This window comes from Mycolicibacterium septicum DSM 44393, assembly GCF_000455325.1.
In the GTDB taxonomy this organism is placed as follows: Bacteria; Actinomycetota; Actinomycetes; order Mycobacteriales; family Mycobacteriaceae; genus Mycobacterium; species Mycobacterium septicum.
In genome coordinates, this window is sequence record NZ_HG322953.1 from 896,521 (window position 1) to 954,191 (window position 57,671).

A 57,671-nucleotide genomic window follows, 5' to 3' on the forward strand; every position below is an offset into this window, starting at 1 on the left:
CATTGCGCGGGGTCACCTCCGACACCGCGCTCGCCGCCTACCTGGTGCGGCCGGGGCAGCGCAGCTTCGCCCTCGACGATCTGGCGGTGCGGTACCTGCGTCGCGAGCTGCGCGCCGAAACGCCTGAGCAGCAACAGCTTTCACTGCTGGACGACTCTGAGGGAGTCGACGAGCAGGCGGTGCAGACGCTGATCCTGCGGGCCTGCGCAGTCCTCGACCTCGCCGATGCGCTGGACGAGGAACTGGCCCGGATCGACTCGTCGTCCCTGCTGGGCCGGATGGAGCTGCCGGTGCAGCGGGCGCTGGCCGAGATGGAGTCGATCGGCATCGCCGTCGACCTGGACAAACTGCAGGAGCTGCAGAGCGAGTTCGCCGACCAGATCCGTGACGCCGCCGAGGCCGCGTACGCGGTGATCGGCAAGCAGATCAACCTCGGGTCGCCCAAGCAGCTGCAAGCGGTGCTGTTCGACGAGCTCGAGATGCCCAAGACCAAGCGCACCAAGACCGGCTACACCACCGATGCCGATGCGCTGCAGTCACTGTTCGACAAGACCGGTCATCCGTTCCTGCAGCATCTGCTGGCACACCGGGACGCGACCCGGCTCAAGGTCACCGTCGACGGCTTGCTCAACGCGGTGGCCTCCGACGGGCGGATTCACACCACGTTCAACCAGACCATCGCGGCGACCGGCCGGCTTTCGTCGACCGAGCCGAACCTGCAGAACATTCCGATCCGCACCGAGGCGGGCCGGCGCATCCGCGACGCGTTCGTGGTCGGTGGGGGCTCGGACGGGCCGTACGCCGAGCTGATGACCGCCGACTACAGCCAGATCGAGATGCGGATCATGGCGCACCTGTCGCGAGACGAGGGCCTGATCGAGGCTTTTAATACCGGTGAGGACCTGCACTCGTTCGTGGCGTCGCGGGCGTTCTCGGTGCCGATCGACGAGGTGACCCCGGAGCTGCGCCGACGGGTCAAGGCGATGTCGTACGGCCTGGCCTACGGGCTGAGCGCCTATGGGTTGGCCAGCCAGCTCAAGATCTCCACCGAAGAGGCCAAGGTGCAGATGGAGCAGTACTTCGACCGGTTCGGCGGGGTGCGTGACTATCTGCGTGACGTGGTCGACCAGGCCCGCAAGGACGGGTTCACCTCAACGGTCCTGGGCCGTCGTCGCTACCTGCCGGAACTCGACAGCAGCAACCGCAATGTGCGCGAGGCGGCCGAGCGGGCCGCTCTCAACGCGCCGATCCAGGGCAGTGCCGCCGACATCATCAAGGTGGCGATGATCAACGTCGACGAGGCGATCAAGGCAGCCGGGCTGAAGTCACGGATGATCTTGCAGGTGCACGACGAGCTGTTGTTCGAGGTGGCCGACGGCGAGCGCGAGGCCTTGGAGGCTCTGGTGCGCGAGCACATGGGCAACGCCTACCCGTTGGATGTGCCGTTGGAGGTGTCGGTCGGGTACGGCCGCAGCTGGGACGCCGCGGCGCACTAGCGGACGGGCGCCTGGTAGTGCGCCATCCAGTGCAGGATCGGTGCGGCTGACCGCGCGGCGGTCACCGCATACACCTCTTCCTGCTGCAACGCGTACACCTGCGCGTTGCCGAAGCCACGGTCGATGCGGTCCCGGACGAAGGCCAGTTCGACGACGGCGGCGGCAAACGCCGCGACGGCCTTGCCCGCGGGGCGCCCGCCGGCCAGTGTGGCCTGCTTGATCGCGCCGTGGCGGGCCTTCAACGACCCGAGCCAGGTGGCCTCATTGGGGGTGATCAGCCCGGCGGCGACCATGCCCGGCAGTTTGGCGGCCACCACCCGCTGCTCGCGGCGACGGCTGATGACCGCCACCACGATCATCGTGACGAAGATCGGCACCATCCAGACCGCGTACACGATGAAGTAGGTTCCGGCGCCCACCAGCGACGAACCGTTCCACAGTCCGTGCATGAACACCGCGCCCAGGTAGCCGGCCAGGACACAGAGCACTTTGGCGCCGGTGCTGCGCCGTTGCAGCGCGAAGTAGACCCCGATCGCGGTCATCGTGGTGAACAGCGAGTGGGCGAACGGCGCCATGATCAGGCGCATCGCCGCCGTCAGCAGCGATCCGGCCAGCGAATCGGCGCTGGAGATGTACATGATGTCTTCGAGCCAGGCGAAACCGAGACCGACCAGGCCGGCGTACACCAGGCAGTCGGTCAGGGAGTTGAGCTCGTTGCGGCGCCGCCCGGTCATCATGATCAGCAGGAACAGGCCCTTGGCGGCCTCTTCGATGAACGGCGCCCGGATCGCCACCGAGGCGAAACTGTGCGCCGACTCGGCCGAGTCGACGCCGGGTGCCAGCAGCGCGTCGGTGAACAGGCTCAGCACCAGGGACAACACGATGGCGACCGCGGCGCCCCAGCCGAAGGCCAGCAGCAGCAGCCTGGGCGGTTCCGGTTCCCACCGGTCCAGCCACAGGTAGGCGAACACCGCCCCGGTCATCACGATGCTGGACAGCGTGAACCCGATGATGGCGCCGACCGGGTTGAGCGCGGTGAACAGCAGTACCAGTGCCCCGATGACGACGCCGCAGGCGATGATCGCGGCCAGCGGGGCGCCGACCTTGCGGACGGGTCGGGGCATCGGCGGGGTGATCGGAAACCACGGCCGATGGACCGGACCGGGGGTCGGGGAGTACGCCACCTGCAGAAGCGTAGCCGTGGGTAGGCTGCGTGCCCGGCACAAATTCGGACGACGGTCCGGCGCGCCTCTGGCACCCCGTCGCGGGGGCGGTTTGTCCTGCGTGTGCCTGGTCGAGTACCCTCGTTACGTATCTGTGTGCACAGCTTGACACCGTCGGGTCACTGCCACGGATCAGTACCAACGCATTACAGCAATACCACTGTCCCTACTAGTAAACCTGTCCGGAGCAACCCACCACATGCCCTCTCCCTCCGTCACCTCGCCGCAAGTAGCCGTCAACGACATCGGCTCGGCTGAGGATTTTCTCGCCGCCATCGACAAAACCATCAAATACTTCAACGATGGCGACATCGTCGAGGGAACCATCGTCAAGGTTGACCGTGACGAGGTCCTGCTCGACATCGGTTACAAGACCGAAGGTGTCATTCCTTCCCGCGAACTCTCGATCAAGCACGATGTCGACCCCAACGAGGTCGTTTCCGTGGGCGATGAGGTCGAGGCCCTCGTTCTCACCAAGGAGGACAAGGAAGGCCGCCTGATCCTGTCCAAGAAGCGCGCTCAGTACGAGCGTGCTTGGGGCACCATCGAGGAGCTCAAGGAGAAGGACGAGGCCGTCAAGGGCACCGTCATCGAGGTCGTCAAGGGCGGCCTGATCCTCGACATCGGTCTGCGCGGCTTCCTGCCCGCATCGCTGGTCGAGATGCGTCGTGTCCGCGATCTGCAGCCGTACATCGGCAAGGAGATCGAGGCCAAGATCATCGAGCTGGACAAGAACCGCAACAACGTGGTGCTGAGCCGCCGCGCCTGGCTGGAGCAGACCCAGTCCGAGGTGCGCAGCGAGTTCCTCAACCAGCTGCAGAAGGGTGCCATCCGCAAGGGTGTCGTCTCGTCGATCGTCAACTTCGGCGCCTTCGTCGATCTCGGCGGCGTCGACGGCCTGGTGCACGTCTCCGAGCTGTCCTGGAAGCACATCGATCACCCGTCCGAGGTGGTTCAGGTGGGCGACGAGGTCACCGTCGAGGTGCTCGACGTCGACATGGATCGCGAGCGGGTTTCGCTGTCGCTCAAGGCGACTCAGGAAGACCCGTGGCGTCACTTCGCCCGCACCCACGCGATCGGTCAGATCGTGCCGGGCAAGGTCACCAAGCTGGTGCCGTTCGGCGCGTTCGTCCGCGTCGAGGAGGGCATCGAGGGCCTGGTGCACATCTCGGAGCTGTCCGAGCGCCACGTCGAGGTCCCGGACCAGGTGGTCCAGGTCGGCGACGACGCGATGGTCAAGGTCATCGACATCGACCTGGAGCGTCGCCGGATCTCGCTGAGCCTCAAGCAGGCCAACGAGGACTACACCGAGGAGTTCGACCCGTCGAAGTACGGCATGGCCGACAGCTACGACGAGCAGGGCAACTACATCTTCCCCGAGGGCTTCGACGCCGAGACCAACGAATGGCTCGAAGGCTTCGACAAGCAGCGGGAGGAGTGGGAGGCTCGCTACGCCGAGGCCGAGCGCCGGCACAAGATGCACACCACCCAGATGGAGAAGTTCGCCGCGGCCGAGGCCGAGGAAGCTGCCCGTCCGGTGTCCAACGGGTCCTCGCGGTCGGAGGAGTCCACTGGTGGCACGCTGGCCAGCGACGCACAGCTGGCAGCTCTGCGTGAGAAGCTCGCAGGCAACGCCTAAGAAGTAAGACAACGAACGCCCCGGCCCATTGGGTCGGGGCGTTCGTCGTTCCGGGGGCCTGACAGACTGGTGGGCGTGCTTCGCATCGGGTTAACCGGCGGTATCGGCGCCGGGAAGTCAACAGTGTCGGCCACATTCAGCGATCTGGGCGGCATCATCGTCGACGGTGACGTCATCGCACGTGAGGTGGTCGAGCCGGGAACCGAGGGGCTGGCCAAGCTGGTCGAGGCGTTCGGCGACGGGATCCTGCTGCCCGAGGGCGCGCTGAACCGTCCAGCCTTGGCGGCGGTCGCCTTCAGCGACGACGACAAGCGCGCCACCCTGAACGGCATCGTGCATCCGCTGGTGGCGCACCGCCGATCGGAGCTCATCGCCGCGGCCCACGAAGATGCGGTGATCGTCGAGGACATCCCGCTGTTGGTGGAATCCCAGATGGCGCCGATGTTCCCGTTGGTCATCGTGGTCAACGCCGATCCGGAACTACGCGTCAAGCGGCTCATCGAATACCGCGGATTCACCGAGGAGGACGCCCGCGCCCGCATCGCGGCGCAGGCCACCGAGGAGCAGCGCCGCGCCGTCGCCGATGTGTGGCTGGACAACTCGGGCAGCCCCGGCGCCGTCGTCGAACAGGCCCGTGCCCTCTGGCACGAGCGGATCCTGCCGTTCGCGCACAACCTGAAGGTCGGGCAGCCGGCTCGTCGCGACCCCGCGGTGGTGCCCTATGACCCGAGCTGGCCCGATCAGGCCCGCCGGATCGTGGCCCGGCTCAACACCGCATGCGGACACCGCGCGGTGCGCATCGACCACATCGGCTCGACCGCCGTGCCGGGGATGGATGCCAAGGACGTCATCGACGTGCAGGTGACGGTCGAGTCCATGGCGGTCGCCGACGAACTTGCCGATTCTTTGCTGACGGCCGGCTATCCGGTGGTGGCGGGTATCACTGCGGACACCCCGCACGACGAGGATCCAGCGCTGTGGCACAAGCGTTTCCACGCGTCGGCGGACCCGGGCCGGCCGACCAACGTGCACATCCGGGTCGACGGCCGGCCCAACCAGCGGTTCGCCCTGATGTTCGTCGACTGGCTACGGGCCAACCCGAGCGCGCAAGCCGACTACCTGGCCGCCAAGCGTGCCGCACTGACCACGCCCGACTACGCCGTGGCCAAGGAGCCGTGGTTCCTGGATGCCTACCGTCGCGCGTGGAAGTGGGCCGACGCGACCGACTGGCGGCCCTAGATCCCTGGGCCGCACCAGGTTTCGCGTCATAAGGCCCAACGGTCAAGTGTTTGGACCGTACCTCCCTACCGTGCGGTAGCGTTTGGGGCGTCCGAAGGGGGGACGCATGTCAACTGCCAAGCCGGCATTGGTTCCGGTGCGACAGATCGCCGCACATGAACTGGTGGTCGACCAGATGCGGCGGGCCTTGGAACTCGGTCAGTTCCGGCCCGGTGACCGGCTGCCCACCGAACGCGAACTCTCCGACATGCTCGACGTGTCCCGCACCACCGTGCGCGCTGCCGTGGCGGTTCTGGAGCGGGAGGGGCTGATCACGGTGCGACGCGGGCGGGGCGGCGGGTTCACCGTCCAGGCGCCGCAGTACGACCCGGCCGCGATGCGCCGGGAGTTGCGCCGCAACAAGCGTGAGATCCGCGATGCCTTCGACTACCGCGTCATCGTCGAAACCGGGGCCACCCGGCTGGCGGCCGAGCGCCGCCGCACCACCGATGTGAGCGAGCTGCGCAAGCTGCTGAAAGGCATGGATTCCGCGCTGCAGACCGGGATGGACGAACCGTCGGCCCGGCACACCACGGACTTCCAGACCCTGGACTCGGCGTTTCATCTCGGCATCGCCCAGGCCTCGCAGAATGGCCGGTTGATCGAGGCGGTGGCCGATGCCCGCCGGAGGATGTGGCTACCGGTCGGTGCGATCTTCGGACGTCTGGAGCCCAACGCCAACGACTATCACGAGTCGATCCTCGCAGCGATCGAGAACCGTGATCCGGAGCTGGCCGCCGCCCTGATGGCGGCGCACATCAACGACACCCGGCACACGGTCGAGTCCTGGCTGAAGCGCTGAGGTCAGGTGGCCGGTGGTGCGGGTTCCGGGACCGCCGGGTCGGCCGCCGGCGGCATCGCGGCATCGGTTCCGCCCGGGGCGGTGTCGATGACATTGCCCGGTACCGCGTTGTTCAGCGGGGCGCCACAGGGCAGGCTGCCGTAGTTCGGATCATCCTTGGGGCGGGTCAGCCGCGGGCCGACGAAGGTGTCGGCCTGGGCGATGACCTGGTCGTCCACCAGGATCTCGCAGTGCAGGTTCGCCGAGTACGGCCAGTCGATGCGCACCGCCATGCCTGCGGTCTCGGGATTGGTCACCACGCCGGTGGCTTCGAATACCCGGCCCGGCAGCATGGACGGGTCGGCGGTGTTGATGTTGGCGTCGTCGATCTTGTAGGCGATGGTCGCGTTGCGCGACACCCCGTCGATCCTGGCGCGGTAGGTGACGTTGTGCAGCTGCTGGTCGGGCAGCGGTTCCACCTGGGGCGGCGCTTCCGGGTCGGCCTGTGCCGCAGCCGGGATCAACAGCGCGCCGGTGAGGAGTCCTGCCAGCGCGGGGAGGGCTCCCCAGGCGTACTTAGCTGAGCTCATGAATCCAGACCTTACGCTCCCCGCCACGTGAGGGCCATTCCGTTGCCGGACAGCCACCGGTCGAGCTGATAGCCGCAGCTCGCCAGGCCCTCGATGGCGGTGGCTGCGGTTTGCACCGCCTGCTCGCCTACCTCTGGGCTCAGTAGACCGTGCCGAACCGCGGTCAGCAACTCGTCGACATCGCACAGTTCGACGCCGCGCCCGGTGCGGATCACCAGATCCAGGTAATGGTCCTCGGAATGCCAGGCGGTCGGGCCGGCGGTATAGCTGCCGACATCGAGGTAGAAGTCCTGGTCCCGCTCGTGGCCGGGGCTGAAATGGAACACGCTGGCCCGCAGCCCGAGTGACGGGAGCAGCCACGATTCCAGGTAGTGGAACTGGGCCCGGCCGGGCGTCGGGCGGGCCATGTAGAGGCCCCACGGCTCGACGGTGTAGACGTCGACGGCCCGCACGATGCCCTTTGGGTCGGTGTTCGTGCGGGCCACCAGGTCGAATGTCTCGTGCTTGGGCGGATGGATGGGCCAAGCCTACGCGGGGAGCGAACGCGGGAGGAAGTTGTCGGTGCACAGTTCTACGCTGGTGAGCATGGCCTTTGCGACCGAACACCCCGTGCTCGCGCATTCGGAGTACCGGGCTGTCGATGAGATCGTCCGGACCGGTGCCCGGTTCGAGGTGGTCAGTGAGTACGACCCTGCCGGTGACCAGCCGGCCGCCATCGACGAGCTGGAGCGCCGCATCAAGGCGGGCGAGCGTGACGTCGTGCTGCTCGGTGCGACCGGTACCGGAAAGTCGGCCACCACGGCGTGGCTGATCGAGCGGCTGCAGCGGCCCACCCTGGTGATGGCGCCGAACAAGACGCTGGCGGCGCAGCTGGCCAATGAACTGCGGGAGATGTTGCCGCACAACGCTGTCGAGTACTTCGTCTCGTACTACGACTACTACCAGCCCGAGGCGTACATCGCCCAGACCGATACCTACATCGAGAAGGACAGCTCGATCAACGACGATGTCGAGCGGTTGCGGCACTCGGCGACCTCGAGCCTGCTGTCGCGGCGCGATGTGGTGGTGGTGGCCTCGGTGTCGTGCATCTACGGCCTGGGCACGCCTCAGTCCTACCTCGACCGTTCGGTGGAGTTGGAGGTCGGTCAGGAGGTGCCGCGCGACGGGCTGCTGCGGTTGTTGGTGGATGTCCAGTACAACCGCAACGACGTGGCGTTCACCCGTGGCACGTTCCGGGTGCGTGGCGACACCGTCGAGATCATCCCGTCCTACGAGGAGCTCGCCGTGCGCATCGAGTTCTTCGGCGACGAGATCGAGGCGCTGTACTACCTGCACCCGCTGACCGGCGACATCGTCCGTCAGGTCGACTCGCTGCGGATCTTCCCGGCCACCCACTACGTGGCGGGCCCAGAACGGATGGAACATGCGATCTCGACCATCGAGGCCGAGCTCGAGGCGCGGCTGGCGGAGCTGGAGGGGCAGGGCAAGCTGCTGGAGGCCCAGCGGCTGCGCATGCGCACCAACTACGACGTCGAGATGATGAAGCAGGTCGGGTTCTGCTCGGGCATCGAGAACTACTCGCGCCACATCGACGCGCGTCCGGCCGGGTCGGCCCCCGCGACGTTGATCGACTACTTCCCCGAGGACTTCCTGCTCGTCATCGACGAATCCCACGTCACGGTGCCGCAGATCGGCGGCATGTACGAGGGAGACATGTCGCGTAAGCGCAACCTGGTGGACTTCGGTTTCCGGCTGCCCTCGGCCGTCGACAACCGGCCACTGACCTGGGAGGAGTTCGCCGACCGGATCGGGCAGACGGTGTACCTGTCGGCGACGCCTGGCGCGTACGAGATCAGCCAGGCCGGCGGCGAGTTCGTCGAACAGGTGATCCGCCCGACCGGTCTGGTCGACCCCCAGGTGGTGGTGAAGCCGACGAAGGGCCAGATCGACGATCTGATCGGCGAGATCCGGGCCCGCACCGAGCGCGACGAGCGCGTACTGGTCACCACGCTCACCAAGAAGATGGCCGAGGACCTCACCGACTATCTGCTGGAGCTCGGCATCAAGGTCCGGTACCTGCACTCCGAGGTCGACACCCTGCGCCGGGTCGAGCTGCTGCGGCAGCTGCGCCTCGGCGAGTACGACGTGCTGGTCGGCATCAACCTGCTGCGTGAGGGTCTGGATCTCCCCGAGGTGTCGTTGGTGGCGATTCTCGACGCCGACAAGGAGGGCTTCCTGCGTTCCACGCGCAGCCTGATCCAGACCATCGGTCGTGCGGCGCGCAACGTGTCCGGCGAAGTGCACATGTACGCCGACAAGATCACCGACTCGATGCGGGAGGCGATCGACGAGACCGAACGCCGCCGCGCCAAACAGGTCGCCTACAACGAGGCCAACGGGATCGACCCGCAGCCGCTGCGCAAGAAGATCGCCGACATCCTCGATCAGGTGTATCGCGAGGCCGACGACACAGAGTCGGTCGAGATCGGTGGCTCGGGACGCAACGCCTCGCGGGGCCGGCGTGCTCAGGGTGAACCGGGACGGGCGGTCAGTGCCGGCATCGTGGAGGGCCGCGACACCACCAACATGCCGCGCGCCGAACTGGCCGATCTGATCAAGGATCTGACCGAGCAGATGATGACCGCCGCACGGGATCTGCAATTCGAGCTCGCGGCGCGGATCCGGGACGAGATCCAGGACCTGAAGAAGGAGTTGCGGGGGATGGACGCGGCCGGCCTGAAATAAGCCGGTGTTGACCTCAACGGCGGTTCAGCTTCTAGCGTCATCGATGTGACCGATACCGTGACGCCCGACGTTGGGACCTGGCGGCAGTTGTTGGGCGCCAGACATCTGGGCGCGTCCACCGTGTTGGCCGGCGGCGTGCTGCTGTATGCCACCAACGAGTTCCTGACCATCAGCCTGCTGCCCAGTGCGGTGGTCGACATCGGCGGGCAGCGGTTCTACGCCTGGGTGACGACGGTGTACCTGGTTGCCTCGGTCATCGCAGCCACCACGGTCCACTCGATGCTGATGCGGCTGGGCCCGCGGCAGGCATATCTGTTGGGGCTCACGGTGTTCGGTGCCGGAAGCCTGGGCTGTGCGCTGGCGCCGAGCATGGAGGTGCTGCTCGCCGGGCGTACCGTGCAGGGCTTCGCCGGCGGATTGCTTGCCGGGCTGGGGTACGCGGTGATCAACACCGCGTTGCCGAATACGTTGTGGACCAAGGCCTCTGCGCTGGTTTCGGCGATGTGGGGGGTCGGCACCGTGATCGGCCCGGCGGCGGGTGGGCTGTTCGCGCAATTCGGGCACTGGCGGTGGGCCTTCGGCGTGCTTGTTGTGTTGACGGTCGCGATGGCCGTGCTGGTGCCGGTCGCACTGCCCGGCCGCACTGGCGGTGCATCGGCTCCGGCACCCGGCATTCCGGTGCGGTCGTTGACCGTGCTGGGCGCGGCGGCCATGGCGGTGAGCGTCGCCGGTATTCCTCACGATTGGCGGGCCACCGCAGCACTGCTCGCCCTCGGGGTGGCGCTGGTGGCCGTGTTCCTGTTCGTCGACCGGCGCGCCGCCGCATCCGTCCTGCCGCCCAGCGCATTCGGTCCGGGTCCGCTCAAATGGATCTACCTGAGCCTGGGCGTGTTGATGGCCGCCACCATGGTCGACATGTACGTGCCGCTGTTCGGCCAACGGCTGGCGCATCTGACGCCGGTGATGGCCGGGTTCTTCGCTGCGGTGCTGTCGGTGGGCTGGACCGCGGGGGAGATCATCAGCGCCTCTCTGCAGAATCGGCGCGTGATCGTGCGCACGGTGGCGTTCGCCCCCGTGGTGATGGCGGTCGGCCTGGTGGCCGGGGCGGTGTTGATCCGGGACGGGATGGCGCCGTGGCTGGTGCTCATGTGGGCAGCGGCGCTCGCGGTCACCGGCGCCGGTATCGGTATCGCCTGGCCTCCACCTGTCCGCCTGGGCGATGAGCAGCGTGGACGATCCGGCTGAGGGGCCGGCCGCCGCGGCGGCCATCAATACGGTGCAGCTGATCTGCGGTGCGTTCGGAGCGGGCCTGGCCGGCGTGGTCGTCAACCTCAGCGCAACGGCGGACGCGGCCGCAGCGCGCTGGCTGTTCGCCACATTCGCGGTCCTTGCCGCGTTCGGTGCGGTCGCCTCGTTCCGGTCCGGTCGCCGGGCCTGATCGGTCCCGCCAGGCCCCACGACTTGCCCCGCGAGCGACCGTGTCTGTACCGCGACACGCCGTCAATCGGCGACCATTTGCGGTCGCTCGTGCTCGCTACCCAGCGATGAGTTTCGTCGGCGGCGCGGGTCTCACTCGTATAGGACCGATACGAGGAGTGATTTCGATGCCGCTGACGCTCAATGCCTACCCAGATGTCGCCACTCGGGACGACTGGCTCGAGGCGCGAAAGAAACTGCTGGCCGCCGAACGCGAGGTGACGCACCTGCGCGACGCGGTCAACGCCCAACGGCGCAGGCTGCCGATGGTGAAGGTGGACAAGGACTACACGTTCGAGGGGCCGAACGGCGAAGTGCGACTGGTCGATTTGTTCGAGGGTCGTAGCCAGCTCTACATCCACCACTTCATGTGGATCGACGCGATCGATCGGGGTTGCCCGAGTTGCACGGCGGCGGCCGATCTGACCTTCACCGCACAGGATCGAGACCTGTTGCACGGCAAGGATGTCACGTTCGCGTGTGTGTCCCGGGCTCCGTACGCCAGCATCGCGGCGTACCGGGACGAGCACGGTTGGACGTTCCCGTGGTACTCGTCGCGCGACGGCGACTTCACCTACGACTACCACGTGACGCTCGATCCGGCCCGTGCCCCAATCGAATACAACTACAAGTCCGCCGACGAGCTACGCGCCGACGGCTTCAGCGACGACGATCTCCGGGGCGACTGGCCGGGGGCCAGTGTCTTCCTGCGTCGCGGCGACGAGGTCTTCCACACCTACTCGACCTTCGCGCGCGGCCTCGACCACTCCGCGGTGGGGTACCCGTTCCTCGACCTCACCCCGTACGGGCGGCAGGAACCGTGGGAGGACTCGCCGCACGGGTGGCCGCAGGTCGGACCGGCGGTCGGCAGGCCGGTGGGGGACTGCGACGGTTAGTGATCATTGAGATCGAAACCATTGGCGGGCGCCGGAGTGGCTGGCAGAGTAGCCAATCGATGCGGGTGTGTCTGAGTGGCTAGGAACCGGCCTGCAAAGCCGTTTACACGGGTTCGAATCCCGTCACTCGCTCGGATGACAGCCCCCGCCCGCTAACGGGCGGGGGCTGCATCGAATAATGCTGCGGTGCCCATGCTGCCTCTTGCCGACATCCTGTCCACGCTCGACCTGGTGGAGTCGGGTGACGGCATTTTCGTCGCAGAGCAGCGGGACAACTCCAGCCATCACATCGTGGGCGGTCATATCGCGGCCCAGGCGCTGATGGCGGCCAGCCGCACCGTGCCCGGCCGATCGCCGCACAGCCTGCACGTTTACCTGCTGCGGGCCGGGGACGCCCGGTATCCGGTGCAGATGGAAGTGAACAACCTGCGCGACGGCGGATCGCTGTCCACCCGCCGGGTCATCGGCCGCCAAGGCGACGAGGTGTTGCTGGAGGCGCTCGTCTCGTTCAGCGTCGACATGGACGCCGCGGATTACCAGCAATCCCGGCCCGCGGTGCCCGATCCCGAAACCCTGCCCCCGGTCGAGGAGCAGCTGCAGGCGTTCGCCGATGAGGCCGGTGGGTTCTGGGTGCGCCCGCAGTGGATCGAGCGACGCTACATCGATGCACCACCACGGCTGGCGATCGATCTGCCGGAACCGCCGGAACGCACCCGGATGTGGTGGCGTCCTGCCGAGCCGGTCATCGACGATCCGATCGTCAACAGCTGTCTGCTGACGTACTTCTCGGGCACCGCGTTGCTGGATTCCACCCTGTCGATGCGGCGCGGAACCCACGTGACCACGTTCTCCGCCCTGATCGACCTCGCCGTCTGGTTCCACCGCCCCGCCGATCTGACCGATTGGCTGTTGTCCGACCAGGTTTCACCCAGCGGCATCAACGGGCGCGGCCTGGCCAGTGCCACCGTCTACAACCGGGCCGGCCAGCTCGTGTGCTCGTCGACCCAGGAGATGTACTTCGGCCGCCGCCGCGACTGACTCAGCGGGTGGACTTGACCACCTGGGCGAAGTTGGACTGCCAGCGTTCGACGATGTGGAAACCCATGCTCTCGGGTACCTGATACGCCGGGGCGCGGTCCAGTCGGGGTCCGGGTTGAAGCCGTTGTCCGCTCTGTCGGCTGGGCACCGACGGGTCGCGTTCGGACACGGTCCACAAGACCGTGCACCGGCGCACCTCGTCGGCGACGCCCCAGATCCCGAGGTGGGCATCCCACAACCGATTTCGTTGCCGGGCCGGTTTACCCCGACCCGGGTCGACGAGGTCGGCGTACGCAGCCGGCCGGGCGGCGGTGATCGGCCGGATGGGACCCGGCTTCCACGAGGTGGTGTTGTCGAAGATCACGCAGTCGCCGGGGGATGAGTGCGCCGCGATGACATCTGCGACCTGACTGAAATCCATGCCCTCCTTGGCGTACGGGCCGCGTTGCACGGTGATGTAGTTCGGCGTCGCGGCCAGCGCGAACACCGCAAGGGTCGCGGTGATCCATTCCCGGCTGCGGGCCACCGCCACCACACACACGGCGAGCAGCAGAGCCATCGCCGGTGTCGTGAAACTCAGATAGCGCGGGTAGTAAAGCGGTTGGGCGGCAGCCGAATACACCAGCAGCACCGCGGTCGGGGCGATCACCCACACGGCCGCGACGGCGACCAGTCGCCGGGTGTCCTCGTCGGCGGGCCGCAGCCGTGGGACCAGTAGTGGCGCGCTCAGCACGGCGGCCGCGAGCAGCGCGAAAGCCACGCTGTGGTCGAAATACTGCTCCAAGACGACTTCCGTGACCGTGTGCAAACCCGGCGGTGAGATCCAGCCGACCTGGAAGCTCTGCGAACGGCACCACACGAAGAAGGGAGCCACGACCAACACCGCCGCCGTGGTGACCGTTGCCCACCTGACTCGGGCCCGCCGGTCGCCGAACATCGTCACGGCGACGGCGTGCGGAACCACCATCAGCACCGCGAAGATGTTCAGCACCGCCGAAACCACCAGCAGCGCACCGTATGACGCCCACGGGGCAGCGCGGTCACGCCGGATGGCGGAGATGAGCAGAACCGTCAGCCAAACCGCCGCCAGCGTCGACCACGAATAGGAACGGGCCTCGATACCCGCCCAGGTGATCCTGGGCAGCATCGCGAAAAGAACTCCCGCACAGACCGATACCGTCCGATTGCCGAACTGCCTGCCGAGAACCACCACACCGGCCGCGGCGCCACCGACGGCCAGGCAGCTGGAGAACCGGGACCAGAACTCGGTTGCCGGGAAAACGGTGAACCAGCCGTGCATGCCCAGGTAATAGAGCCCGTGCACGGCATCGATGTGGCCGATCAGGTCCCACAACTGCGACACCGATCGGGTGGCCGCCGATATGGTGGCGGCCTCGTCGAACCACAGCGAGGGCCGTGCTGCCCCCGCCGCGGACAGCACGATGGCGAATGCGGCCACTGCCAGGGCGTCGAATCGGGCTTCTCGATCGACCCGCCGGTCCGCGCCATCGGCACGCTCATTCAGCGATAGATCCACGTCAGCGACCGTGTCACCCCCTCAACCGATGGCAAAGATTAACCTGAGGCACCCGACTCGCTCTCTCCGACAGTGTTATTGCCGACTGCGGCGACCCTGTCGCGGGTGGATGAGCTGGATCACTACCGCGGTGAATCGTCCTGGCGACAACCCGGATTCGAACGACGTCGACTACGTCACGGTCAGCACCGTTTTTTCGGTTCCGAGGGTTAACATCAGTGCCGATTCGCCGTTCGGGACCGAATAATGGGTCCAGTTGTCGGTTGGCCGTGTGGGTGTCGTGATTCGCACCCCTGGTCAGTGGGCAACGGGTTACTGTCTCGGGTGGCGTTGCAACTGACAGTGGGAGGGTATTGATGAGCGCGTATCGAACCGTGGTGGTCGGCACGGACGGATCTGATTCGTCGTTGCGTGCAGTCGACCGCGCCGGTCAGATTGCCGCCGGCTCGAATGCCAAGCTGATCGTGGCAACCGCGTACTTCCCGCAGAGCGAAGACCAGCGTGCCGCCGATGTGCTCAAGGACGAGGGCTACAAGATGGCCGGCAACGCGCCGATCTACGCCATCCTCCGCGAGGCGACCGACCGTGCGAAGGCCGCCGGCGCCACCGACATCGAGGAGCGGCCGGTCGTCGGCGCTCCCGTCGATGCGCTCGTCGAGCTGGCTGAGGATGTCCAGGCGGATCTGCTGGTGGTCGGCAACGTCGGCCTGAGCACGATCGCAGGCCGTCTGCTGGGCTCCGTGCCCGCGAACGTGGCACGCCGGTCCAAGACCGACGTGCTCATCGTCCACACCAGCTGAGCCCGTACGGGCTGACCGACTACCAACCGCGCTCGCGCCACTCCCCGAGATGGGGACGTTCGGCGCCGAGCGTGGTGTCGTCTCCATGGCCGGGGTACACCACGGTCCGGTCGTCGTAGACGTCGAACACCTTGGCGCTCACATCACCCAGTAGCCGCTCGAAGTCACCGGGCTGCCACGTTTTGCCGACACCGCCGGGAAACAGGCAGTCGCCAGTGAACAGGTGCGTGACGCCGTCGGGTGCCTTGAGCGCCAGCGCCACCGAACCCTCGGTGTGCCCCTGCAGGTGGATCACGTCGAACGTGAGATCGCCGATACGCAGGGTGTCCCCGTCGGCCAGGATCCGGTCCGGGGTGACCGGCAAAGGTTCGGCGTCGAGTGCATGCGCGGCCGTGGGTGCCCCGGTGACCTCTGCCACAGTCGCCAGGGCCTGCCAGTGGTCGAAGTGCTGATGGCTGGTGACGATCAGGGACAGTTTCGGCACCTGCTGCTTGATCACGTCGAGCAGCACCTCGGCGTCGTTCGCGGCGTCGATGAGCAGGGTCTCGCCCGTGGAATTGCTGGTCACCAGGTAGGCGTTGTTGTCCATGGGCCCGACCGACACCTTGATGATCGAGGCGTTGGGCAGGGTGCGCCGGGCGGCTGTTCCCGGCTCCTGGTGACCGGTGTAGGTGTCGGCAACCGCGATGTGAGGGCTGGTCATAGCGCCACCGTATCGGGCTTGTCGGTGGCCGCACATAGCATGGGCGTGAAGTCTGTCGTGGGAAAGGAAACGCGTGGCTGACCGCCTGATCGTGAAGGGTGCCCGCGAGCACAATCTGCGAGGTGTCGACCTCGATCTGCCGCGTGATGCGCTGATCGTGTTCACCGGCCTGTCCGGGTCCGGCAAATCCTCGCTGGCGTTCGACACCATCTTCGCCGAGGGCCAGCGCCGTTATGTCGAGTCGCTGTCGGCCTACGCCCGGCAGTTCCTCGGACAGATGGACAAACCCGATGTGGACTTCATCGAGGGCCTGTCGCCCGCGGTGTCGATCGATCAGAAGTCGACCAACCGCAACCCGCGCTCGACGGTGGGCACCATCACCGAGGTCTACGACTACCTGCGTCTGCTGTACGCCCGCGCGGGCACCCCGCACTGCCCGGTCTGTGGTGAGCGCATCGCCCGCCAGACCCCGCAGCAGATCGTGGACCAGGTCCTGGCCATGGACGAGGGCCTGCGCTTCCAGGTGCTGGCTCCGGTGGTCCGTACCCGCAAGGGCGAGTTCGTCGACCTGTTCGAGAAGCTCAACAGCCAGGGCTACAGCCGGGTGCGGGTGGACGGCGTGGTGCATTCGCTCACCGATCCGCCCAAGCTCAAGAAGCAGGAAAAGCACGACATCGAGGTGGTCGTCGACCGGCTGACGGTCAAGGCCAGCTCCAAGCAGCGGCTCACCGACTCGGTGGAGACCGCGCTGAACCTGGCCGACGGCATCGTGGTGCTGGAGTTCGTCGACCGCGAGGACGACCATCCGCACCGCGAGCAGCGCTTCTCCGAGAAGCTGGCCTGCCCGAACGGTCACCCGCTGGCAGTCGATGATCTTGAACCCCGGTCGTTCTCGTTCAACTCGCCCTACGGTGCCTGCCCGGAGTGCACGGGCCTGGGCATCCGCAAGGAGGTCGACCCCGAACTGGTCGTGCCCGACCCGGACCTGACCCTGGCCGGCGGCGCCATCGCGCCGTGGGCCGTCGGACAGAGCGCCGAGTACTTCACCCGGATGCTGTCCGGGCTGGGCGATCAGCTCGGGTTCGACATCGACACCCCGTGGAAGAAGCTGCCGGCCAAGGCGCGCAAGGCGATTCTGGAAGGCTCCGACCACCAGGTCCACGTCCGCTACAAGAACCGCTACGGCCGCACCCGGTCCTATTACGCCGATTTCGAGGGCGTGATGGCGTTCCTGCAGCGCCGGATGGAGCAGACCGACTCGGAGCAGATGAAGGAACGCTACGAGGGCTTCATGCGCGACATCCCGTGCCCGGAGTGCAACGGCACGCGGCTCAAGCCCGAGATCCTGGCGGTGACGATGTCCGCGGGGGACCACGGCGCGAAATCCATCGCCGAGGTGGCCGAGCTGTCGATCGCCGACTGCGCTGACTTCCTGAACGACCTCACACTCGGCCATCGCGAGCAGGCCATCGCCGGGCAGGTGCTCAAGGAGATCCAGTCGCGGCTCGGGTTCCTGCTCGACGTCGGGCTGGACTACCTGTCGCTGTCGCGGGCCGCCGCCACGCTGTCCGGTGGTGAGGCCCAGCGCATCCGGTTGGCCACCCAGATCGGCTCCGGGCTGGTCGGCGTGCTGTACGTGCTCGACGAGCCGTCCATCGGCCTGCACCAGCGGGACAACCGCAGGCTGATCGACACCCTCGTGCGGTTGCGCGACCTGGGCAACACCCTGATCGTCGTCGAACACGACCTGGACACCATCGCGCACGCCGACTGGGTCGTCGACATCGGCCCGGCGGCCGGTGAGCACGGCGGCCAGATCGTCCACAGCGGGACCTATCAGGATCTGCTGACCAATCCCGAATCCATCACCGGCGCTTATCTTTCCGGCAAGGAGAGCATCGAGGTCCCCGCCATCCGGCGGCCCACCGACAAGCGCCGTCAGGTCACCGTGGTCGGCGCGCGGGAGAACAACCTCAAGGAGATCGACGTCGCGTTCCCGCTGGGCGTGCTGACGTCGGTCACCGGGGTGTCCGGTTCGGGCAAGTCGACCCTGGTCAACGACATCCTGGCTTCGGTGATGGCCAACAAACTCAACGGTGCCCGGCAGGTGCCCGGCAGGCACACCCGGGTCAACGGGCTCGACCAGCTGGACAAGCTGGTCCGCGTCGACCAGTCGCCGATCGGCCGCACGCCGCGGTCCAACCCCGCCACCTACACCGGGGTGTTCGACAAGATCCGGTCACTGTTCGCCGCCACCACCGAGGCCAAGGTCCGCGGCTACCAGCCTGGCCGGTTCTCGTTCAACGTCAAGGGCGGCCGGTGTGAGGCCTGCTCGGGTGACGGCACCATCAAGATCGAGATGAACTTCCTGCCCGACGTCTATGTGCCGTGCGAGGTCTGCCAGGGTGCCCGGTACAACCGGGAAACCCTTGAGGTGCACTACAAGGGCAAGACCATCGCCGAGGTGCTGGACCTGTCGATCGAGGAGGCCGCCGAGTTCTTCGAGCCGATCAGCTCGATCCACCGCTACCTCAAGACCCTCGTCGACGTCGGGCTGGGGTACGTGCGGTTGGGGCAGCCGGCGCCGACGCTGTCCGGCGGCGAGGCTCAACGCGTCAAGCTGGCCGCCGAACTGCAGAAGCGCTCCACCGGGCGCACCGTCTACATCCTCGACGAGCCGACCACCGGCCTGCATTTCGAGGACATCCGCAAGCTGCTCAAGGTGATCAACGGCCTTGTCGAAAAAGGCAATACGGTGATCGTCATCGAGCACAACCTCGACGTGATCAAGACCTCGGACTGGATCGTGGACATGGGTCCGGAGGGCGGGGCCGGGGGCGGGACGGTCGTCGCGCAGGGCACGCCCGAGGATGTGGCGGCGAACCCGGACAGCTACACCGGCCAGTTCCTCGCCGAGCTGGTCGAGGTGACCGCGCCGAAGCCCAAGCGGCGCAAGGTCAGTGCCTGACGATCGCGGTCACCGCATCGTGTGGTAGCTCTGGAACGCAAACCAGTGCGGGCCAAGCCGTTTCGCCGAGGCGATGACATAGTCGCCGGACGGCCGTCGCACGGTCTGGGGTGCGCTGCCGTCGGCGCTGTAGGCGAAGCCGTCCCAGCCGTTCTCGTCGTTGCGATAGGTGAAGTCGACGAAGTTGTCCGTCCGCCGGGCGACCTGCTCGATCGGGTAGTCGGCGACGGGGTGGGGATGCGCGCCGACGCTCGCATCGTCGTTGAACTCCTGCAGGGCCCGCTCGAACGACGGCCGCACCGCCAGCCAATGCAGTTGCAGCGGAACGCTTGTGCAGATCAACACGATGCCCACGATCACCAGCACGGGACTTGCCAGCATCACCGCCCAGCCCCGGCGACCGGCCGTGCGTCGCAGCGCGACACCGGCGACACACCAGATCGCGAACAGCGGTATCAGTGCCAGCGTGGCGACATAGAAGGCGCTGGAAGGCTCACCGGGAAAGCTCGCCCCGTAGAGCTGACCGAGGACGGCGCATCCGGTCAGGACCAACAGTGCCCAGCCCGCGATGCGCATCAGCGCTTGGACAGCGGTGACGGGAATCTGGGTTTGGTGCGCACGCCGGCCAGCCATTCGGTCAGCGCATCGGCCCGCTCCTGCAACGCGCGGGTGCCGTCGCGGCCGATCTCCTCGAGCAGGTGCAACTCGATGCGACCGTCGGCGTCCTGACCCCAGCCGCCCACGATCCGGCCGTTCCACCACGCTGTGGGCCCGCCGTTGCCGTTGGTGTCGAACACGTGGGGGCGATGCTCGCCGAGATACCAGTCGCGGTCGAACCAGCCCATCGTGGTGACATCCAGACCGGGCAGCAGGGCTGCCCACGCCTCGGGCTCCGGTTCGACCTCGAGATCGTCGGGCAGGACGTACCCGGCTGCTCCGGCCAAGTCCACCTCGACGGCGCCGATATCGCGCAGCGCGTGGCGGGCCCAGGTCAGGGTGTTGCCGAACCACCACTTGATGTCGGTGACGGTGGCCGGACCAAACGTCCGCAGCCAGGTCCGCACCAGTTCGGCGCGGGCATGGTCGGGTTCGGCCGGGGGCGCCGAAGCCCCGAGCCACTCGGAGGCGACGGTCCACCGTGGCCGCGACGTGTTCCAGGCGCCGTCGTTCGGGCCGCGCACGATCTCACCGCGCACCCCGAGCACGGTCAAAACCCTTGGGGAAAGCGGAGTCTCACCGCCCCAGCGCTTTCCGGGCGCCGGGTCGAAGCTGCCGGCGAGTTCGGGCAGGGCGGTGCGCAGTTGTGCCGCGGGGGTGGGGCCGTGCTCGTGTAGATGGGCCAGCACCGCTCGACACGCGGTGTCGAGCCACCGGGCTCCGTCGGCGGCCACACCGCCCTTCTCGACATCGCCGATGAGCTTGCGCTGCTCATTGCCTGCCACCCGGTCACTGGCGCCGGCCTGGACCAGCGACAGGTCACCGGCGCGCACGACCCACAGGGTGCGGCGCATCGCGAGGTGTTTGAGCACCGTGCGCCGCTCGTACAGTTCGCGGTCCAGATCGTCGATGGTGAAGCCGGGCAGCCGCGCCCACAGGGAGAAATACGGGGTGCAGGGATCGGTCGCGTGCAGGCCGACGAAGGAGCCCGCGGTGTCGGCGACCGACGACGCCGGCCGGCTCAGGAAGTGACGCCGGGCCAGCCGAGCCCGGCGCTCGGCGAGTGTGAACGTCCGCACGGATCAGGCGTCGTCCGTCTTGTGCATGGACTCGCGGATCTGCTGCAAGCGCTCGGCCGCCGCCTGCTGGCGCTTCTCGTACTGCTCCTCGATGGAGCGGCCCTCGGGGGTCTCGGCTGCCAGCTCCGACGCCCCGATGGCGGTGCCGTAGCGGGTCTCGATCTTCTCCCGCACCGCGTCGAACGTTGGCACCCCGGCGGCGGTGTAACCGGTGTCGGCCGGCTCGGAAACAGGCCCCGGGGCAGGCCCGGGCAGCGGGCCTGCGGCCGGAGCTGCGGGAACGATCTCACCCTCCACCACAGCGGCCTCCTCGGCTGTCGCGGCGTCCTCGGGCTGGTCCGGCTGCTCTGGGTCCTTCGTCACGAAACCCACGTTACCTGCGGGAACCGACATTTCTTGGGATCGGTAGCACTTGGGCCCGCCAAGACTTCAGGACACGACGGAGCCATCGGGGCAACGCGGAACGAAGGGGAAGACGCAATGACCATGAATCGAGTTATCGCAGGCGCCATGGGACTGCTCGCGACCGGTGCGGTGCTGGTGGGCTGCTCGAACGACAAGCCGGCCGACAAGCCCGCGGACAAGCCGGCCGCGTCGGCGACCGACACCAAGGTCAGCTCCGGGAGCAACACCCAGGTCAAGGTCGACGGATCAGAACTGGCGGGCCTCGACTTGAACTCGGTCACCTGTGTCAAGCAGGGCGGCAAGATCAACGTGGCCAGCGCCGCGATCGGCGGCCAGCAGGGCCTGGGCGTGGTGATGACCGACGAGGCCACACCCAAGGTCGAGTCGCTCGGACTGGTCTACGACGGCAGCGCACTGGCCGTCAGCGAGGCCATGGGTGTCAAGGTCGGCTCGGCCGAGGTCAAGGTCGACGGGGACACCTACACCATCACCGGTGAAGCGTCGGGCGCCGACATGAAGAACCCGATGGCCGGGATGATCAACAAGCCGTTCACCATCACGGTGTCCTGCAGCTGATCTCCCGACATGGCGGGCGTGCCCGGCAGACCTTCTGCCGGGTACGCCCGCCGCTTTTATATGGTGCAGAGGTGACCATCGCCGGCGAACTCGACCGCGCCCGTCACCTGACGCTGTCTGCCGAAGAGGTCGCAGCCCGCGACCTGCTGGTGTCGCAGCTGCCCCTGATCGAGCAGGCCGACCGCGACGACCACGCGCTCGAGGTGTTCGCCCAACTCGGTGAGATCTACCTGGTGCGCACCGCGTATGAGGGTGTGGTGGAAAGTATTTCCCGCATCCGCGATTGTCTGGCGATCTACGTTGCCATCCGTTCGGGGGAGCGCCCCGACCTCGCCGCCGAGGTCACCATGTCCGACCAGGCGATCGATCACATGCTCTGCCGCTATACCCGGCGGGTCGAGTTTCTGGACGCCGGACTCGCCGCGGCTCGCGGTGATCACGACAGTGCCGCAGCACATCTGGAGGCGCTGATCGAAGCCCCGGGAAATTACCCGGATTTGGCGCCCGAGCACCGTAACCTGATCTGCCACACCAGGATTCTGATCGCGAGCAGTTTGTGCGACGACGATCTGTACGCCGCGTCGGTGCCGGTGTGGGCCGAGGTGCTCGACACCTTGCAGAATGCGGGGCCGGGCGCCGACGACGCCGAGATCGATCATCTTTTCGTCACGGGCGCCCTGGGCTACGGCCGGTTCTGCATCGAGTCCGGTCGCCTCGACGAGGCCGAACCGTGGTTGCGCCGGGCCGGCGCCCGCGCCGAGGCCCGCGGCTGGAAGCTCGCGACCGCCCGCGCTCAGCTCGAGCGAGGGGCCTCGGCCTGGTCGGCCGGTCGTTACGCGGAGACCCAGGACCTGGTCACCGCCGCCTACCCGGTGATCGCCGACCATGCCCGCGCCCACGACGTCTCCCGGAGCTGGCTGTATTTCGGGCTGATCCGGGTGGGGCTCGGTCGCTTGAAGGAAGCCGATGAATGCTGGGAACACGCCGAGCGGCACTGGCGGGAGCTGGGCAAGCCGATCCACATTCATCGGATCCTCTTGCAGCGCAGCTGGATCGCCATCTTCCGTGGCGCGTTCGAAGAGGCGATGCAACTGGTGGAGCAGGCCCGCCATTTCCTGGACGCCTCGCCGCGACACAGCTGGCTGCAGTACGCCCGGCTCGATGCGCACCTCGGCAACATCTGGCGGGCCGATGCGCTCGTCGAGATGGGTTTCGACGGCGTCGGCGAGCCCGGCCAGGACTGGAACCAGGTCGAGGCCCGGCACGCGGCGGGGCTCGGCGTGGTCGACTGCGCCCCGGGCACGCCGGAGTACCGCCGTGCGATGGTCAAGCTCGACCGGGCCGCCGATCTGAAGGTTCCCGCCGCGCTGGCAGTCGACTCGGTGCGCTACACGATCACCGACGCCGGGGCCAGGGCCCGGTGGGCCAGCGGCGTCTCGGCTCCCTTGCTGGCGGGGGCGTTCGCGGTCGCGTGGGAATCGGACAATACCGAGCTGACCTGTGAACTCGTCGAATACCACAGCGCGCGAGGAACTTTCAGTGCGGAACCGGCAGCCGAGCCGGGTCCGGCCGCGGACTGGACCGGAACCGCCACGGCGGTGACCCCGGTCGAAGCCGAGCTCGCGCCCCAGCTCGCGGTTGCGGCCGCTGCAGAACCGGTCGGCGGCGAAGGCACACTGAGGCGGCTCGGACCGTTGCCACCCTTGCGGATGGACCCGAGTTCGGGCCCGATAATGAGCCACTACCGGGAGCTGGCGCTGCAGCGGTACGGCCAGGATGTCACCGCGCCCGGCGGGGAATGGACGACGTGGCCATGACCGACACGCTGGTATTGCGGTTCGCCGATGTCGGCATCGCGACCTATGTGAGCCTGCGCGTGGTGGGGGAGCCGCAACGTTCGGTCACCTGGGTGATCGAGGAACCGCACATGCAGGCGGTGGAGGCCGCTCTCAACCCTGCGCTGCCCGATCCGATCGGTGCCGAAACCCACGGCGACGCGATCGAACGGGCCGTGACCACAGGCGCTTTCGCCACCGCCGAGGCGGAGTTCGACCTGGCCCGGTTGCTGGGCTCGCACCTGATCGGGATCGAAGGCTGGCAGCTGCTGGCCGACTGCGTCGCCGACGTGCGGCCCGTGCTGTTCGTGACGCCGAGCCCGCGGTTGGGCCGGGTGCCCTGGGGGCAGTTGGCGATGCCAGGTCCCGACGGTTTCCGGTTGATGGAGATGGTGGACGTGCTGATGGCGGTGCCGCCCAACATCGTTCACGCACCACGCACCCCGGCCCGCTGGCAGGACCGCCTCGGACGCCCGCCGGTGCTGGTGCTGGATCCGCGCATTCCAGGACAGCGGCCGGATTCGGCCCTGGGCTCGGTGCTGGGTCGCCCGTCGCCCCAGACCCCGCTGTCGGAACATTTCGGCGACCTGGTGGCCGGCCACGCCGTCCTGCCGAAGGTCGCCGAGACCGTCGAGTTGTTCCGTCGCACCGATATCGACCGGAGCTGGTTGGCCGACGCGTGCGCCCAGGACCCGAGCCGGCTGCTCTACGTCGGGCACGCCAGTGCCGCTGACGGCGCCACCGGGCATGCCGACCGTGCGGCGCTGCATCTGGCCGAAGGCCGGCCGCTGACAGCGGGGGAGATGATCGCCGCGCGGCTGCGCATGCCGCCCCGGGTGGCGTTGCTGGCGTGCGCATCCGGCGGCGACTACCGGTTCGACGAGGCGGCCGGACTGGTCGCCGCCATGATCCTGGGCGGCGCGCAGTTGGTCACCGCGACGCTGTGGTCGCTGCCGACCACCGCCGGCTTCCGGCAGTTCGGCAATGCGCCCGAGGCCGATCCGATGGCGGACACCATCGTCGGGGTGGATCTGGCACATCGCGACGACGACGCCGGCCTGGCGGTCAACCGCTGGCAGCGCGCCACGATGCGCCGCTGGCGCGACGGTGACACCACGGCCACTCCGCTGCACTGGGCCGCAATGGCCACGTTCGCCGTCGACGGCGCCCGCTGAATCAAGCCGGGGTTACGCAGACCGCGACGGTGCTCTCGTCGCCGGGTAGGTAATAGGTGTCGATCACGTTGCCGGGTGACACCTTCGCCAGGGCTGTCGCCGGGACCATCGTCCGCTCACGAACCGGGAACTGACCGCCGCCGCGGCGGCTGACGATCAGGTCGAGTACGACCTCGCGGTAGTCCTCCCGGATCGCGCCGGTGGCGCGCATCCCGGTGATGACGCCGCGCGACCGGGTTCCGGTACGGATCAGCGCAAGTTGTGTTCCGGTCAGCAATCCCTTGCTGACCAGCATGTGGTCGAACTCTGCCACCAGCTCGCCGAGGGTGACCAGCCGCTCGTCGGCCTCGTCGTTCGGGTGGCCACATCGTGCCCGGCGGGCGGCGGTCAACACGGCGCCGGTGCACAACAGGCACAGGACGGTGATCAGCACGGCGTCGGTCATGACCACAAGGGTCCGGCCCGGCCACGGCTACCGAACCCAACTTCGGCTCTATCCTGGTGCCGGTGAGCATCGGGTCCGACACGGCTGGGGCTGAGGCCGGCCCGGATTCGGGCATGAATTCGGCCCAGCCGCGCCGCGCCGTGATCGACCGGGCCTGGCGGGCACTCGGGCCGGGAGTCGAGGTGTTCAGCGGTGACGACGGCGGACCGCTGCGCCGGACCGTCAAACGGATCATCGACCCCCTGGTGCTCAGGCTGCGCAGCAACACCCACTATTCGGCACCGGTGCTGGCGCCGGACGTGGCCGCCGAACTGCACGAACAGATGGTGCGCAGCGGGCCGCATCTGCGTGCCGCAGCAGCCTGGTTCGCCGAACTCAAGCAGCAACGCCGGCGTCTTCGTATCACCACGGGCAACGCCCAGGAGCTCTATTTCCCGGTCTGTTTCGAACTCGCGGTGAATCGTGGCGCACCGGCGGTCGACAGCGCGCAGGTGGCGGCCGAGGTGCTGGCCGGTCTGCACGAGGGCCGGGACCGCACGGCGATCGAGGCGCTCAACGGATATGTGGCCGATCCGCAGGTGATCGACCGGTTGCATCGCCAACTCGAGCGCAGCTGGGATGACGTGGTCCCGTCGGACGCGATCACCGGGCCGTTCTTCGCCGGGCTGACCACCGTGCTCGGTCCGGCCGACAGCCACCGTGCCGAGGCGGCCCGGCAGCGGGTGTGGTCGGCGTTGGTGGCCGACGCGACGCCGTACAACCTGGGCGCGGGAGCGCGACGTGCCGAGGCCGGCCTGCCATGGTCGATCGTCGGCATCGGACTGAGTTCGGTTCAGCCGCAACGGCCGCCGTCGATCAGCGGTCAGGGGGAGGGCGACCGTCCGCTGGACCGCAGCGTGGTGGACCGGGTGCGGGCGACATTGCGCCGGGCACTGGACCGCGACGAACTGCCCGATCTCCCGCTGCTGTGCGCGGAGGAGGTGGACCGGGCCTGCGCGCCGTGGGGGCTGCTCGCCGAGGACAAGCAGGCCGCGCTTCTGACCGGCATCGAGGTGGCCACCGACCTGCATCCGCTCGACGCGTCGGCATCGGGGCGCTATCAACTGTCGGCACGCATCCAGGCCCGGCTGGCCAAGGAGGCCTATGTGCTGCATGCCCGCCGCTACCTGGCGGCAGGCGCCGCCGTGCACCCGCGCCAGCAGCAGGTGATCGACGACCTCGGCGGGTTCGCCCGCCCCTATCTGAGCCGGCTGTGGGCACGGCTGCACGGCCGCGACGTGTGGCAAGAGTCCTGCGCGGACATCGACGACCTGCGGTCCCTGTTGGAGGGTGTGGCCAGATCGGTCAGCCTCGATCATCGGCAGCGGATCAAGGCGATGCTGGAAGTGCAGGTGGCAGAGTGAAATTGGGTGCTGATGCCGGCCTGTGGAGCACGGGCCCGCTGGACCAGGGTGCGCCCTTGGTCGCGGTGCTGGAGGTCGGCGGCGCCGTGCTGTCGTGGGTGGTGGATGGGGGCGCCGGCGAACCTCCTTCCATCGCATTCACCGACCCCGAGCGTGCGGATTGGTTGTGGCGCGTGCTCGGGGAGCCCGGCCATGTCGCTGTTCTGGACGCGCTGCGTCACGGGGAACCGGGACAACCGCTCGACCTGCCCGGTGTGGAGTTGCTGCCCGGCTCGACGGATGCGTTGCGGCGGCTGGCAATCGGCCACTGGATTCGTCGGTGGTGGCCGGCGAGTGACCGGGACGGGATCGCGGCACTGGAACGCCCGGTGCTCGACGCGGAACTCGCCCTGCTGACGGTGGCCACCGAGGACTTCTTCACCGACGACACCCTGGATTCCGATGCGGTCGACCTGCTGGCGCCCCACATGGAGACGCTGAACTTCCTTGCCGGTCAAGGTGATCCGAGGGTTGCCGAGCTGGTCGGGAAGTGTCGGGAGTTGGCCGCTGAGATCGGGCTGGACTGGCCCGGCACCGTCATCTCGGCGGCGCGGCAGCAGGACTATGCGCTGGCGGCCGGGGCCGGCGACGGATCCGATGACGCGGGCCTGATCGCCCGAGGGGTGGCGACCGTCGACTGGGCGGCGGTACCGCCCGGGGTGTTCGACGCTGCCGAGGACACCATCGAGTGGTCGGTGACCGCCGTCGGGGAGGAAACCGGCGCGGTGGTGCGGGTCGCGCTGTCGGGCCCGGATTCGTCGGCGGGTATCGGGGTGGAGATGCGTGGCAGCGGCTGCGAGGGCTCCGGTGTCCTCGACGCCACGGGCCGCGCCGTACTGCCGCTGCAGGCTCCAGATGGGCAGCCGCTCAGCGAGACCCGCGCGTGGAACCTGGATTGGTCGCAGGCCACGCTGCGGGTCGGCACCGACGGTGTCGACGAGTCCGCGGCGGACCGGGACCGGGTGCGTGCGTTCGCGCGGGCCCGGCTGGCGAGCCCCGGAATCGACGCCTTCCTGGCCGAGCTACGCGCGGCCGAATCCGATTACTGACCGCTACTTGGCGGCGGTCTGGATGAACGCCGCCGAGGGCGATGACTGAGGCAGTCCGATCGCGGGCACCTGCGGGGTGTCGAGGACGCCGGCCAGCCACGGTAGCGCCGCGGTGAACGCGTGACTGGCGAACGGCCAGTCGTGGGTGCCCTGGTGGGTCACCACCGCGCAGGAGATGCCGTGTTTGGAGCCGAGCGCACACAGTGCGTTGGCCGCCTTGGCCTGATCGTTGGCGCGACCGGCGGGCTTGCCCGCCGTCGAGGTGTCGTTGACGTCGAACCAGCCGGCCGTCTGGTCGTACTGGCCGTGCCGGTTGATCACGGTGCTCGGGTCGAAGGCGTCCCAGGCCGCGGAACTCCCGCCGAACAGCCGGTCGACGGTCTGTGCCTTGGTGCCAGAGTTCGGACCGATGTCGCCGGCGATGTCCACGAACGAACTGAACAACTCGGGGTGCATGACTGCCAGGTCCACCGCGCAGGTGCCGCCCATCGACCAGCCGACGATACCCCAGTTGGCAGCGGCCGGTTTGACGCCGTAGTGGCTGTTCATATAGGGCACAACGTCTTTGGTGAGGTGGTCGGCGGAGTTCCCGCGCTTGCCGTTCACACATTCGGTGTCGTTGTTGAAGGTGCCGCCCGGGTCGACGAACACCATCACCGGTGCGTACCCGTGGTGGCCCGCGGCGAAGTCGTCCATCGTCTTGATCACGTTGCCGGCCCGCATCCAGTCGGCCGGGGTGTTGAACTCGCCGCCGATCATCATGACCGTCGGCAGCTGCGGCGCAGGATTGGTGGCGAACCACGCCGGCGGCAGGTAGACGTATTCACCACGATGCCGGAAACCCGAAGCGGTGTTCGGGATCTCGACCGGAACGACGCTGCCTTTGGCCGGGATGGTGCCCTGCCGTTGCATCGCGGCCACCGTGACCTCATCGGTCTGATCGGGTAGCGGACCGGCGGTCAACTGGTTCCACGCGGTCTGTACCCACGGGAAGTAACCCACCCACAGGTTCAGCGCCAGTGCCGTGCAGAGCAGGGTCAGCGGTACCGCCATGACCGCGGTGCCACGCTTCCACCACCGGCTGCCGCGCCACCCGGCGAGCATGACCACGATCGCCACGCCGGTCAGCGCGATCCACACCCACAGCGAGCGGGGCGCGGGGTTGCCCGCCAGCCCCTCGGAATCGATGTACCAGTTGGTGCCGGCGACCAAGATGCCGCCCACCGCGGCGGCCAACGGCAGCCAGATGAGCGCCCAGCGGCGGGTACGCCAGCCGATTGCGGCGATCAGTACCACGGCGGTGATGACTTGGACGCTGGTCGGAACCCAGCCGTGCATCAAGGACAGGTGGTGAGTGAACGTCACAACCACATCGTCGCCGCCGAATCTTGGGATCGGCTGTGAAGCGCCTGCTAACGGGGTTTGGCCAGCGGAAAGGGCAGTGTCTCGCGGATGCTGCGGCCGGTGATCAGCATGACCACGCGGTCCACCCCCATGCCGAGGCCGCCCGTCGGCGGCATGGCGTACTCCATCGCCTGCAGGAAATCCTCGTCGAGTTCCATCGCCTCGGGGTCACCGCCCGAGGCCAGCAAAGACTGTTCCTGCAGCCGCCGGCGCTGTTCGACGGGGTCGGTCAGTTCGCTGTAGGCAGTGCCCAGCTCGACGCCCCAGGCCACCAGGTCCCAGCGCTCGGCAACCCCGGGGATGCTGCGGTGCGGCCGGGTCAGCGGCGACACCGACGTCGGGAAATCCTTGTAGAACGTGGGTTCTTCGGTGCGGTCCTCGACGAGGTGCTCGTACATCTCCAGCACCACGGCCCCGGCATCCCAGTGGGTCAGGTACGGGATGTGGGCCGCATCGCAGAGCCGGCGCAGCGTGGCCAGATCCGTCTCGACGGTGACCTGCTCGCCGAGGGCTTCCGACACCGCGTCGTGCACGGTCTTGACCGCCCACGGACCAGAGATGTCGACCGGTTCGAGAACTCCGTCGGCCCGCGGCCGCTGGAAGACCTGGGCACCGTTGGCGGCCTGGGCGGCATTCTGGATCAGCTCGCGGCAGCCGTCGATCCATACGTTGTAGTCGGCGTGCGCCTGGTAGGCCTCCAGCAGGGTGAACTCCGGGTTGTGGCTGAAATCCACGCCTTCGTTGCGGAAGGCCCGGCCGAGTTCGAAGACCCGCTCGACACCGCCGACGCACAACCGCTTGAGGTAGAGCTCGGGCGCGATCCGCAGGTACAGGTCCAGGTCGTAGGCGTTGATGTGGGTCAGGAACGGCCGGGCGTTGGCGCCGCCGTGGATCTGTTGCAGGATCGGGGTCTCCACTTCGAGGAAACCCTTGGCGTACAACGTCTCCCGGATGGCGTGCAGGGCGCCGCTGCGGGCCCGGATCAAGTCCCGCGACTCGGCGTTGACGGCCAGGTCCACGTAGCGGGCCCGTACCCGGGCCTCCTGGTCGGTCAGGCCCTTCCATTTGTCCGGCAACGGCCGGAGGCATTTCCCGATCAATCGCCAACTGTCGACCAGCAACGAGTGGGTGCCGTTGCGGCTCCGCCCCATCGCACCGCTGACCTCGATCAGATCGCCGAGGTCGATGGTCGCGGTGAAGTCGGCGGTGCCGGCCTGCGTCAGGCGGGCGTTGTCCAGCAACAGCTGGACTTCACCCGACCAATCGCGCAGTTGGGCGAACAGCACCCCGCCGTAGTCCCGGACCCGAAGGATCCGCCCGGCCACGCTTACGCTGTCACCGTCGGCGGATTCCAGTGCGGCCGCGACGGTATGGCTGGGAGCCTGGCCCACGGGATAGGCGTCCACACCGTCGGCCTGCAACTGGCGCAGCTTGGCCATCCGGACCCGGACCTGCTCGGGCAGCCGCTGTTGCTCGTCGTCGGTGAGATCGTCCCGCAGCCCGCTGCGGTCAGGAGCGCTGCCGTCGTGGTGCAACCGGCCCGAATCCACCAGATCGGCCGGGGCCGCGACGTGTTCACCGGTGTGCTGCTTGTTTCGCCGGGAGAACGGCAGCACCAGGAAACCCTCGGCGATCACCGAGGCCACCCCGACCCGCGGGATCAACCGGGCATCCTCGTAGCAGGCGTACCGCGGAACCCACTCGGGCTGGTACTTCATGTTCGAGCGGTACAGCGTCTCCAGCTGCCACCACCGGGAGAAGAACACCAGCAGCGCCCGCCAGAGCCGGGCCACCGGACCCGCGCCCAGCTGCGCGCCCTGTTGGAACGCCGACCGGAACATCGCGAAGTTCAATGAAATCCGGCTGACCCCAATGCCTTCGGACTGCATGCACAGTTCGCTGACCATCAGCTCGATGGTGCCGTTGGGGGATTGGGGGGAGCGGCGCATGACGTCGAGCGAGACGCCGTTGGCGCCCCACGGCACCAGCGACAGCAACGCGACCACCTCGGGCTCCGGGTTGTCCCCGCGCTGCTGCACGGCCTCGACGAGCAGGCAGTCACCGTCGGCCGGGTCGCCGAGCCTGCCCAGCGCCATCGAGAAGCCGCGTTCGGTCTCGGTGTCCCGCCAGGCATCGGCGCGCTTGATCACGTCAGCCATCTCGGCCTGATCCAGCTCTCGGTGGCGTCGGATCCGCACCGAGGTCCCGGCCCGCCGGGCCCGGGTGACGGCCTGGCGCACCGCACGCATGTCGGGTCCGGACAGCCGGAAGTTGTCGGGATGCAGGATGGCCTCGTCGCCGAGCTGCAGCGCGTTGAGTCCGGCCGCACGGAACGCCTCGGCCGCCAGCGAACTGGCGCCCATCACGCCCGGCGCCCAGCCATAGGTCTGGCACAACTGCAGCCAGGCCGCGATCGCCTGCGGCCACGCCTTGGGGTCGCCGACCGGATCGCCGCCGGCCAGGCACACGCCCACCTCCACGCGGTAGGCGATCGCGGCGCGGCCGTTGGGGGCGAACACCACCGACTTGTCACGACGGGTGGCGAAGTACCCCAACGAGTCGTTCTTGCCGTAGGCCTCCAACAATCCGCGGATCGCCGATTCGTCCTCACCCGTGAGCGCATTGGAGGCGCGTTGCGACTGGAACAGCACGACCGCGGCAGCCATAAGTGCCAGCGCGCCGAACAAGCCGAAGATCGCGTTGAGGAAGGGATGCGAGTAGCCCTCGAAGACCTCGGTCGGGACGGTGGCGAAGCCGCTCACCCGGTTGACGGCATACAGCAGCCGCCACTCCGGCGCCAGGGTGCCCGGGAACAGTTCCAGCAGTGCCCACGCGGCCAGGATGCCGATCGCCATGCCTGCGACCAGGACGACGGCGGATTTGAGCAGTGCGCCCCGGCGCACCTTGGCCCAGAACTGGTTGCGGGCCAACACCAGGCAGACGATGGCCACCACGTGGAACGCCAGGCCGATGACCTCGCCGACGTCCTCGGCCAGTGGGTCGCCGCCGGTGGCGAGATCGCCGAGGTTCCAGCCGACGGCGCCCACCATGTAGAGCACCAGGATCCACCAGGCGATCCGCTTACGGGCGGCGAGTGCCGCGGCCAGCAGCGCCAGCACGAAGGCCCACGAGAAGCTGGTGTCGGGAAAGTTGAAGATGTAGTCGTTGACGAACTCTCGCGGCACCTGGATCAGCCAGCGCACCGTTTGAGACACGCTGGCGATGAGCGACAGGGTCGCGATGACGCCCACGGTCCAACCGGCTGCTGCGGGAACCCAGGAGAACCTCGACGCGGGCTGGACCCCGGTGCGGCGGCCGCGGCTGATAACGGTCATACGCCCGGAGAATAGGCGGTCAAACCGTCAATTGGGTCGATCGCGCGCACAGACACCGCCCAGGTGGTTACCAGACCGGGCCGGTGTACTTCTCTCCTGGGCCTTTGCCCGGTTCTTCAGGAGCCGCGCTGGCTTCGCGGAACGCCAACTGCAGGCTCTTCAGACCGTCGCGGACGGGGCCCGCGTGGGGTCCCAGGTACTCGGCGGAGGCCGTCACCAGACCAGCCAGCGCGGTGATGAGGCGGCGCGCCTCGTCGAGATCACGGTGGGGACTATCGTCGGGGTCCTCGGCCGAGAGCCCGATCTTCTCGGCTGCGGCACTCATCAGCATGACCGCCGCCCGGGTGATCACTTCCACCGCGGGAATGTCGGCCAGCTCCCGTAGCTGCGGCGTCGCTTCGTCGGGCGTTTCGGTCGGATCCGTCATAGCTGCTAGACTGTCATGCGCGACCGTCCCGGCTTATGTCAGGGACAGCAAGTGGAGTCCCACTCCCACCGTTGGCCACAAGGTACAACGGTCCGGTCGCCGGCGTCTTCGGACACCGGTTCTGTGCTTCAGCGTTGGAGCTGCAGGCGGCGCAAGCCGTGATCGGTCGGCATTGGGCCCTGCTTTGAGCAGGGCTTTTCTGTTCTTACAGGGCAGAAGTGCGGATGGGCGGGTCTCCTCAGCAGACCCAACATAGGAGGCCCCATCAGCACTGAGACCCGCATCAACGAGCGCATCCGAGTACCTGAAGTCCGCCTGATCGGACCGAACGGCGAGCAGGTAGGGATCGTGCGCATCGAAGATGCTCTCCGCGTCGCCGCGGATGCCGATCTCGACCTCGTCGAAGTTGCACCAGCCGCTAAACCCCCGGTCTGCAAGATCATGGATTACGGCAAGTTCAAGTACGAGACGGCACTCAAGGAGCGCGAGTCTCGCAAGAACCAGCAGCAGACCGTCGTCAAGGAACAGAAGCTGCGTCCCAAGATCGACGACCACGACTACGAGACGAAGAAGGGCCATGTGGTCCGCTTCCTCGAAGCCGGGTCCAAGGTCAAGGTGACCATCATGTTCCGTGGTCGTGAGCAGTCCCGCCCCGAACTCGGGTACCGGTTGCTGCAGCGGCTGGGCGCCGATGTGGCCGATTACGGCTTCGTCGAGACGTCAGCCAAGCAGGACGGCCGCAACATGACGATGGTGCTGGCACCGCACCGCGGCGCGAAGACTCGCGCCAAGGCGGCAGAGCAGGCCGAGCGCCCCGGCGGGCAGCAGGCTGCACCAGCCGCACCAGAAGAACCAGACGTAACGCAGAACTAGTTTCAACACAGAACTGAGGATTCATGCCCAAGGCGAAGACCCACAGCGGAGCATCGAAGCGCTTCCGCAAGACCGGGACCGGCAAGATCGTGCGCCAGAAGGCCGGCCGACGCCACCTGCTGGAGCACAAGGCCACCAAGCGCACCCGTCGGCTTGACGGCCGCACCGTGGTTGCTGCCAACGACACCAAGCGTGTCAACAAGATGCTCAACGGCTAGATCTGCCGCTCCCCGTACCGAACGAGAATAGGAACATCCCATGGCACGCGTGAAGCGCGCACTCAACGCCCAGAAGAAGCGGCGCACAGTCCTCAAGGCCTCGAAGGGCTACCGCGGTCAGCGGTCGCGGCTCTACCGCAAGGCCAAGGAGCAGCAGCTCCACTCGCTGACCTACGCCTACCGGGACCGCCGGGCCCGCAAGGGTGAGTTCCGCAAGCTGTGGATCTCGCGTATCAACGCCGCGGCCCGCGCCAACGACATCACCTACAACCGCCTGATCCAGGGCCTCAAGGCCGCAGGCGTCGAGGTCGACCGCAAGAACCTGGCCGAGATCGCCGTCAGCGATGCCGCCGCGTTCACCGCGCTGGTCGAGGTCGCCAAGGCCGCCCTGCCCGAGGACGTCAACGCGCCCTCCGGAGAGGCCGCCTGACGCTCACCGAGCGTTCTGCCCGGGTGGCTGCTGCGGTCAAACTGCAGCGCCACGTCGGGCGCCGCCGCGCCGCACGCTTCCTTGCCGAGGGGTCCAACCTCGTCGAGGCCGCGTTGCGGCGCGGACTTGTTTCCGAGGTGTTCGCGACCGAGGCCGCCCTCGACCGTTTCGGTGCGCTGCTGGCCGATGCGCCGGTGCAGCTGGTCACCGAGCGTGCGGCGAAAGCCTTGTCGGACACCGTGACCCCGGTCGGTCTGGTGGCGGTGTGCCGACTGCCGGAGGTCTCACTCGACGAGGTTCTGGCCGCCGCGCCCCGGTTGATCGCGGTACCCGTGCAGATCTCGGAGCCGGGCAACGCCGGTACGTTGATCCGCACGGCCGACGCGATGGGCGCCGACGCGGTGGTGCTGGCCGGCAACAGCGTCGACCCCTACAACAGCAAGTGCCTGCGGGCGTCGGCCGGCAGCATCTTCTCGGTGCCGGTGATCAGCGAGCCCGACGAGGCCGCCACCGTTGCACGGTTGCAGGCCGCGGGGCTGCAGGTGCTGGCCACCACGATCGACGGCGAGGCCAACCTCGACCACATCGACCTGACGCCGCCCACGGCCTGGCTGTTCGGCCCCGAAGCCCACGGCCTGCCAAGCGAATTGGCCGCGGCCGCCGATCACCGGGTGCACATTCCGATGCCCGGACATTCCGAAAGTCTCAACATCGCCTCGGCGGCGTCGATCTGCCTGTATCAGAGCGCCCGCGCCCACCGCAGTGCTAGTGATTGAGCATGTGCCAATACTGCGGATGCCGGGACATGCCTCTTCTGCGGGATTACATCGCCGAGCACGAGCGGGCCGTCGACCACGGCCGTGAAGCGGTACGCGCCATGGACCGCGGCGAGCTGGACGCGGCCCGTCAGCTGCTGACGGCGATGTTCGAGGAATTGCGGTCCCATTGGCAGGGTGAGGAGAACGGGCTGTTCGCGGTGATGCACCGCGACGAGCTCTTCGCCGAGCACATCGACCCGTTGGTGGCCGAACACCGTGAGCTGGCAGCCTTCCTCGAGGTCGTCGACCTGTCCGACCCCGGGGATCGGCAACGGGTGCGCGATGAGATCGAGGAGCTCTACGTGCACATCGCGAAGGAAGAGGACGGATTGTTCCCCGCTGCGCTGACCGCGCTCGACGGTGTGGACTGGGATGCCGCGATGGCCGGCTGGCGCGACGCGCACCCGGGTCGCGAGATGATCTCCTAACCGACTGCTCGCGGGTCAGACCACCAGCCAGATCAGCCCGGCCATGGCGAACCCGACCACCGACAAGATGGTCTCCAGCACCGTCCATGTCTTGAGGGTGTCCTTCACCGACATGTTGAAATACCGTGACACGATCCAGAATCCGCCGTCGTTGACGTGGCTGGCGACGATGGAGCCTGCGGACACCGCGACCACGATCAGGGCGATCTGAGCCGGGCTGTAGTTCCCGGCGGCGATGGATGATTCGATGATGCCGGCCGTCGTCACGATCGCCACCGTCGCCGAGCCCTGCGCGATCCGTAGCGCACAGCTGATCAGGTAGGCCGACAGGATCACCGGCAGGCCGATGGCGGTCATGGAGTCGGCGAGCGCGGTACCGATTCCGGTGGCGCGCAACACCGCACCGAAGAACGCACCGGCACCGACCACCAGCAGGATCATGCCGACCGGGCGCAGGGACGCCGCGCTGATCTTGCCGAGTTCCGTCGCGGAGATGCCCCGGCGGATTCCCAGAAGGTAGAGCGCGAGCAGTACCGCGATGGTCAATGCGACGGCCGGGGTGCCGACAAGGGTCAGGATCGACAGCAGGCGACCGTCGTCGAGCATGACGTCGGCGAGGGTGGCGGCCAGGATCAGTGCTCGGGGCCAGGATGATGAACGCGATGAGCCCGATCGACGGGGGATCGGCGGTGTCGGCCTCGTCCTCCTCCGGGATGAACTCGTCGGGCACCTCGACCTGGACCCGTTTCCCGATCCACGAACCCCATGCCACGCCGCTGACGAACCAGGCGGGGATACCGCAGGCCAGGCCCATGATGATGAGCCAGCCGAGGCTGACGTGCAGCAGACCTGCGGCCGCGACCGGACCAGGGTGTGGCGGCAGGAAGGCGTGCGTCATCGACAGGCCGGCGAGCATCGGCATCGCGTACATCACCAGCGATCTGCCGCCGCGCTTGGCCGCCACGTACACCAGCGGAGCCAGGATGAAGATGCCGATGTCGAAGAAGATCGGGATGCCGAGCACCACGCCGGTCAGGCCCATGGCGAGCGGAGCGCCCTTGGGACCGAACAGGTTCAGCAACCGGGTGGTCAGCGCGTCGGCACCGCCGGACCTCTCGAGCATCGCCCCGAGCACGGTGCCTAGCCCGATGATCACGGTGATGTGACCGAGGATGCTGCCGAAACCCTTCTCCAACAAGGAATCCGATGCCTTCGCCGGGGTCCCGACCAGCTCGCTGACGGGGATCCCCGCGATCAGCGCGACAGCGATGCTGACCACGATCAGTGCGATGAACGGTTCGAGTTTGAGCTTGATGATCAACAACAGCAGCACCGCGATGGACACCGCGGCCAGCGTCAACAGGCCGGCCGTGTCATGCTGCAGCCAGTGCACGAACGAGGTCATGGATCCTCCGGGACGTGGACGGGGACTCGGTTGGTGGGACAGCTTCAGTGGGACAGCGCGGCGACGAAACTGCGTGCCCGGCCGGTGATCTCGTCCCAGTCTCCGGCGGCGACACGGGCCGGTGGGACCACACCGGTACCCGCGCAGACGGCGAGGGCGCCCGCGTCGAGATAGGACCGGGCATTGCCCTCGTTGATCCCGCCGGACGGCAGCAACTCGACCTCCGGGTACGGCCCGTGCAGGTCGGACAGGTATTTGGGGCCCACACTGCCGGCCGGGAAGATCTTCACGGCCGCGGACCCGAGATCTACCGCCTGTGCGACCTCGGTGGGGGTGAGGGCACCGAGGAACACCGGCACCGAATAGGCGGTCGCGACCTCGGCGACCTCGGGGCGCAGGCCGGGGGTGACCAGGAACCGTGCGCCGGCGTCGATGGCAGCGCGGGCCTGATCGGCCGTCATCACGGTGCCGACACCCAACATGATCCCGGCCTCGGACACCGATTCGGCGCAGGACCTCAGGTGGTCGAGCACCCCGGGGGTGGTGAAGGTCAGCTCGACCGTGCGGATACCGCCCTCCGCGAGCGCGTGGCACAGATCGGCCGCGTCGGGAATGGTCTCGGCGCGGACCACGCTGAGTACGCGATCCGACCGCAACACGTCGAGCGCTGTCATTGCACACCTCCGTCTGGGCCGCGTCGCAGCGACCGTCCAGCTGTCACCCCGGTGAGCTCACCGTCATCGAGTGCGAACTGTCCGCCCACCAGGACAAGGGTGAATCCCGTTGCAGCCGTGCGGGGTTGGTCGTATGTGGCGGTGTCGGAAACCGTAGCCGGATCGAACAGCACCAGATCGGCCGCGAAACCGGGACGGATGAATCCGCGGTCGGTCAGCCGCAGCCGGGTCGCCGCCCGTCCGCTGAGATGGCCCACGCACTCCTCCAGCGAGAACAGTCCGAGGTCGCGGCAGTAGTGACCCAGGTACCGCGCGAAGGTTCCCCAACCGCGGGGGTGCGGCTTCGACCCGATCAGCAGCCCGTCACTGCCCCCGGTGTGCCGCGGGTGCCGCATGATCGCCTGCACGTTCTCCTCGTGCCCGACGTGCTGCAGGATCCCGCTACCGAGTTCGTCGCGCAGCAGGATGTCGATGCATACGTCGAACGCATCGCGGTCCTCTGCCGCGGCGATCTGTGCGATCGTGCGGCCCACGTAGTGATCCAGCTGCTGATGGGTGACTCCGCTGATCTCGATGGTGTCCCACTCGGCGATCACGCCGTGACAGCCGTCGGAACCACTGACCTCCAGATGTTCGCGGATACGGGCCAGCGCGGCTGGATCGGTCAGCCGGGCCATCGTCTCGTCGGTGCTGCCCGCCGACGCCCAGCTGGGCAGGATCGCCGACAGCGTGGTGGCTCCGGGCAGGTAGGGGTACGTGTCGAGGCTGATGTCGGCACCGGCGGCGGTGGCAGCCTCGAGCAGGGCCAGAAGTTCGGGCGCCCGTCCCTTGTTCGGGCCGAAGTTGAGCGTGGCATGAGCCAGGTGCAGTGCGCAGCCGGATCTTTCGGCGAGCTCGACCATCTCGGCGTAGGCCTCCATCGCGCCGGCGCCGTAGGACCGATGGTGTGGGGAGAAGTAGCCGCCGTAGGACGCCACCGTCCGGCACAGTGCGAGAAGTTCGTCGTTGTCGGCGTACATGCCTGGCGTGTAGGTCAATCCGGCCGACAAGCCGACGGCGCCCTCGGTCATGGCCTGGGCCACGATGGTCTGCATCTGCGCGATCTGTGCGGCAGTCGCGGGAATGTCGTCCCAGCCGACCACCAGTGCGCGCACCACGCCGTGTGGGATGAGATAGGCCACGTTGGTGGCGATTCCGCGATCGAGACGGTCCAGATACTCGGCGACCGAACGCCAGTCGAAGTCGAAGTCGATCGGGTCGGTGTTCCAGCCGGCGATCTTGCGGCGGACGACGGCGAGCACCTCGGAGGTCACCGGTGCATACGACAGCCCGTCCTGTCCGAGTACCTCGGTGGTGACGCCTTGGGTGATACGTGACGGATGCACGGGGTTGAGCAGGATCTGAAGATCCGAATGTGCGTGCATGTCGATGAATCCGGGCGCGAGCACCAGTCCGGCGGCGTCGATCACGCGGTCGGCCGCCGGTGAATCCGCGGGATCGGTGATGATGGCGGCGATACGGTCGTCGTCGATCAGCACATCGGCGGCATACCGAGCGGACTCGGTGCCGTCGATGACGGTGGCGGAGCGGATCAATGTGCGCATCACGGTCCGGCTCAGAAGTAGGTGCGGATCAGGTCGACGACGACGGGATCGTTCTCGTTTTGTGCCACGACGGGGATCCATCGCCACTTGTCGAAGGCTGTGCACGGGTGGGAAAGCCCCAGTCGTACAACGTCACCCACGCGAATATCGGAGTCCGGCGGGATGGTGAGGAAGGCGTGCTGGTCGTTGACGGCCACGATCTCCGCATTCGTGAGCGGACGTGCGGGCGCGCCGAGCTGGGGGGCGACCAGCTGGGGCGTGGGCAACCCCTCGTCGAATGGGACATCCCGCTTCCCGGCGTCCAGCAGTGCCAGCCCGGGTTCGGGGCGTGACACCACCCGCGCCCAGGTGTGCATGGCCGAGCGCAGCCGGTAGTTTTCACCGCCGCGGCCGAAAGGCGTGATCCCGGTGTAGAAGCCGTCGTCGTGGATGATGTAGGCCCCGGCACGGACCACGACGTGCGTGCGGCCGCCGGCCAGCGGGGCCAGGACTTCAGCCACGAGATCGAAATAGGCACTGCCACCGGCGGTTACGTACACATCGGCGTCGGCAGGGTAGTGGCCCTCGGTTTCGATTTGCTGGTGCAGCCGGGCCATTTCCTCCAGGTAGTGCCGGACCCGGGCCAGTGACGCCTCGGACGCGTCGTGCGCCAGCGATCCCTCGTAGCCGCACACGCCCGCCAGGCGCAGATTGTCGGAGGCCGCTATCCGTGCTGCCACCGCTGCGGCCTCGTCGACCGAGCGGGCTCCGGTCCGGCCGCCGGTCTCACCGAGTTCGACCAGTACCGCAATCGGCCGGGCCACCCGGATGTCGGAGAGTGCCGCGTCCATCGCATCGACCGTGGCTGTCGAGTCCGCCCAGGTGAGCACCTCAAGGTCGGATCGGGCGGCCATCTCGCCGGCCAGCCAGCGCAGCGCGGCCGGATCGACCAGTGCATTGGCGAGCAGGATCCGCCGAACGCCGAAATTCACCGCGACGCGTACCTGGCTCGGTGTGGCAAGGGTGATACCCCATGCGCCGCTGCGCAGTTGGCGGTCCCAGAGCACCGGCGACATGGTGGTCTTCCCGTGCGGTGCCAGTTCGACCCCGTGAGCTGTGCACCAGGCCGCCATGGCGGCCACGTTGTCTTCGATGGCCGAATCGTCCAGCGTCATCACCGGTGTGGTGAATGCCGACAGGTGGGGCCGGGTGGCCAGGAACTCCGCGGTGGTGAGGCCGTCGGCCTCGACCGGAAGGGCCTTGTCCAATTCCGACAGGCGTTCGGCGCGGAGCGTATCCCACGCCCGACTGTCCGGCGTGGGCTCGCCTCGCGTCGTCATGCCGATCGTGTCCTCCATGGTGATTCTGGTGCGTTGAGAGCATCGGAACGGTGTGAGCTGCTACGTTGCACATGTTGCAATTAGGGTTGCATTTTGTGGTGTGACCTGTCTAACATGGCAGACGACACCGCGTCAATCGTCTCGATCCCGAAGGACGGCAGTGCCCGAATTGCCCACAGACCCCGTCGGCGGAGTCGCCTGTCTCGGCGAACCGCTGGTCCTGGCCGGTGCGGAGACAGATCTGCACCTGGCCGGTGCTCAGGCCGAATTGCACCTGGCCGGTGCTCAGTCTGAATTGCACCTGGCCGGTGCGGAAGCCAACGTCGCGGCCGGACTCGTCGCCTGGGGCATCCCCGCGTCCTTCGTCGGCCGGCTGGGCGACGACGCGCACGGAGCACTGATCAGATCCGAGCTGACCGATCGCGGCGTCGACATCTCCGCGGTCGAGGTCGACCCGACCCGGCCCACCGGGTACTACTCGAAAGTCACCGCACCCGACGAGGTGGGGGAGCCGCGCAGCGTCAGCAGATACAGCAGGGCAGGCTCGGCGGCTTCCGCGATGGAACCTGGATTCCTGGACTCGACACCGGTCGTATCCGCGTTCGGGCGTGCATCGGTCGTGCACTGCAGCGGCATCACACCCGCCCTGTCCGATACCTGCCGGGCCATGATGCGCCGGTTGCTGACGGACCGGCCCGGCATCACCGGGCTGGTGAGCTTCGACGTCAACTGGCGCGAACAGCTCTGGCCCGACGGCGATCCGGCCGAGGTGATCGCCCTGGCCAACCTGGCCGACATCGTGCTGGTGGGCGCCGACGAGGCGATCCGCGTCGCGGGCACCGACGATCCGGTGGCGTTGCGTCGCATGCTGCCGAATCCGGAGACATTGGTCATCAAGGACGGTGCGGAACAGGCGATCGCGGTGGATCGGACCGGCGACGTGATCGTCGTCCCGGCCCTGCGCGTCGACGTGGTCGAGCCGGTGGGTGCGGGTGACGCGTTCGCTGCGGGATTCCTCAGCGGCGTTGTGCTCGATGAGGATCCGGAATCATGCCTGCGGCGCGGCCACATCGGAGCCGCTGTCACCCTGACCGTCGTAGCGGATTCGGCACCGCCACCGCCCGACGCGTCGATCGAGCATCTGCTCATCTGCACGGACGGAGAGTGGGCCGCGACGAAGGTCAGCGAGGTCGGATTCTTCGTGTGCGGGAGCAGGCGGTGAGTCAGAGCGTCGCACGGGCGCTGCATCTGTTGATTCAGCTGGGCAACGGTCCGGCCAGCCTGGACGAGCTCGCAGCCGCCACCGATGTGCACAAGACCACCGTGATGAGGCTGCTGCGCACCCTGTCCGACGAGCGGTTCACGTTCCGCGACAACAACAATCGCTATCACCTCGGATCACGGGTCTTCGAACTTGCCGCCCACGGCACCGATCAGCGGGAGATCCGTCAGATCGCCTCGCGTCATCTCGTCGAGTTCAACCGTGAATACGGCCGGACCACCCACCTCGCCGCGATGGAAGGCGGCGACATCGTGTACATCGACAAGCTCGAATCGCACGATCAGATCCGCATGTACTCGCGAATCGGCCTGACCGCCAACCTCAACTCGACGGCCGTCGCCAAGGTGATCCTCGCCGACCTGCCCGATGCCGAACTGCGGCGGATCGTCACGGCGATGGACTTCACCCGGCGCGCGGCCAACACCATCACGACGCCCGAGGCGTACCTGCGAGAGATCGAGACCGTGCGGGTTCAGGGTTGGGCGCGCGATCGCGAAGAGAACGAGCCGTCGATCAATTGCGTGGGCGCACCGATCCGCGGTGCGAACGGCCGTGTCGTCGCCGCGGTTTCGGTGTCGGTGCCCGACGTCGTGCTGCCGTTCGAACAGGTCCTCGAACTTCTGCCGCCGTTGCAGGCGGTGTGCGAACGCATCTCGGCCGAATGCGGCTATCGGCCGTCGTAACTCGACCGCAAATCATCGAAAAGCACTGAAACAGAGGAGATTCCACCGTGTCCGATTCTCAGGTCATCCGTACCGATGACGCCCCGGCGCCGGCCCACACCTTCAGCCAGGGCATCCGCAAGGGCGGACTCCTGCAGGTGTCCGGCCAGGGGCCGATGGACCCCGCGACCAACACCTACATCGGCGAGGGTGATATGCGGGCGCAGACCCGTCGCACGCTGGAGAACGTCAAGGCGATCCTGGCGGCCGGCGGCGCCGGTGTCGACGATGTCCTGATGTTCCGGGTTTACCTCACCAAGCGTGAAGACTTCGCGGCCATGAATGACGTGTACGGCGAGTTCATCGCCGAGAACGTGAAGTCCGACCAGCTTCCATGCCGGACAACGGTATTCGTCGACCTCCCGCACGAGGTCATGCTGGTGGAGATCGACGCGCTGGCCGCCGTGGGCTAGCTCAGCAGACCGCGTGCCACGTGGGTGATCTGCACCTCGTTGCTGCCGGCGTAGATCATCAACGACTTGGCATCGCGGGCCAACTGCTCCACCCGGTACTCGGTCATGTAGCCGTTGCCGCCGAACAGTTGCACGGCCTCCATCGCGACGTCGGTGGCGGCCTGCGAGCAGTACCACTTGATCGCAGAGGCCTCGGCGAGGGAGATCGGCACTCCCTTCTCGCCGGATTCGATGACGCGGAACAGCATGTTGCGCACGTTCATCCGGGCCACTTCCATGTTGGCCAGTTTGAGCTGGATCAGCTGGAACTGGCTGATCTCCTGGCCCCACAGGGTGCGGGTCTTGGCGTAGTCGACGCTCAACCGTAGGCATTCCTCGATCACGCCGAGCGCCATCGCGGCCACCCCGATGCGTTCGGCCGAGAAGTTGGACCGGGCGCTGGCCCGGCCTTCGTCGGGCCCGGATCCTTCGGTCTCGCCGAGCAGCCGGTCGCGGCCCAGCCGGACGTTGTTGAAGAACAGTTCACCGGTGCGTGAGGAGTGGATGCCCATCTTGCGGAACGGCTTCGACTGCTCGAAGCCCTCCATGCCGCGGTCGAGCACGAAGGTCAGCACCTTGCGATTGCGCTTGTCCGCGCCATCACCCTCGTCGAGCTTGGCGTAGACCACCACGACATCGGCATCGGGCCCGTTGGTGATGAAGGTCTTCTGTCCGTTGAGGATGTAGTCGTCCCCGTCACGGGTGACATAGGACTTCATGCCGCCGAACGCGTCCGAACCCGAATCGGGCTCGGTGATCGCCCAGGCGCCGATCTTCTCGTAGGTCACCAGCCCGGGCAGCCAGCGTTCCTGCTGGGCCAGGGTGCCGCGGCCCTGGATGGTCGACACGGTCAGGCCCAGGCTGACACCCAGCCCGGTGACCAGGCCCATCGATACCCGGCACAGTTCGCTGATCACGACGAAACCCATGCCCGGCGACCCGCCGCCGAACATCCCGCCCCGGGCGCCCGAAGACTTGCTCTCGCCGCTGCGCAGCTTCGCCAGCCGCTTGTCCAGCGATTCCTTGGCGAGGGCATCGATTCCGAACGTGGCGAACAGCTTTCGCACGATCGGGTACGGCTCCATGTCGCCGCTCTCCAGCTCATCGAGGTGGGGCCGGATCTCCTTGTCCACGAACTCGCGTACCGCGTCCCGGACAGCTATGTCGACATCAGACCAATCAAGCATCTCGACAGCTTAGACACGTGTCAAAAGTCAGGCCGCGGGGCGTCGGGCCGGGCGCAGCGCCGGTAGGGAGAATGTGGTGTGTACCAGGGCTCCGGCGCGGTCCAGCAGCGTTTTGCGCCGCGACACGTAGTGCATGGGAAGCCCTCGTCGGTCGCGGGGCGGGTCCATGAAGCTGGGTGCTTCCACCAGCGGGCCGTCGACCGGCAACTTGCCGGCCGCGCGGCGGTAGGCCGACAGGGCCCGCGGGTGCAGCCTGATCTCGTCGGGGACCGCGACGAATGCCAGTTCGACCATCTTGCCGAATACCCGCAGCAGTACCTCGTCGCCGGGGGTCCAGCGCATTCCGGCCTTCTCTCGCACCGCCGGGTCGAACAGACCGGCCGCGATCCAGCGCTGCGCCCCGACGAGGGGTCTGAACAGCTGGTCCCACACCGGGGTCGGCATCAACACGAACCACGGCTTGGGGATCCGGATGGTGAAGATGTCGAGGGTGGCTCGGTTGATCTCGAGCTCGTCGCGGCATTTGGCGTCCCAGTACTCCTGAAACTCATCCCAGTCCTTGGGGACTGGTCTCATGCTCATGCCGTACTGGCGATACCACTGCACGTGCTCGTCGAACAGTTGACGCTTCTCGGCCTCGGTGAGGCCGCCGCAGAAATACTCCGCGGTCTTGATGATCAGCATGAAGAAGGTGGCGTGTGCCCAGTAGAACGTCTCCGGGTTCAGCGCGTGATAGCGCCGGCCCTGGCCGTCGACACCCTTGATAGTGGTGTGGAACCCCTTGATCTGCGCGCCGGTGTCCGCCGCACGGTCGCCGTCGTAGACCACGCCCATGATCGGGTAGACCGACCGCGCCACGCGCTGCAGCGGCTCGCGCAGCAGGATCGAATGTTCCTCGACGCCGGCGCCGAGTTCGGGATACATGTTCTGGATCGCGCCGATCCAGACGCCCAGCATCCCGGTGCGCAGGTCGCCGAAGTACTTCCAGGTGAGCGAATCCGGGCCGAGGGGATCGTGCTCGCCGCCGATGGTGGTTCGTGTGGTCATTGCGTCCTCGTTGACTCGTCATGACGTGAATCACAGCTGGGCTCAACGATAGTATTGACAACGCACGTTGTCTACGACGCCGCGGCGCGTCGCCGCGCACTGTTATTCGGTGTCTATCGTGGCGCCACAGCGCTGTGACCAGCCGGGTTTGCCGACGCCGGAGAAGTGTGGGCAAACCCGCTCGTGGCGTGATTGCCGCCCGGTCCGCGCGCCACCTACTCTTGCGCTGTGGATGGCGAGCCGTTCGATGACCCGTCCGGTCGAGTCGGGGATGTCGAGCAGGCGCCGCAGCAGCGCGCGGTGAGGACACCCGGGTTGCCGGGTCCGCTGGGGTGGGTGCAACGCACCAACCGCAGCCCGGCCGTCATCGATCTGGTCCGGCGGGTCCGGCGGGCGCTGCCCGGGGATCCGGATTTCGGTGACCGCCTCTCGGCTTCGGGAGAGGGTGGTCCCCGGGCGGCCGCGCGGGTCGCTGACCGCCTGCTGGACCGTGACGCCGCCTCGCGTGAGGTCAGCTTGGGGGCATTGCAGGTCTGGCAGGCGTTGACCGAACGTGTCTCGGGCACTCCGGCCAATCCCGAGGTGACCCTGGTGTTCACCGACCTGGTCGGTTTCAGTTCGTGGTCTCTGCGCTCCGGCGACGACGCCACATTGCGGTTGCTGCGACGGGTGGCGCAGGTGATCGAGCCCCCGGTGCTGGAGGCCGGCGGTCACATCGTCAAACGGATGGGCGACGGCATGATGGCCGTGTTCCGCGATCCGGGCACCGCCCTGAGCGCAATGGTCGTCGCGCTCGACGGTGTGAAGGGCATCGACATGGACGGCTACGCGCCGCGCATGCGGGTCGGTATCCACACCGGCCGTCCGCAGCGCATCGGGTCGGACTGGCTCGGGGTCGACGTCAACATCACGGCCCGGGTGATGGAGCGGGCCGCCAACGGCGGGCTCGTTGTGTCCCACACCACGCTGGAGGGCATCTCCGAAGAGAAGCTGGCCGAACTCGGGCTCAGTGTCAAACGTCAACGACGGCAGATGTTCTCGACCAAGCCCGAAGGCGTGCCCGACGATCTGGTGATGTACCGGGTGAAGACGTCAGGGCCGTTGCCGGCTCCCTGAGCGCTGCCGGCGGGGTAGCTGACGGTAAAGGCGTTCGAGGTGTCACTCGCCGATCGCCTATGATCGCCGGGTGGCTGAGCAGCCCAGTGATCTCTCAGAAGAAGCCCTGACCAAAGCCGTCAGTGCGGCCCGGCATGCCTTTGAGCTGGCCGGTGACCTTGATGCGTTGGCGCGCGCCAAGACCGAGCACCTCGGCGATCGTGCACCGATCGCCCTGGCCCGCCAGGCGTTGGCGACGCTGCCGAAGGCCGACCGCGCCGACGCCGGCAAACGCGTCAACGTCGCCCGCGGAGAGGCCCAGCGTGCCTATGACGAGCGGCTGGCCGCGCTGCGCGCCGAGCGCGACGCCGCGGTGCTGGTCGCCGAACGTATCGACGTGACGCTGCCCTCGACCCGCCAGCCGCTGGGCGCCCGGCACCCGATCACGATCCTGGCCGAGAACGTCGCCGACACCTTCGTCGCGATGGGCTGGGAGCTGGCCGAGGGGCCCGAGGTCGAGACCGAGCAGTTCAACTTCGACGCCCTGAACTTCCCGCCCGATCACCCGGCCCGCAGCGAGCAGGACACCTTCCAGATCGCCCCCGAGGGGTCGCGGCAGGTGCTGCGCACCCACACCTCGCCGGTGCAGATCCGGGCGCTGCTGGACCGCGAACTGCCGGTCTACGTCGTCTCGATCGGGCGGACCTTCCGCACCGATGAACTCGATTCCACCCACACCCCGGTGTTCCACCAGGTGGAGGGGCTGGCGGTGGACAAGGGCCTGACCATGGCGAATCTGCGCGGCACACTGGATGCGTTCGCGCGGTCCCAGTTCGGGCCGGAGGGACGCACCCGGTTCCGCCCGCACTTCTTCCCGTTCACCGAGCCCTCGGCCGAGGTGGACATCTGGTTCCCCGGCAAGAAGGGCGGCGCCGGCTGGGTCGAATGGGGCGGCTGCGGCATGGTCAACCCGAATGTGTTGCGCGCCTGCGGTATCGACCCCGACGTCTACTCCGGATTTGCCTTCGGCATGGGATTGGAGCGAACCCTGCAGTTCCGCAACGGAATTCCTGACATGCGCGACATGGTCGAGGGCGACGTCCGGTTCTCCCTGCCGTTCGGGGTCGGTGCCTGATGCGGATTCCGTTCAGCTGGCTGCGTGAGGCCATTCGTGCCGGCGCGCCCGATTGGGATGCGTCGGTCGAGGAACTCGAGCAGACGTTCATCCGCATCGGACACGAGGTCGAGGAGATCATCCCGATCGGACCCGTGAGTGGACCGCTGACCGTCGGCCGGGTCGCCGAGATCGAGGAACTCACCGAGTTCAAGAAACCGATCCGGGCCTGCAAGGTCGATGTCGGTATCCAGAATGTCGACGGCGAGCCTCGCGACATCGTGTGCGGGGCGACGAATTTCGCGGTCGGCGACCTGGTCGTGGTGGCGCTGCCGGGAACCGTGCTGCCGGGCGACTTCACCATCGCCACGCGCAAGACCTACGGCCGGGTTTCCGACGGCATGATCTGCTCGGCATCGGAGATGCACCTCGGTGTCGACCAGTCGGGCATCCTCGTGCTGCCCGAGGGCACCGCCGAACCGGGTACCCCGGCCGCCGAGATCCTCGGCCTAGATGACGTGGTGTTCCACCTGGCCATCACGCCGGATCGCGGTTACTGCCTGTCGGTGCGCGGCCTGGCCCGCGAGATCGCGTGTGCCCACGATCTGGACTTCGTCGATCCGGCCGACGTGGCGCCGCTGCCCGCCGAGGGCGAGGCCTGGCCGCTGACCGTGGAGCCCGGAACGGGCGTGCAGCGCTTCGGGTTACGCCCCGTCACGGGCATCGACCCGGCGGCGGTGTCACCGTGGTGGATGCAGCGACGGCTGAATCTCAGCGGCATCCGCGCCATCTCGCCCGCGGTCGATGTCACCAACTACGTCATGCTCGAACTCGGCCACCCGATGCACGCCCACGACAGCAGCCTGATCACCGGCGGCTTCGCGGTGCGCTTCGCCCGTGACGGCGAAAAGGTGGTCACGCTCGACGATGTCGAGCGCACGCTGAACTCCGCCGACGTACTGATCGTCGACGACGTCGCGACCGCCGCGATCGGCGGCGTGATGGGCGCGGGCACCACCGAGGTGCGCGACACCACCACCGACGTGCTGCTGGAAGCCGCGGTGTGGGATCCGGCAGCGGTGTCGCGTACCCAGCGCCGTCTGCACCTGGCCAGTGAGGCCGGGCGCCGTTACGAGAGGTCGGTTGACCCGGCCATTTCGGTTGCCGCACTGGACCGTTGCGCGACCCTGCTGGCCGAGATCGCCGGCGGTACCGTCGCGCCGACGCTCACCGACTGGCGCGCGGACGGGCGCACCGACTGGTCCCAGCCGGCCATCGAGATCCCGGCCGACCTGCCCGACCGCACCGCGGGCGTCGAGTATGCCGCGGGTACCACGGCACGCCGGCTCACCCAGATCGGCGCCGTTGTCGTTGAAGCCGCTGGTTCCGCTTCGTTGACCGTCACTCCGCCGAGCTGGCGGCCCGACATGCGTCAGCGTGCCGACCTCGTCGAGGAAGTGCTGCGGCTGGAGGGGCTGGAGTCCATCCCGTCGGTGCTGCCCACGGCACCGGCCGGACGTGGCCTGACCGCGGTCCAGAAGCGTCGCCGCGCGATCGGAAAGTCGCTGGCGCTGGCTGGATTCGTCGAGGTCCTGCCCACGCCGTTCCTGCCCGCCGGAGTGTTCGACGCGTGGGGTCTTCCCGCCGACGACCCGCGTCGCAACGCCACCAAGGTGCTCAACCCGCTGGAGGCCGACCGCCCGCAGCTGGCCACCACGCTGCTGCCCGGATTGCTGGAAGCATTGGGCCGCAACGTATCCCGTGGCGCCGCTGATGTCGCACTGTTCGCGATCCAGCAGGTGGTGCATCCCACGGCCGAGACCCGCTCCGTCGAGCGCATCCCGAACGACCGCAGGCCCACCGACGAGGAGATCGCCGGGCTGGACGCCTCGTTGCCGCATCAGCCGCAGCACGTCGCGGCGGTGCTCACCGGGTTGCGTGAGCCTGCCGGGCCGTGGGGCCCGGGTCGGCCCGTCGAAGCCGCCGATGCGTTCGAGGCGGTACGGGTGATCGGCCGGGCGGCCGGAGTGGAGTTCACCCTGCGCGCCGCCCAGGAGTTGCCGTGGCATCCGGGCCGTTGTGCCGAGGTGCTCGTCGGTGACACGGTCGTGGGCTACGCAGGCCAGCTGCATCCGGCGGTCGTCGAGCGGACCGGCCTGCCCAAGGGCTCCTGCGCCGTCGAGCTCGACCTCGATGCCGTGCCGATCGTCGAGGCGCTGCCCGCGCCGTCGGTGTCACCGTTCCCGGCGGTGTTCCAGGACATCAGCGTGGTGGTCGGTGACGACGTCGCCGCGGCGGCCGTCGTCGACGCCGTCCGCGACGGGGCCGGCGAGCTGCTGGAGGACGTCCGGCTGTTCGACGTCTACACCGGTCCGCAGATCGGGGAGGGCCGCAAGTCCCTGACCCTGGCACTGCGGTTCCGCGCTGCTGACCGGACCCTCACCGAGGACGAGGCCAGCGCTGCCCGCGACGCCGCTGTCGTGGTCGCCGGCGAGCGCGTCGGCGCCGTCCTGCGCGGCTGAGTTCTGAGCGCGAACGTAGGGCCTGTGCACGCATTTGTGGGGTTTTGCGTGCACAGCCCCCACGCTCGGCTTCGCGCCGATTAATGAGTTTGCATCTACATGCATAACAATGCAGAATTGCCGCATGACTTCGATAGCGGTAGCCGGCGCCAGCGGCTACGCCGGCGGAGAGATCCTGCGGTTGCTGCTCGGGCATCCGGCCTACGCTGACGGCCGGTTGACCATCGGGGCGCTGACCGCGGCCTCCAGTGCCGGGACGACGGTGGCCGAGCATCATCCGCACCTGCTGCCGTTGGCCTCGCGTGTTCTGGAGCCCACCGACGCCGAGGTGCTGGCCGGCCATGACGTGGTGTTCCTCGGCCTTCCGCACGGTCATTCCGCGGCGCTGGCCGAGCAGCTCGGCCCCGACACCCTGATCATCGATTGCGGTGCCGACTTCCGGCTGACCGATGCCGCCGATTGGGAGAAGTTCTACGGTTCGGCGCACGCCGGCAGCTGGCCCTACGGGTTGCCCGAGCTGCCGGGCGCCCGGGACCGGCTCAAGGGCGCCAAGCGCATCGCGGTGCCGGGCTGCTATCCGACCGCCGCGCTGCTGGCGCTGCTGCCCGCGGTGGCCGCCGATCTCGTCGAACCGGCAGTCACGGTCGTCGCCGTCAGCGGCACCTCCGGTGCGGGCAAGTCCGCCAAGGTGGACCTGCTGGGCTCGGAGGTGATCGGCTCCGCTCGCGCCTACAACATCGCCGGTAAGCACCGGCACACCCCGGAGATCGCCCAGGGCCTGCGGTCGGTGACCGACAAGGACGTCACCGTCTCGTTCACCCCGGTGCTGATCCCGACCTCCCGGGGGATCCTGGCCACCTGCACCGCCCGCACCGAGGCATCGGAGGCCGAGGTCCGGGCCGCGTACGAAAAGGCGTACGGCGCGGAGCCGTTCATCCATCTGCTGCCCGAGGGGCAGCTTCCCAAGACCGGTTCGGTGATCGGCAGCAATGCCGCGCAGCTCGCGGTCGCCGTCGATGAGCAGGCGAAGACACTGGTGGCCATCGCCGCCATCGACAACCTCACCAAGGGCACCGGCGGCGCCGCGGTGCAGTCGATGAACCTGGCGCTGGGCTGGCCTGAAACCGAAGGACTTTCGATCGTGGGAGTGGCACCGTGACCGAGGCGAGTACAAAGCAGACGGCCAAGCTGGTCCGCACCCAGGGCGTCACCGCTCCGGCCGGCTTCCGGGCCGCGGGAATCGCCGCCGGTATCAAGGCATCCGGCGCGCCGGACCTGGCCCTGGTCTTCAACGAGGGGCCGGACTACGCCGCGGCGGGGGTATTCACCCGCAACAAGATCAAGGCCGCCCCGGTGCAGTGGTCACAGCAGGTGCTGACCACCGGCCGGCTGCGTGCCGTGGTCCTGAACTCGGGCGGCGCCAACGCGTGCACGGGTCCGCTGGGTTTCCAGGACACCCACGCCACCGCCGAGGCGGTGGCCACCGCGCTGAGCGACTGGGGCACCGAGACCGGTGCCATCGAGGTCGCGGTGTGCTCGACGGGCCTGATCGGTGACCGGTTGCCGATGGACAAGGTGCTGGCCGGCGTCACCGAGATCGTGCACGAGATCGCCGGCGGACTGACCGGCGGAGACGACGCCGCGCGGGCCATCATGACCACCGACACCGTGCCGAAACAGGTTGCGCTGCACCATTCGGTGGAGTCGGGGGAGAACTGGACCCTCGGCGGGATGGCCAAGGGCGCCGGAATGCTGGCACCGTCGCTGGCCACCATGCTGGTGGTGTTGACCACCGACGCCGTCGCGGACGCGGCCGCGCTGGACACCGCGCTCAAGCGGGCCGCGGCCCTGACCTTCGACCGGCTCGACGTCGACGGCAGCTGCTCGACCAACGACACCGTGCTGCTGCTCGCCTCGGGCGCCAGCGAGATCGCCCCGAGCCAGGACGATCTCAACGAGGCCGTGCTGCGGGTCTGCGACGACTTGTGCGCCCAGCTGCAGGCCGACGCCGAAGGTGTCACCAAGCGCGTCGTCATCACCGTGACCGGCGCCGACACCGAGGACGACGCGCTGGTCGCGGCACGCGTCATCGCCCGCGACAGCCTGGTCAAGACCGCACTGTTCGGCTCCGACCCGAACTGGGGCCGGGTCCTGACCGCGGTCGGCATCGCTCCGGTCAAGCTGGATCCGGAGCGGATCAGCGTGTCGTTCAACGGTTCTCCGGTGTGCGTCGACGGTGCCGGTGCCCCTGGGGCCCGCGAGGTCGACCTGTCCGGCGAGGACATCATCGTCGTCGTGGACCTGGGGGTGGGAGGCGGCAGTGCTTCCATCCGGACCACCGACCTGTCGCACGCCTACGTCGAAGAGAACTCGGCCTACAGCTCATGAGCCAAGCCATCGAGCGCGGCGTCAAGGCCCAGGTCCTCGCCTCCGCTCTGCCGTGGCTCAAGCAGCTGCACGGCAAGATCGTCGTCGTCAAGTACGGCGGCAACGCGATGACCGACGACACCCTCAAGGCGGCCTTCGCCGCCGACATGGTGTTCCTGCGCAACTGCGGCATTCATCCGGTTGTGGTGCACGGCGGCGGGCCGCAGATCAGCGCGATGCTCAAGAAGCTCGGCATCCCAGGCGATTTCAAGGGCGGATTCCGGGTCACCACCCCGGAGGTCCTCGATGTGGCGCGCATGGTGCTGTTCGGTCAGGTGGGCCGCGAGCTGGTCAACCTGATCAACGCCCACGGCCCGTACGCGGTGGGCCTCACCGGTGAGGACGCGCACCTGTTCACCGCGGTGCGGCGCAGTGTCACCGTGGACGGGGTGGCCACCGACATCGGGCTAGTCGGCGACGTCGAACATGTCAACGCCGACTCGTTGCTGGATCTCATTGCCGCGGGCCGGATTCCGGTGGTCTCGACCATCGGGCCCGATGTCGACGGCGTGGTGCACAACATCAATGCCGACACCGCGGCCGCGGCCCTGGCCGAGGCTTTGGGAGCCGAGAAGCTGGTCATGCTCACCGATGTGGAGGGCCTCTACACCGATTGGCCCGACCGCTCGTCGCTGGTCACCGAGATCGACACGGCGGCACTGACACAACTGCTGCCGACACTCGAGTCGGGCATGGTGCCCAAGATCGAGGCATGCCTACGGGCGGTGGCCGGCGGGGTGCCCGAGCGCGCACGTGATCGACGGCCGCGTCGAACACTGCGTGCTGGTCGAGCTTTTCACCGATGAAGGAACTGGAACCAAGGTGGTATCGGCATGACCCTCCAGGACCGCTGGGAAGCGGTGATGATGAACAACTACGGCACCCCGCCGTTGGCACTGGCCAGTGGTGACGGTGTCGTGGTGACCGACACCGACGGCAAGTCCTATCTGGACCTGCTCGGCGGTATCGCGGTCAACCTGCTCGGACACCGCCACCCGGCCGTGATCGAGGCCGTCACCACCCAGCTCAACACGCTGGGGCACACGTCCAACCTGTACGCCACCGAGCCGGGCATCGCACTGGCCGAGGCGCTGGTGGGCCATCTGGGAACCCAGGCGCGGGTGTTCTTCTGCAACTCGGGCACCGAGGCCAACGAGGTCGCCTTCAAGATCACCCGGCTCACCGGCAAGACGAATATCGTTGCCGCCCAAGGCGCCTTCCACGGCCGCACGATGGGGTCGCTGGCACTGACCGGCCAGCCCGCCAAGCAGGCCCCGTTCGAGCCGTTGCCGGGCAACGTCACCCATGTGCCTTACGGCGACGTGGAAGCCCTTGCGGCCGCGGTCGATCCGGACACCGCCGCGGTGTTCCTGGAGCCGATCATGGGGGAGGGCGGCGTCGTCGTCCCGCCCGCCGGATACCTGGCCGCCGCCCGGGACATCACCACGAAGAACGGCGCACTACTCGTTCTCGACGAGGTGCAGACCGGAGTGGGGCGTACCGGTGCGTTCTACGCCCATCAGCACGACGGCATCACCCCCGACGTGGTGACCCTGGCCAAGGGGCTCGGCGGCGGACTGCCGATCGGTGCCTGCCTGGCGATCGGAGCGGCCGGTGATCTGCTCACCCCGGGCCTGCACGGCAGCACCTTCGGCGGCAACCCGGTGTGCACCGCGGCCGCGCTTGGCGTGCTCAAGGCGCTGGCCGACGGGGACCTCATCGCACGGGCCGGGGTGCTCGGCAAGACCCTGAGCCACGGCATCGAGGAGCTGGGTCATCCGCTCGTCGATCACGTCCGCGGCAAGGGCCTGCTGCAAGGTGTGGTGCTTACCGCACCGAGCGCCAAGGCCGTCGAGGCCGCGGCGCGCGACGCCGGTTTCCTGGTCAACGCCGCGGCTGCCGACGTCGTCCGGCTGGCGCCGCCGCTGATCATCACCGAACCGCAGATCGAGACCTTCCTGTCCGCTCTGCCCACCGTTCTCGACACCGCTGTGGAGGCTGATTCATGACCCGGCATTTCCTGCGTGACGACGATCTGTCGCCCGATGAGCAGGCCGAGGTGCTCGCCCTGGCCGCCGAACTGAAGAAGGCGCCGTTCTCGCGGCGCCCGCTCGAGGGTCCGCGCGGTGTCGCGGTGATCTTCGAGAAGAACTCGACCCGCACGCGGTTCTCGTTCGAGATGGGCATCGCCCAGCTCGGCGGCCATGCCGTGGTGGTCGACGGACGCAGCACCCAGCTGGGCCGCGAAGAGACCCTCGAGGACACCGGCGCGGTGCTGTCCCGCTACGTCGATGCCATCGTGTGGCGGACCTTCGCCCAGGAGCGGCTGACCGCCATGGCGTCCGGATCGAGCGTGCCGATCGTCAACGCGCTGTCCGACGAATTCCACCCCTGCCAGGTGCTGGCCGATCTGCAGACGCTGGCCGAGCGCCGGGGTCAGCTCACGGGGCTGAAGATGACCTACCTCGGCGACGGGGCCAACAACATGGCGCACTCGCTGATGCTGGGCGGGGTCACCGCGGGCATCCACGTCACGATCGCCGCTCCGGCCGGCTTCGAACCGGACCCGCATTTCGTCGACGCCGCCAAGCGCCGTGCGGCCGAGACCGGGGCGACGGTCTCGCTCACCGACGACGCGCGGGCCGGGTCCGACGGAGCCGACGTGCTCGTCACCGACACCTGGACCTCGATGGGGCAGGAGAACGACGGCCTCGACCGGGTGCGGCCGTTCCGTCCATTCCAGGTCAACGCCGACCTGCTCAAGCTCGCCGACCCGGCAGCCATTGTGCTGCACTGCCTTCCGGCGCACCGCGGGCACGAGATCACCGACGAGGTGATCGACGGCCCGCAGAGCGCGGTGTTCGACGAGGCCGAGAACCGGCTGCACGCCCAGAAGTCTCTGCTGGTCTGGTTGCTGGAGAACCGGTGAGTGCACCGACGCGTGCCGGCCGCCAGGCCCGCATCATCGCCCTGCTGTCGTCCAGGCAGGTGAGCAGCCAGACCGAACTGGCCGCACTGCTGGGCCAGGAGGGCATCGAGGTCACCCAGGCGACGTTGTCGCGCGACCTGGAGGAACTCGGCGCGGTGAAACTGCGCGGCGCCGACGGCGGCGTCGGCGTCTATGTGGTGCCCGAGGACGGCAGCCCGGTGCGGGGTGTGTCCGGTGGCACCGAGCGGTTGACCCGCTTGTTGGGGGAGTTGCTGGTATCGACCGACGCCAGCGCTAACCTTGCCGTGCTGCGCACCCCGCCCGGGGCCGCGCATTACCTGGCCAGCGCGATCGACCGCGCCGCCTTGCCGTATGTGGTCGGAACCATCGCCGGTGACGACACCATCCTGATGGTGGCGCGCGAACCGATGACCGGGGCCGAACTTGCCAACACCATCGAAAACTTGAAGTAGAGCTCAAAACAAGGAGATTGCTCATGTCCGAACGCGTCATCCTGGCGTACTCCGGAGGTCTGGACACCTCGGTCGCGATCAGCTGGATCGGCAAGGAGACCGGTAAAGAGGTCGTCGCCGTCGCCATCGATCTCGGTCAGGGCGGCGAGGACATGGACGTCGTACGCCAGCGTGCCCTGGACTGCGGTGCGGTCGAGGCGGTCGTGGTCGACGCCCGTGACGAGTTCGCCGACGAATACTGCCTGCCGACCATCAAGGCGAACGCGCTCTACATGGATCGCTACCCGCTGGTGTCGGCCATCAGCCGCCCCCTGATCGTCAAGCACCTGGTGGATGCGGCGCGCAGCCACGGTGGCACCGTCGTCGCGCACGGCTGCACCGGCAAGGGCAACGACCAGGTGCGGTTCGAGGTCGGATTCGCCTCGCTGGCGCCCGAACTGGACGTCATTGCACCGGTTCGCGACTACGCCTGGACCCGCGAGAAGGCCATCGCGTTCGCCGAGGAGAACGCGATCCCGATCAACGTCACCAAGCGCTCGCCGTTCTCGATCGACCAGAACGTGTGGGGCCGTGCGGTGGAGACCGGGTTCCTCGAGGATCTGTGGAACGCCCCCGACCAAGGACGTCTACGACTACACCCAGGACCCGACGGTCAACTTCAACGCCCCCGACGAGCTGATCATCAGCTTCGACAAGGGCCGCCCGGTGGCGATCGACGGTCGTCCGCTGTCCGTGCTGGAGATCATCCAGGAGCTCAACACCCGGGCCGGCGCCCAGGGCGTGGGCCGGCTCGACGTGGTCGAGGACCGGCTGGTCGGCATCAAGAGCCGCGAGATCTACGAGGCCCCGGGGGCGATGGTGCTGATCACCGCGCACACCGAGCTCGAGCACGTGACGCTTGAGCGCGAGCTGGGCCGGTACAAGCGCGGCGTCGACCAGAAGTGGGGCGAGCTCACCTACGACGGCCTGTGGTTCAGCCCGCTGAAGCGCTCGCTGGAGGCGTTCGTCGAGCACACGCAGCAGCACGTGTCCGGCGACATCCGGCTGGTGCTGCACGCCGGCGCCATCATCGTCAACGGCCGCCGTTCCGGCGAGTCGCTGTACGACTTCAACCTCGCCACCTACGACGAGGGCGACAGCTTCGACCAGAGCGCGGCCAAGGGCTTCGTGCAGCTGCACGGCCTGAGCTCCAAGATCTCGGCGAAGCGCGACCTGGGCCTCTAACTTCGCACCGCGAGCGACCGTGTCTGTACGGCGACACGCCGCATTGGATGTACACCCACGGTCGCTCGCGCGGCAGGAAGCTGGATGAGATGAGCACCAACGACGGAACCACCAACGAGGGCTCGCTGTGGGGCGGGCGGTTCGCCGACGGTCCTTCGGCCGCCCTTGCGGCCCTGAGCAAGTCGACCCACTTCGACTGGGTGCTGGCGCCGTACGACGTCACGGCGTCCAAGGCCCATGCCCGGGTCCTGCACCGGGCCGGGCTGCTCACCGACGAGCAGCGCGACGGGTTGCTCGCGGGCCTGGACAGCCTGGGTTCCGATGTCGCCGACGGCAGTTTCGAGCCGCTGGTCACCGACGAGGACGTGCACGGAGCGCTGGAGCGCGGCCTGATCGACCGGGTCGGGCCCGATCTGGGCGGCCGGCTGC

General features: G+C 67.9%; 48 protein-coding genes, 1 tRNA gene and 4 pseudogenes (1 of these 53 running past the window's edge). 35 read left to right on the top strand and 18 right to left on the bottom strand.

Annotated elements, in window-relative coordinates; all coding sequences use genetic code 11:
• On the top strand, positions 1-1,496 hold a 1,496-nt coding region (gene polA / locus TX88_RS35475; RefSeq protein ID WP_244438711.1), incomplete at its 5' end, for a DNA polymerase I.
• Here polA and TX88_RS31085 read toward each other — a convergent pair.
• The gene (locus TX88_RS31085; RefSeq protein ID WP_244438712.1) at positions 1,493-2,680 is read right to left on the bottom strand and encodes a PrsW family intramembrane metalloprotease; all 1,188 of its coding nucleotides are present in this window, start codon (positions 2,678-2,680) and stop codon (positions 1,493-1,495) included. The two genes, polA and TX88_RS31085, sit on opposite strands and share 4 nt — an antisense overlap.
• 238 nt (positions 2,681-2,918) lie before the next feature.
• Here TX88_RS31085 and rpsA point away from each other — a divergent pair, with 238 nt between their 5' ends.
• The 3 genes from rpsA (at position 2,919) to TX88_RS31100 (ending at position 6,438) form a co-directional block, all read left to right on the top strand.
• The gene (gene rpsA / locus TX88_RS31090) at positions 2,919-4,358 is read left to right on the top strand and encodes a 30S ribosomal protein S1 (RefSeq protein ID WP_003884756.1); all 1,440 of its coding nucleotides are present in this window, start codon (positions 2,919-2,921) and stop codon (positions 4,356-4,358) included.
• A gap of 75 nt (positions 4,359-4,433) precedes the next feature.
• Positions 4,434-5,597 (top strand): dephospho-CoA kinase, encoded by a 1,164-nt coding sequence (gene coaE, locus TX88_RS31095; RefSeq protein ID WP_044524421.1) that lies wholly within the window; start codon positions 4,434-4,436, stop codon positions 5,595-5,597.
• 106 nt (positions 5,598-5,703) lie between these two features.
• Entirely contained in the window at positions 5,704-6,438 is a 735-nt protein-coding gene (locus TX88_RS31100) for a FadR/GntR family transcriptional regulator (RefSeq protein WP_044524028.1), read from the top strand.
• 2 nt (positions 6,439-6,440) lie between these two features.
• Here TX88_RS31100 and TX88_RS31105 read toward each other — a convergent pair whose 3' ends face one another.
• Both TX88_RS31105 and TX88_RS31110 read right to left on the bottom strand, forming a co-directional pair.
• Complete coding sequence (locus tag TX88_RS31105) at positions 6,441-7,007, bottom strand: hypothetical protein (RefSeq protein WP_044524029.1); 567 nt, start codon at positions 7,005-7,007, stop codon at positions 6,441-6,443.
• Positions 7,008-7,018: 11 nt separating this feature from the next.
• Positions 7,019-7,525, bottom strand: a complete 507-nt coding sequence (locus TX88_RS31110; RefSeq protein ID WP_209447147.1) for a ribonuclease FAU-1 family protein — start codon at positions 7,523-7,525, stop codon at positions 7,019-7,021.
• 67 nt (positions 7,526-7,592) lie between these two features.
• On the opposite strand from TX88_RS31110, the gene uvrB reads away from it, so the two are divergent.
• The 5 genes and pseudogenes from uvrB to TX88_RS31135 all read left to right on the top strand — a co-directional run bounded on the left by uvrB (position 7,593) and on the right by TX88_RS31135 (position 13,162).
• Positions 7,593-9,752 carry an excinuclease ABC subunit UvrB gene (uvrB, locus tag TX88_RS31115; protein ID WP_044524031.1) on the top strand — a complete coding sequence of 720 codons (2,160 nt, stop codon included), beginning with the start codon at positions 7,593-7,595 and terminating at the stop codon, positions 9,750-9,752.
• Positions 9,753-9,797: 45 nt separating this feature from the next.
• Positions 9,798-11,190, top strand: a pseudogene (locus TX88_RS31120) (MFS transporter).
• A gap of 166 nt (positions 11,191-11,356) precedes the next feature.
• Positions 11,357-12,124, top strand: a complete 768-nt coding sequence (locus TX88_RS31125; protein WP_044524427.1) for a DUF899 domain-containing protein — start codon at positions 11,357-11,359, stop codon at positions 12,122-12,124.
• A gap of 61 nt (positions 12,125-12,185) precedes the next feature.
• Positions 12,186-12,256 (top strand) — tRNA-Cys (locus tag TX88_RS31130).
• 60 nt (positions 12,257-12,316) lie between these two features.
• Positions 12,317-13,162, top strand: coding sequence for an acyl-CoA thioesterase (locus TX88_RS31135; protein WP_044524033.1), 846 nt, complete (start codon positions 12,317-12,319; stop codon positions 13,160-13,162).
• A 1-nt stretch (position 13,163) separates the two neighbouring features.
• Here the strand turns inward: TX88_RS31135 and TX88_RS31140 are convergent, their stop codons facing one another.
• Positions 13,164-14,699: a glycosyltransferase family 39 protein gene (locus TX88_RS31140; protein ID WP_049925550.1), complete on the bottom strand. Its 1,536-nt coding sequence runs from the start codon at positions 14,697-14,699 to the stop codon at positions 13,164-13,166.
• Positions 14,700-15,055: 356 nt separating this feature from the next.
• Here TX88_RS31140 and TX88_RS31145 point away from each other — a divergent pair, with 356 nt between their 5' ends.
• Positions 15,056-15,499, top strand: a complete 444-nt coding sequence (locus TX88_RS31145; protein ID WP_044524035.1) for a universal stress protein — start codon at positions 15,056-15,058, stop codon at positions 15,497-15,499.
• Positions 15,500-15,518: 19 nt separating this feature from the next.
• On the opposite strand, the gene TX88_RS31150 is transcribed toward TX88_RS31145, so the two are convergent.
• Positions 15,519-16,202 carry an MBL fold metallo-hydrolase gene (locus TX88_RS31150; protein ID WP_044524036.1) on the bottom strand — a complete coding sequence of 228 codons (684 nt, stop codon included), beginning with the start codon at positions 16,200-16,202 and terminating at the stop codon, positions 15,519-15,521.
• A gap of 73 nt (positions 16,203-16,275) precedes the next feature.
• On the opposite strand from TX88_RS31150, the gene uvrA reads away from it, so the two are divergent.
• Positions 16,276-19,170 (top strand): excinuclease ABC subunit UvrA, encoded by a 2,895-nt coding sequence (uvrA, locus tag TX88_RS31155; protein WP_044524038.1) that lies wholly within the window; start codon positions 16,276-16,278, stop codon positions 19,168-19,170.
• 9 nt (positions 19,171-19,179) lie between these two features.
• Here the strand turns inward: uvrA and TX88_RS31160 are convergent, their stop codons facing one another.
• From TX88_RS31160 to TX88_RS35790, 3 genes are read right to left on the bottom strand one after another with little or no spacing between them, the layout of a single operon-like run.
• Positions 19,180-19,803: a hypothetical protein gene (locus TX88_RS31160; RefSeq protein WP_162563241.1), complete on the bottom strand. Its 624-nt coding sequence runs from the start codon at positions 19,801-19,803 to the stop codon at positions 19,180-19,182.
• Positions 19,746-20,906: a winged helix DNA-binding domain-containing protein gene (locus TX88_RS31165; protein ID WP_044524042.1), complete on the bottom strand. Its 1,161-nt coding sequence runs from the start codon at positions 20,904-20,906 to the stop codon at positions 19,746-19,748. The genes TX88_RS31160 and TX88_RS31165 overlap by 58 nt, the downstream gene beginning before the upstream one ends.
• Positions 20,907-20,909: 3 nt before the next feature.
• Entirely contained in the window at positions 20,910-21,299 is a 390-nt protein-coding gene (locus tag TX88_RS35790; protein ID WP_409365901.1) for a hypothetical protein, read from the bottom strand.
• A gap of 93 nt (positions 21,300-21,392) precedes the next feature.
• On the opposite strand from TX88_RS35790, the gene TX88_RS31175 reads away from it, so the two are divergent.
• From TX88_RS31175 to TX88_RS31185, 3 genes are all read left to right on the top strand, one after another.
• Positions 21,393-21,887 carry a lipoprotein LpqH gene (locus TX88_RS31175; protein WP_044524432.1) on the top strand — a complete coding sequence of 165 codons (495 nt, stop codon included), beginning with the start codon at positions 21,393-21,395 and terminating at the stop codon, positions 21,885-21,887.
• A 71-nt stretch (positions 21,888-21,958) separates the two neighbouring features.
• Complete coding sequence (locus TX88_RS31180) at positions 21,959-23,704, top strand: ATP-binding protein (RefSeq protein WP_044524046.1); 1,746 nt, start codon at positions 21,959-21,961, stop codon at positions 23,702-23,704.
• On the top strand, positions 23,701-24,897 hold the full coding sequence (locus TX88_RS31185) for a CHAT domain-containing protein (RefSeq protein WP_209447128.1): 1,197 nt from the start codon (positions 23,701-23,703) through the stop codon (positions 24,895-24,897). Before TX88_RS31180 ends, TX88_RS31185 begins: the two co-directional genes overlap by 4 nt.
• Position 24,898: 1 nt before the next feature.
• Here the strand turns inward: TX88_RS31185 and TX88_RS31190 are convergent, their stop codons facing one another.
• Positions 24,899-25,342, bottom strand: a complete 444-nt coding sequence (locus TX88_RS31190; protein ID WP_044524433.1) for a hypothetical protein — start codon at positions 25,340-25,342, stop codon at positions 24,899-24,901.
• 62 nt (positions 25,343-25,404) lie between these two features.
• Here TX88_RS31190 and TX88_RS31195 point away from each other — a divergent pair, with 62 nt between their 5' ends.
• Positions 25,405-26,745, top strand: a complete 1,341-nt coding sequence (locus TX88_RS31195) for a hypothetical protein (protein ID WP_409365902.1) — start codon at positions 25,405-25,407, stop codon at positions 26,743-26,745.
• Positions 26,742-27,833 (top strand): hypothetical protein, encoded by a 1,092-nt coding sequence (locus TX88_RS31200; protein WP_044524050.1) that lies wholly within the window; start codon positions 26,742-26,744, stop codon positions 27,831-27,833. Before TX88_RS31195 ends, TX88_RS31200 begins: the two co-directional genes overlap by 4 nt.
• A 3-nt stretch (positions 27,834-27,836) precedes the next feature.
• Here TX88_RS31200 and TX88_RS31205 read toward each other — a convergent pair whose 3' ends face one another.
• From TX88_RS31205 to TX88_RS31215, 3 genes are all read right to left on the bottom strand, one after another.
• Positions 27,837-29,171, bottom strand: a complete 1,335-nt coding sequence (locus TX88_RS31205; RefSeq protein WP_044524438.1) for an alpha/beta hydrolase — start codon at positions 29,169-29,171, stop codon at positions 27,837-27,839.
• Positions 29,172-29,245: 74 nt separating this feature from the next.
• Positions 29,246-32,572: a bifunctional lysylphosphatidylglycerol synthetase/lysine--tRNA ligase LysX gene (gene lysX, locus TX88_RS31210; protein ID WP_044524053.1), complete on the bottom strand. Its 3,327-nt coding sequence runs from the start codon at positions 32,570-32,572 to the stop codon at positions 29,246-29,248.
• A gap of 67 nt (positions 32,573-32,639) precedes the next feature.
• Entirely contained in the window at positions 32,640-32,999 is a 360-nt protein-coding gene (locus tag TX88_RS31215; RefSeq protein WP_044524055.1) for a DUF1844 domain-containing protein, read from the bottom strand.
• 264 nt (positions 33,000-33,263) lie between these two features.
• Between TX88_RS31215 and infC the strand changes: the two genes are divergently transcribed.
• The 5 genes from infC to TX88_RS31240 are packed head-to-tail and all read left to right on the top strand — an operon-like array spanning position 33,264 to position 35,766.
• The gene (gene infC, locus TX88_RS31220; RefSeq protein ID WP_234788048.1) at positions 33,264-33,872 is read left to right on the top strand and encodes a translation initiation factor IF-3; all 609 of its coding nucleotides are present in this window, start codon (positions 33,264-33,266) and stop codon (positions 33,870-33,872) included.
• Positions 33,873-33,895: 23 nt separating this feature from the next.
• Positions 33,896-34,090 (top strand): 50S ribosomal protein L35, encoded by a 195-nt coding sequence (gene rpmI / locus TX88_RS31225; RefSeq protein WP_003885176.1) that lies wholly within the window; start codon positions 33,896-33,898, stop codon positions 34,088-34,090.
• A gap of 40 nt (positions 34,091-34,130) precedes the next feature.
• Complete coding sequence (gene rplT, locus TX88_RS31230) at positions 34,131-34,520, top strand: 50S ribosomal protein L20 (RefSeq protein ID WP_003885175.1); 390 nt, start codon at positions 34,131-34,133, stop codon at positions 34,518-34,520.
• Positions 34,521-34,543: 23 nt separating this feature from the next.
• Complete coding sequence (locus TX88_RS31235) at positions 34,544-35,296, top strand: TrmH family RNA methyltransferase (RefSeq protein ID WP_044524064.1); 753 nt, start codon at positions 34,544-34,546, stop codon at positions 35,294-35,296.
• Between the two features lie 29 nt (positions 35,297-35,325).
• The gene (locus TX88_RS31240; RefSeq protein ID WP_084622289.1) at positions 35,326-35,766 is read left to right on the top strand and encodes a hemerythrin domain-containing protein; all 441 of its coding nucleotides are present in this window, start codon (positions 35,326-35,328) and stop codon (positions 35,764-35,766) included.
• Positions 35,767-35,781: 15 nt separating this feature from the next.
• Here the strand turns inward: TX88_RS31240 and TX88_RS31245 are convergent.
• From TX88_RS31245 to TX88_RS31260, 4 genes and pseudogenes are all read right to left on the bottom strand, one after another.
• Positions 35,782-37,171 (bottom strand): annotated as a pseudogene (locus TX88_RS31245) (GntP family permease).
• 44 nt (positions 37,172-37,215) lie between these two features.
• Positions 37,216-37,845: a bifunctional 4-hydroxy-2-oxoglutarate aldolase/2-dehydro-3-deoxy-phosphogluconate aldolase gene (locus tag TX88_RS31250; protein ID WP_044524067.1), complete on the bottom strand. Its 630-nt coding sequence runs from the start codon at positions 37,843-37,845 to the stop codon at positions 37,216-37,218.
• Positions 37,842-39,449, bottom strand: coding sequence for an N-acyl-D-amino-acid deacylase family protein (locus tag TX88_RS31255; protein WP_044524069.1), 1,608 nt, complete (start codon positions 39,447-39,449; stop codon positions 37,842-37,844). The genes TX88_RS31250 and TX88_RS31255 overlap by 4 nt, the downstream gene beginning before the upstream one ends.
• Positions 39,450-39,460: 11 nt before the next feature.
• A complete protein-coding gene (locus tag TX88_RS31260) occupies positions 39,461-40,768 on the bottom strand; it encodes an amino acid deaminase (RefSeq protein WP_044524442.1) in 1,308 nt (435 codons plus the stop codon).
• Between the two features lie 160 nt (positions 40,769-40,928).
• Here TX88_RS31260 and TX88_RS31265 point away from each other — a divergent pair, with 160 nt between their 5' ends.
• The 3 genes from TX88_RS31265 to TX88_RS31275 are packed head-to-tail and all read left to right on the top strand — an operon-like array spanning position 40,929 to position 43,185.
• On the top strand, positions 40,929-41,990 hold the full coding sequence (locus TX88_RS31265) for a sugar kinase (protein WP_280113245.1): 1,062 nt from the start codon (positions 40,929-40,931) through the stop codon (positions 41,988-41,990).
• Positions 41,987-42,733: an IclR family transcriptional regulator gene (locus TX88_RS31270; protein ID WP_044524445.1), complete on the top strand. Its 747-nt coding sequence runs from the start codon at positions 41,987-41,989 to the stop codon at positions 42,731-42,733. Before TX88_RS31265 ends, TX88_RS31270 begins: the two co-directional genes overlap by 4 nt.
• Positions 42,734-42,780: 47 nt before the next feature.
• Complete coding sequence (locus TX88_RS31275) at positions 42,781-43,185, top strand: RidA family protein (protein WP_044524071.1); 405 nt, start codon at positions 42,781-42,783, stop codon at positions 43,183-43,185.
• Here TX88_RS31275 and TX88_RS31280 read toward each other — a convergent pair.
• On the bottom strand, positions 43,182-44,411 hold the full coding sequence (locus TX88_RS31280) for an acyl-CoA dehydrogenase family protein (RefSeq protein WP_044524073.1): 1,230 nt from the start codon (positions 44,409-44,411) through the stop codon (positions 43,182-43,184). The two genes, TX88_RS31275 and TX88_RS31280, sit on opposite strands and share 4 nt — an antisense overlap.
• A gap of 27 nt (positions 44,412-44,438) precedes the next feature.
• Positions 44,439-45,458, bottom strand: coding sequence for an oxygenase MpaB family protein (locus TX88_RS31285; RefSeq protein ID WP_044524076.1), 1,020 nt, complete (start codon positions 45,456-45,458; stop codon positions 44,439-44,441).
• Positions 45,459-45,686: 228 nt separating this feature from the next.
• On the opposite strand from TX88_RS31285, the gene TX88_RS31290 reads away from it, so the two are divergent.
• The 11 genes and pseudogenes from TX88_RS31290 to argH all read left to right on the top strand — a co-directional run.
• On the top strand, positions 45,687-46,574 hold the full coding sequence (locus tag TX88_RS31290; RefSeq protein WP_044524077.1) for an adenylate/guanylate cyclase domain-containing protein: 888 nt from the start codon (positions 45,687-45,689) through the stop codon (positions 46,572-46,574).
• A gap of 70 nt (positions 46,575-46,644) precedes the next feature.
• Entirely contained in the window at positions 46,645-47,688 is a 1,044-nt protein-coding gene (pheS, locus tag TX88_RS31295; RefSeq protein WP_044524079.1) for a phenylalanine--tRNA ligase subunit alpha, read from the top strand.
• The gene (gene pheT, locus TX88_RS31300) at positions 47,688-50,189 is read left to right on the top strand and encodes a phenylalanine--tRNA ligase subunit beta (RefSeq protein WP_044524081.1); all 2,502 of its coding nucleotides are present in this window, start codon (positions 47,688-47,690) and stop codon (positions 50,187-50,189) included. Before pheS ends, pheT begins: the two co-directional genes overlap by 1 nt.
• A 124-nt stretch (positions 50,190-50,313) precedes the next feature.
• Positions 50,314-51,348: an N-acetyl-gamma-glutamyl-phosphate reductase gene (argC, locus tag TX88_RS31305; protein ID WP_044524083.1), complete on the top strand. Its 1,035-nt coding sequence runs from the start codon at positions 50,314-50,316 to the stop codon at positions 51,346-51,348.
• Entirely contained in the window at positions 51,345-52,577 is a 1,233-nt protein-coding gene (argJ, locus tag TX88_RS31310) for a bifunctional glutamate N-acetyltransferase/amino-acid acetyltransferase ArgJ (protein ID WP_044524084.1), read from the top strand. The genes argC and argJ overlap by 4 nt, the downstream gene beginning before the upstream one ends.
• Positions 52,574-53,453: pseudogene (gene argB / locus TX88_RS31315) on the top strand (acetylglutamate kinase). Before argJ ends, argB begins: the two are co-directional and overlap by 4 nt.
• A complete protein-coding gene (locus TX88_RS31320) occupies positions 53,450-54,625 on the top strand; it encodes an acetylornithine transaminase (RefSeq protein WP_044524085.1) in 1,176 nt (391 codons plus the stop codon). Before argB ends, TX88_RS31320 begins: the two are co-directional and overlap by 4 nt.
• Positions 54,622-55,545, top strand: a complete 924-nt coding sequence (gene argF / locus TX88_RS31325) for an ornithine carbamoyltransferase (protein ID WP_044524086.1) — start codon at positions 54,622-54,624, stop codon at positions 55,543-55,545. The genes TX88_RS31320 and argF overlap by 4 nt, the downstream gene beginning before the upstream one ends.
• Positions 55,542-56,018: an arginine repressor gene (locus TX88_RS31330; protein ID WP_044524087.1), complete on the top strand. Its 477-nt coding sequence runs from the start codon at positions 55,542-55,544 to the stop codon at positions 56,016-56,018. Before argF ends, TX88_RS31330 begins: the two co-directional genes overlap by 4 nt.
• Positions 56,019-56,041: 23 nt before the next feature.
• A pseudogene (locus TX88_RS31335) lies at positions 56,042-57,242 on the top strand (argininosuccinate synthase).
• Between the two features lie 89 nt (positions 57,243-57,331).
• Positions 57,332-57,671, top strand: partial view of an argininosuccinate lyase gene (gene argH / locus TX88_RS31340; RefSeq protein WP_044524447.1) — the 5' portion only. Its footprint extends 1,088 nt past the window's final position; the window shows 340 of its 1,428 coding nt (coding positions 1-340); the start codon lies at positions 57,332-57,334; its stop codon lies beyond the right edge, outside the window.

Coding starts and splice junctions, on each gene's coding strand:
- TX88_RS31185 (WP_209447128.1), top strand. CDS start 23,701: ATGACCGACACGCTGGTATTGCGGTTCGCCGATGTCGGCATCGCGACC.
- TX88_RS31320 (WP_044524085.1), top strand. CDS start 53,450: ATGACCCTCCAGGACCGCTGGGAAGCGGTGATGATGAACAACTACGGC.
- pheT (WP_044524081.1), top strand. CDS start 47,688: ATGCGGATTCCGTTCAGCTGGCTGCGTGAGGCCATTCGTGCCGGCGCG.
- TX88_RS31105 (WP_044524029.1), bottom strand. CDS start 7,007: ATGAGCTCAGCTAAGTACGCCTGGGGAGCCCTCCCCGCGCTGGCAGGA.
- rpmI (WP_003885176.1), top strand. CDS start 33,896: ATGCCCAAGGCGAAGACCCACAGCGGAGCATCGAAGCGCTTCCGCAAG.
- TX88_RS31100 (WP_044524028.1), top strand. CDS start 5,704: ATGTCAACTGCCAAGCCGGCATTGGTTCCGGTGCGACAGATCGCCGCA.
- TX88_RS31160 (WP_162563241.1), bottom strand. CDS start 19,803: ATGGCTGGCCGGCGTGCGCACCAAACCCAGATTCCCGTCACCGCTGTC.
- TX88_RS31145 (WP_044524035.1), top strand. CDS start 15,056: ATGAGCGCGTATCGAACCGTGGTGGTCGGCACGGACGGATCTGATTCG.
- TX88_RS31190 (WP_044524433.1), bottom strand. CDS start 25,342: ATGACCGACGCCGTGCTGATCACCGTCCTGTGCCTGTTGTGCACCGGC.
- rplT (WP_003885175.1), top strand. CDS start 34,131: ATGGCACGCGTGAAGCGCGCACTCAACGCCCAGAAGAAGCGGCGCACA.
- lysX (WP_044524053.1), bottom strand. CDS start 32,572: ATGACCGTTATCAGCCGCGGCCGCCGCACCGGGGTCCAGCCCGCGTCG.
- uvrB (WP_044524031.1), top strand. CDS start 7,593: ATGGCCTTTGCGACCGAACACCCCGTGCTCGCGCATTCGGAGTACCGG.
- argC (WP_044524083.1), top strand. CDS start 50,314: ATGACTTCGATAGCGGTAGCCGGCGCCAGCGGCTACGCCGGCGGAGAG.
- rpsA (WP_003884756.1), top strand. CDS start 2,919: ATGCCCTCTCCCTCCGTCACCTCGCCGCAAGTAGCCGTCAACGACATC.
- TX88_RS31125 (WP_044524427.1), top strand. CDS start 11,357: ATGCCGCTGACGCTCAATGCCTACCCAGATGTCGCCACTCGGGACGAC.
- TX88_RS31280 (WP_044524073.1), bottom strand. CDS start 44,411: ATGCTTGATTGGTCTGATGTCGACATAGCTGTCCGGGACGCGGTACGC.
- TX88_RS31215 (WP_044524055.1), bottom strand. CDS start 32,999: ATGACGGATCCGACCGAAACGCCCGACGAAGCGACGCCGCAGCTACGG.
- TX88_RS31175 (WP_044524432.1), top strand. CDS start 21,393: ATGAATCGAGTTATCGCAGGCGCCATGGGACTGCTCGCGACCGGTGCG.
- TX88_RS31285 (WP_044524076.1), bottom strand. CDS start 45,458: ATGACCACACGAACCACCATCGGCGGCGAGCACGATCCCCTCGGCCCG.
- TX88_RS31135 (WP_044524033.1), top strand. CDS start 12,317: ATGCTGCCTCTTGCCGACATCCTGTCCACGCTCGACCTGGTGGAGTCG.
- TX88_RS31205 (WP_044524438.1), bottom strand. CDS start 29,171: ATGCACGGCTGGGTTCCGACCAGCGTCCAAGTCATCACCGCCGTGGTA.
- argF (WP_044524086.1), top strand. CDS start 54,622: ATGACCCGGCATTTCCTGCGTGACGACGATCTGTCGCCCGATGAGCAG.
- TX88_RS31150 (WP_044524036.1), bottom strand. CDS start 16,202: ATGACCAGCCCTCACATCGCGGTTGCCGACACCTACACCGGTCACCAG.
- TX88_RS31240 (WP_084622289.1), top strand. CDS start 35,326: ATGCCTCTTCTGCGGGATTACATCGCCGAGCACGAGCGGGCCGTCGAC.
- TX88_RS35790 (WP_409365901.1), bottom strand. CDS start 21,299: ATGTCGGTTCCCGCAGGTAACGTGGGTTTCGTGACGAAGGACCCAGAG.
- TX88_RS31260 (WP_044524442.1), bottom strand. CDS start 40,768: ATGACGACGCGAGGCGAGCCCACGCCGGACAGTCGGGCGTGGGATACG.
- TX88_RS31250 (WP_044524067.1), bottom strand. CDS start 37,845: ATGACAGCGCTCGACGTGTTGCGGTCGGATCGCGTACTCAGCGTGGTC.
- TX88_RS31255 (WP_044524069.1), bottom strand. CDS start 39,449: ATGCGCACATTGATCCGCTCCGCCACCGTCATCGACGGCACCGAGTCC.